The sequence below is a fragment of the Neobacillus soli NBRC 102451 genome, assembly GCF_001591665.1.
In the GTDB taxonomy this organism is placed as follows: domain Bacteria; phylum Bacillota; class Bacilli; order Bacillales; family Cytobacillaceae; genus Neobacillus; species Neobacillus soli.
This window is the reverse complement of record NZ_BCVI01000001.1, coordinates 1-53,161: the sequence shown is the minus strand read 5'-3', so window position 1 is coordinate 53,161 and position 53,161 is coordinate 1. Positions and strand designations below refer to the sequence as shown.

At 38.2% G+C, this 53,161-nt stretch carries 60 protein-coding genes; 11 read left to right on the top strand and 49 right to left on the bottom strand.

From position 1 onward, the window contains the following. Positions 1 to 104: 104 nt before the first annotated feature. The 22 genes from spo0A to spoIIIAA all read right to left on the bottom strand — a co-directional run bounded on the left by spo0A (position 105) and on the right by spoIIIAA (position 19,792). Positions 105 to 893, bottom strand: a complete 789-nt coding sequence (spo0A, locus tag BSO02S_RS00290) for a sporulation transcription factor Spo0A (RefSeq protein ID WP_066060691.1) — start codon at positions 891 to 893, stop codon at positions 105 to 107. A gap of 289 nt (positions 894 to 1,182) precedes the next feature. After that, on the bottom strand, positions 1,183 to 2,472 hold the full coding sequence (spoIVB, locus tag BSO02S_RS00285) for a SpoIVB peptidase (RefSeq protein WP_066060689.1): 1,290 nt from the start codon (positions 2,470 to 2,472) through the stop codon (positions 1,183 to 1,185). A gap of 164 nt (positions 2,473 to 2,636) precedes the next feature. Next, entirely contained in the window at positions 2,637 to 4,346 is a 1,710-nt protein-coding gene (gene recN, locus BSO02S_RS00280) for a DNA repair protein RecN (RefSeq protein ID WP_066060687.1), read from the bottom strand. A gap of 15 nt (positions 4,347 to 4,361) precedes the next feature. After that, on the bottom strand, positions 4,362 to 4,811 hold the full coding sequence (gene ahrC, locus BSO02S_RS00275; protein ID WP_066060685.1) for a transcriptional regulator AhrC/ArgR: 450 nt from the start codon (positions 4,809 to 4,811) through the stop codon (positions 4,362 to 4,364). A gap of 155 nt (positions 4,812 to 4,966) precedes the next feature. Next, the gene (locus tag BSO02S_RS00270) at positions 4,967 to 5,806 is read right to left on the bottom strand and encodes a TlyA family RNA methyltransferase (RefSeq protein ID WP_066060683.1); all 840 of its coding nucleotides are present in this window, start codon (positions 5,804 to 5,806) and stop codon (positions 4,967 to 4,969) included. A gap of 3 nt (positions 5,807 to 5,809) precedes the next feature. Next, positions 5,810 to 7,705 (bottom strand): 1-deoxy-D-xylulose-5-phosphate synthase, encoded by a 1,896-nt coding sequence (gene dxs, locus BSO02S_RS00265; protein WP_066060682.1) that lies wholly within the window; start codon positions 7,703 to 7,705, stop codon positions 5,810 to 5,812. A 187-nt stretch (positions 7,706 to 7,892) separates the two neighbouring features. Continuing rightward, positions 7,893 to 8,786 carry a polyprenyl synthetase family protein gene (locus BSO02S_RS00260; protein WP_066060681.1) on the bottom strand — a complete coding sequence of 298 codons (894 nt, stop codon included), beginning with the start codon at positions 8,784 to 8,786 and terminating at the stop codon, positions 7,893 to 7,895. Positions 8,787 to 8,788: 2 nt separating this feature from the next. After that, positions 8,789 to 9,022 (bottom strand): exodeoxyribonuclease VII small subunit, encoded by a 234-nt coding sequence (locus tag BSO02S_RS00255; protein WP_066060679.1) that lies wholly within the window; start codon positions 9,020 to 9,022, stop codon positions 8,789 to 8,791. Next, on the bottom strand, positions 9,012 to 10,370 hold the full coding sequence (gene xseA / locus BSO02S_RS00250; protein WP_066060677.1) for an exodeoxyribonuclease VII large subunit: 1,359 nt from the start codon (positions 10,368 to 10,370) through the stop codon (positions 9,012 to 9,014). Before xseA ends, BSO02S_RS00255 begins: the two co-directional genes overlap by 11 nt. Before the next feature lie 131 nt (positions 10,371 to 10,501). Then, entirely contained in the window at positions 10,502 to 11,356 is an 855-nt protein-coding gene (gene folD / locus BSO02S_RS00245; RefSeq protein WP_066060675.1) for a bifunctional methylenetetrahydrofolate dehydrogenase/methenyltetrahydrofolate cyclohydrolase FolD, read from the bottom strand. A 40-nt stretch (positions 11,357 to 11,396) separates the two neighbouring features. Beyond that, positions 11,397 to 11,795, bottom strand: a complete 399-nt coding sequence (gene nusB, locus BSO02S_RS00240) for a transcription antitermination factor NusB (protein ID WP_066060673.1) — start codon at positions 11,793 to 11,795, stop codon at positions 11,397 to 11,399. 196 nt (positions 11,796 to 11,991) lie between these two features. Then, positions 11,992 to 12,399 (bottom strand): Asp23/Gls24 family envelope stress response protein, encoded by a 408-nt coding sequence (locus BSO02S_RS00235; RefSeq protein ID WP_066060671.1) that lies wholly within the window; start codon positions 12,397 to 12,399, stop codon positions 11,992 to 11,994. Between the two features lie 24 nt (positions 12,400 to 12,423). Beyond that, on the bottom strand, positions 12,424 to 13,773 hold the full coding sequence (accC, locus tag BSO02S_RS00230; RefSeq protein WP_066060670.1) for an acetyl-CoA carboxylase biotin carboxylase subunit: 1,350 nt from the start codon (positions 13,771 to 13,773) through the stop codon (positions 12,424 to 12,426). A gap of 18 nt (positions 13,774 to 13,791) precedes the next feature. Next, positions 13,792 to 14,298, bottom strand: a complete 507-nt coding sequence (gene accB, locus BSO02S_RS00225) for an acetyl-CoA carboxylase biotin carboxyl carrier protein (protein WP_066060669.1) — start codon at positions 14,296 to 14,298, stop codon at positions 13,792 to 13,794. A 347-nt stretch (positions 14,299 to 14,645) separates the two neighbouring features. Further along, positions 14,646 to 15,200 carry a SpoIIIAH-like family protein gene (locus BSO02S_RS00220; RefSeq protein WP_066060668.1) on the bottom strand — a complete coding sequence of 185 codons (555 nt, stop codon included), beginning with the start codon at positions 15,198 to 15,200 and terminating at the stop codon, positions 14,646 to 14,648. A gap of 15 nt (positions 15,201 to 15,215) precedes the next feature. Further along, positions 15,216 to 15,869 carry a stage III sporulation protein AG gene (spoIIIAG, locus tag BSO02S_RS00215; protein WP_066060666.1) on the bottom strand — a complete coding sequence of 218 codons (654 nt, stop codon included), beginning with the start codon at positions 15,867 to 15,869 and terminating at the stop codon, positions 15,216 to 15,218. Beyond that, positions 15,862 to 16,491, bottom strand: coding sequence for a stage III sporulation protein AF (gene spoIIIAF / locus BSO02S_RS00210; RefSeq protein WP_066060665.1), 630 nt, complete (start codon positions 16,489 to 16,491; stop codon positions 15,862 to 15,864). Before spoIIIAF ends, spoIIIAG begins: the two co-directional genes overlap by 8 nt. A 12-nt stretch (positions 16,492 to 16,503) precedes the next feature. After that, positions 16,504 to 17,703, bottom strand: coding sequence for a stage III sporulation protein AE (gene spoIIIAE, locus BSO02S_RS00205; RefSeq protein WP_066060664.1), 1,200 nt, complete (start codon positions 17,701 to 17,703; stop codon positions 16,504 to 16,506). A gap of 28 nt (positions 17,704 to 17,731) precedes the next feature. After that, positions 17,732 to 18,145, bottom strand: coding sequence for a stage III sporulation protein AD (gene spoIIIAD / locus BSO02S_RS00200; RefSeq protein WP_096190853.1), 414 nt, complete (start codon positions 18,143 to 18,145; stop codon positions 17,732 to 17,734). Continuing rightward, a complete protein-coding gene (gene spoIIIAC, locus BSO02S_RS00195) occupies positions 18,138 to 18,341 on the bottom strand; it encodes a stage III sporulation protein AC (RefSeq protein WP_066060661.1) in 204 nt (67 codons plus the stop codon). Before spoIIIAC ends, spoIIIAD begins: the two co-directional genes overlap by 8 nt. An 11-nt stretch (positions 18,342 to 18,352) precedes the next feature. After that, positions 18,353 to 18,868 (bottom strand): stage III sporulation protein SpoIIIAB, encoded by a 516-nt coding sequence (gene spoIIIAB, locus BSO02S_RS00190; RefSeq protein WP_066060659.1) that lies wholly within the window; start codon positions 18,866 to 18,868, stop codon positions 18,353 to 18,355. Then, the gene (gene spoIIIAA, locus BSO02S_RS00185) at positions 18,869 to 19,792 is read right to left on the bottom strand and encodes a stage III sporulation protein AA (protein WP_066060657.1); all 924 of its coding nucleotides are present in this window, start codon (positions 19,790 to 19,792) and stop codon (positions 18,869 to 18,871) included. A 209-nt stretch (positions 19,793 to 20,001) separates the two neighbouring features. On the opposite strand from spoIIIAA, the gene BSO02S_RS00180 reads away from it, so the two are divergent. Beyond that, complete coding sequence (locus tag BSO02S_RS00180; RefSeq protein WP_066060655.1) at positions 20,002 to 20,670, top strand: SIMPL domain-containing protein; 669 nt, start codon at positions 20,002 to 20,004, stop codon at positions 20,668 to 20,670. A gap of 52 nt (positions 20,671 to 20,722) precedes the next feature. Here the strand turns inward: BSO02S_RS00180 and BSO02S_RS00175 are convergent, their stop codons facing one another. The 16 genes from BSO02S_RS00175 to BSO02S_RS00105 form a co-directional block, all read right to left on the bottom strand. Further along, entirely contained in the window at positions 20,723 to 21,232 is a 510-nt protein-coding gene (locus BSO02S_RS00175; protein ID WP_066060653.1) for a TlpA family protein disulfide reductase, read from the bottom strand. 34 nt (positions 21,233 to 21,266) lie between these two features. Beyond that, positions 21,267 to 21,398 carry a CcmD family protein gene (locus tag BSO02S_RS25990; protein ID WP_084374834.1) on the bottom strand — a complete coding sequence of 44 codons (132 nt, stop codon included), beginning with the start codon at positions 21,396 to 21,398 and terminating at the stop codon, positions 21,267 to 21,269. 12 nt (positions 21,399 to 21,410) lie between these two features. Next, positions 21,411 to 22,172, bottom strand: coding sequence for a cytochrome c biogenesis protein (locus BSO02S_RS00170; RefSeq protein WP_084374833.1), 762 nt, complete (start codon positions 22,170 to 22,172; stop codon positions 21,411 to 21,413). Positions 22,173 to 22,175: 3 nt separating this feature from the next. Beyond that, complete coding sequence (locus BSO02S_RS00165) at positions 22,176 to 22,856, bottom strand: heme exporter protein CcmB (RefSeq protein WP_066060651.1); 681 nt, start codon at positions 22,854 to 22,856, stop codon at positions 22,176 to 22,178. Then, positions 22,853 to 23,557, bottom strand: a complete 705-nt coding sequence (gene ccmA / locus BSO02S_RS00160; protein WP_066060649.1) for a heme ABC exporter ATP-binding protein CcmA — start codon at positions 23,555 to 23,557, stop codon at positions 22,853 to 22,855. Before ccmA ends, BSO02S_RS00165 begins: the two co-directional genes overlap by 4 nt. Positions 23,558 to 23,579: 22 nt before the next feature. Beyond that, positions 23,580 to 24,575, bottom strand: a complete 996-nt coding sequence (locus BSO02S_RS00155) for a hypothetical protein (protein ID WP_066060647.1) — start codon at positions 24,573 to 24,575, stop codon at positions 23,580 to 23,582. Further along, entirely contained in the window at positions 24,572 to 24,946 is a 375-nt protein-coding gene (locus BSO02S_RS00150) for a hypothetical protein (protein ID WP_066060645.1), read from the bottom strand. The genes BSO02S_RS00155 and BSO02S_RS00150 overlap by 4 nt, the downstream gene beginning before the upstream one ends. Positions 24,947 to 24,958: 12 nt before the next feature. After that, complete coding sequence (locus BSO02S_RS00145) at positions 24,959 to 25,465, bottom strand: cytochrome c-type biogenesis protein (protein WP_066060643.1); 507 nt, start codon at positions 25,463 to 25,465, stop codon at positions 24,959 to 24,961. 1 nt (position 25,466) lies between these two features. Beyond that, positions 25,467 to 27,449 carry a heme lyase CcmF/NrfE family subunit gene (locus BSO02S_RS00140; protein WP_066060641.1) on the bottom strand — a complete coding sequence of 661 codons (1,983 nt, stop codon included), beginning with the start codon at positions 27,447 to 27,449 and terminating at the stop codon, positions 25,467 to 25,469. A gap of 25 nt (positions 27,450 to 27,474) precedes the next feature. Then, on the bottom strand, positions 27,475 to 27,927 hold the full coding sequence (locus BSO02S_RS00135) for a cytochrome c maturation protein CcmE (RefSeq protein ID WP_066060639.1): 453 nt from the start codon (positions 27,925 to 27,927) through the stop codon (positions 27,475 to 27,477). 13 nt (positions 27,928 to 27,940) lie between these two features. Then, a complete protein-coding gene (locus tag BSO02S_RS00130; protein ID WP_066060637.1) occupies positions 27,941 to 28,996 on the bottom strand; it encodes a hypothetical protein in 1,056 nt (351 codons plus the stop codon). A gap of 218 nt (positions 28,997 to 29,214) precedes the next feature. Beyond that, positions 29,215 to 29,898 carry a c-type cytochrome gene (locus tag BSO02S_RS00125; RefSeq protein WP_066060635.1) on the bottom strand — a complete coding sequence of 228 codons (684 nt, stop codon included), beginning with the start codon at positions 29,896 to 29,898 and terminating at the stop codon, positions 29,215 to 29,217. A gap of 10 nt (positions 29,899 to 29,908) precedes the next feature. Next, a complete protein-coding gene (locus tag BSO02S_RS00120) occupies positions 29,909 to 30,361 on the bottom strand; it encodes a PCYCGC motif-containing (lipo)protein (RefSeq protein WP_342352018.1) in 453 nt (150 codons plus the stop codon). Between the two features lie 198 nt (positions 30,362 to 30,559). After that, complete coding sequence (efp, locus tag BSO02S_RS00115; protein WP_066060631.1) at positions 30,560 to 31,117, bottom strand: elongation factor P; 558 nt, start codon at positions 31,115 to 31,117, stop codon at positions 30,560 to 30,562. A 21-nt stretch (positions 31,118 to 31,138) separates the two neighbouring features. Further along, positions 31,139 to 32,200, bottom strand: coding sequence for a M24 family metallopeptidase (locus BSO02S_RS00110; protein WP_066060629.1), 1,062 nt, complete (start codon positions 32,198 to 32,200; stop codon positions 31,139 to 31,141). A 79-nt stretch (positions 32,201 to 32,279) separates the two neighbouring features. Then, complete coding sequence (locus BSO02S_RS00105; RefSeq protein ID WP_066060627.1) at positions 32,280 to 32,777, bottom strand: YqhR family membrane protein; 498 nt, start codon at positions 32,775 to 32,777, stop codon at positions 32,280 to 32,282. Between the two features lie 291 nt (positions 32,778 to 33,068). Here BSO02S_RS00105 and BSO02S_RS00100 point away from each other — a divergent pair, with 291 nt between their 5' ends. Together BSO02S_RS00100 and BSO02S_RS00095 are read left to right on the top strand one after the other, a co-directional pair. Next, on the top strand, positions 33,069 to 34,013 hold the full coding sequence (locus tag BSO02S_RS00100; protein ID WP_066060625.1) for a DUF1385 domain-containing protein: 945 nt from the start codon (positions 33,069 to 33,071) through the stop codon (positions 34,011 to 34,013). Positions 34,014 to 34,069: 56 nt separating this feature from the next. Then, a complete protein-coding gene (locus tag BSO02S_RS00095) occupies positions 34,070 to 34,462 on the top strand; it encodes an SA1362 family protein (protein ID WP_342351984.1) in 393 nt (130 codons plus the stop codon). 37 nt (positions 34,463 to 34,499) lie between these two features. Here BSO02S_RS00095 and BSO02S_RS00090 read toward each other — a convergent pair whose 3' ends face one another. Then, entirely contained in the window at positions 34,500 to 35,384 is an 885-nt protein-coding gene (locus BSO02S_RS00090; protein ID WP_066060621.1) for a patatin-like phospholipase family protein, read from the bottom strand. A gap of 248 nt (positions 35,385 to 35,632) precedes the next feature. Between BSO02S_RS00090 and BSO02S_RS00085 the strand changes: the two genes are divergently transcribed. Beyond that, positions 35,633 to 36,562, top strand: a complete 930-nt coding sequence (locus BSO02S_RS00085) for an urease accessory protein UreH domain-containing protein (protein ID WP_066060619.1) — start codon at positions 35,633 to 35,635, stop codon at positions 36,560 to 36,562. Positions 36,563 to 36,565: 3 nt separating this feature from the next. Next, positions 36,566 to 36,934: a cupredoxin domain-containing protein gene (locus BSO02S_RS27790; RefSeq protein ID WP_066060617.1), complete on the top strand. Its 369-nt coding sequence runs from the start codon at positions 36,566 to 36,568 to the stop codon at positions 36,932 to 36,934. Positions 36,935 to 37,074: 140 nt separating this feature from the next. On the opposite strand, the gene BSO02S_RS00075 is transcribed toward BSO02S_RS27790, so the two are convergent. The 5 genes from BSO02S_RS00075 to BSO02S_RS00055 form a co-directional block, all read right to left on the bottom strand. Next, complete coding sequence (locus tag BSO02S_RS00075; protein WP_066060615.1) at positions 37,075 to 39,492, bottom strand: heavy metal translocating P-type ATPase; 2,418 nt, start codon at positions 39,490 to 39,492, stop codon at positions 37,075 to 37,077. Between the two features lie 87 nt (positions 39,493 to 39,579). Next, on the bottom strand, positions 39,580 to 39,786 hold the full coding sequence (copZ, locus tag BSO02S_RS00070) for a copper chaperone CopZ (RefSeq protein ID WP_066060613.1): 207 nt from the start codon (positions 39,784 to 39,786) through the stop codon (positions 39,580 to 39,582). A 189-nt stretch (positions 39,787 to 39,975) separates the two neighbouring features. Then, a complete protein-coding gene (locus tag BSO02S_RS00065; RefSeq protein ID WP_066060611.1) occupies positions 39,976 to 40,710 on the bottom strand; it encodes an urease accessory protein UreH domain-containing protein in 735 nt (244 codons plus the stop codon). A 296-nt stretch (positions 40,711 to 41,006) separates the two neighbouring features. Next, positions 41,007 to 41,381, bottom strand: a complete 375-nt coding sequence (locus tag BSO02S_RS00060; protein ID WP_066060609.1) for a hypothetical protein — start codon at positions 41,379 to 41,381, stop codon at positions 41,007 to 41,009. Positions 41,382 to 41,402: 21 nt separating this feature from the next. Further along, positions 41,403 to 42,881: an FTR1 family iron permease gene (locus BSO02S_RS00055; protein ID WP_066060607.1), complete on the bottom strand. Its 1,479-nt coding sequence runs from the start codon at positions 42,879 to 42,881 to the stop codon at positions 41,403 to 41,405. A gap of 251 nt (positions 42,882 to 43,132) precedes the next feature. Between BSO02S_RS00055 and BSO02S_RS00050 the strand changes: the two genes are divergently transcribed. From BSO02S_RS00050 to BSO02S_RS00040, 4 genes are all read left to right on the top strand, one after another. Continuing rightward, positions 43,133 to 43,519 (top strand): YmaF family protein, encoded by a 387-nt coding sequence (locus BSO02S_RS00050; protein ID WP_066060605.1) that lies wholly within the window; start codon positions 43,133 to 43,135, stop codon positions 43,517 to 43,519. A gap of 229 nt (positions 43,520 to 43,748) precedes the next feature. Beyond that, a complete protein-coding gene (locus BSO02S_RS00045) occupies positions 43,749 to 43,838 on the top strand; it encodes a YjcZ family sporulation protein (RefSeq protein WP_066060603.1) in 90 nt (29 codons plus the stop codon). Between the two features lie 79 nt (positions 43,839 to 43,917). Next, entirely contained in the window at positions 43,918 to 44,094 is a 177-nt protein-coding gene (locus BSO02S_RS26760; protein WP_157081357.1) for a hypothetical protein, read from the top strand. A 297-nt stretch (positions 44,095 to 44,391) separates the two neighbouring features. Continuing rightward, on the top strand, positions 44,392 to 45,261 hold the full coding sequence (locus BSO02S_RS00040; protein WP_066060601.1) for a cation diffusion facilitator family transporter: 870 nt from the start codon (positions 44,392 to 44,394) through the stop codon (positions 45,259 to 45,261). A gap of 410 nt (positions 45,262 to 45,671) precedes the next feature. Here the strand turns inward: BSO02S_RS00040 and BSO02S_RS00035 are convergent, their stop codons facing one another. From BSO02S_RS00035 to BSO02S_RS00025, 3 genes are all read right to left on the bottom strand, one after another. Continuing rightward, a complete protein-coding gene (locus BSO02S_RS00035; RefSeq protein WP_066060599.1) occupies positions 45,672 to 46,085 on the bottom strand; it encodes a DoxX family protein in 414 nt (137 codons plus the stop codon). A gap of 111 nt (positions 46,086 to 46,196) precedes the next feature. Beyond that, positions 46,197 to 46,976, bottom strand: coding sequence for a DODA-type extradiol aromatic ring-opening family dioxygenase (locus BSO02S_RS00030; RefSeq protein WP_066060597.1), 780 nt, complete (start codon positions 46,974 to 46,976; stop codon positions 46,197 to 46,199). A gap of 41 nt (positions 46,977 to 47,017) precedes the next feature. Then, positions 47,018 to 47,662, bottom strand: coding sequence for an alpha/beta hydrolase (locus BSO02S_RS00025; RefSeq protein WP_066060595.1), 645 nt, complete (start codon positions 47,660 to 47,662; stop codon positions 47,018 to 47,020). 234 nt (positions 47,663 to 47,896) lie between these two features. Between BSO02S_RS00025 and BSO02S_RS00020 the strand changes: the two genes are divergently transcribed. Continuing rightward, positions 47,897 to 48,430 carry a helix-turn-helix domain-containing protein gene (locus BSO02S_RS00020; protein WP_066060593.1) on the top strand — a complete coding sequence of 178 codons (534 nt, stop codon included), beginning with the start codon at positions 47,897 to 47,899 and terminating at the stop codon, positions 48,428 to 48,430. Positions 48,431 to 48,824: 394 nt separating this feature from the next. Here the strand turns inward: BSO02S_RS00020 and ppsA are convergent, their stop codons facing one another. Beyond that, on the bottom strand, positions 48,825 to 51,425 hold the full coding sequence (gene ppsA / locus BSO02S_RS00015) for a phosphoenolpyruvate synthase (protein WP_066060591.1): 2,601 nt from the start codon (positions 51,423 to 51,425) through the stop codon (positions 48,825 to 48,827). Positions 51,426 to 51,689: 264 nt separating this feature from the next. Here ppsA and BSO02S_RS00010 point away from each other — a divergent pair, with 264 nt between their 5' ends. After that, positions 51,690 to 52,286 carry a class I SAM-dependent methyltransferase gene (locus BSO02S_RS00010; protein ID WP_066060589.1) on the top strand — a complete coding sequence of 199 codons (597 nt, stop codon included), beginning with the start codon at positions 51,690 to 51,692 and terminating at the stop codon, positions 52,284 to 52,286. A gap of 256 nt (positions 52,287 to 52,542) precedes the next feature. On the opposite strand, the gene BSO02S_RS00005 is transcribed toward BSO02S_RS00010, so the two are convergent. Beyond that, positions 52,543 to 52,992: a C40 family peptidase gene (locus BSO02S_RS00005; protein ID WP_066060587.1), complete on the bottom strand. Its 450-nt coding sequence runs from the start codon at positions 52,990 to 52,992 to the stop codon at positions 52,543 to 52,545. Positions 52,993 to 53,161 lie beyond the last annotated feature (169 nt).

The following is a 53,161-nucleotide window of genomic DNA, read 5'->3' as shown; positions in this document are numbered from 1 at the left end:
ACAATTCTATAAGTCAAAAAATTATATATTCCTTCTTATTTAAAAATAAAAAGCCTTCATTTCAATGAATGAAGGCTTTGTTTTTATCAACACTAACAATCTTTTCAGGACGCCTTATGCTCAAGGCGAAGTTTGTCAGCCACCATCGCGATAAATTCCGAATTTGTCGGCTTCGCTTTTGACATACTGACCGTATAGCCGAACAAAGAAGAAATGGAATCGATATTGCCGCGGCTCCATGCCACTTCAATGGCGTGACGAATGGCCCGTTCTACACGGCTTGCTGTTGTGTTAAATTTTTTCGCAATATCAGGATACAAGACTTTTGTGATTGAACCTAATAGCTCGATATCGTTATACACCATGGAGATGGCTTCACGCAAATATAAATAGCCTTTAATATGGGCTGGAACGCCAATTTCATGAATAATACTAGTAATACTTGCATCCAAATTTTTGGGCTTTTGTTCAGATTGACTGCGATAGCTTGTTGAGGACTTTCTTGTGAATGAATGACCATTACCACTAACTTGTCGAATATGGTTGCCTAGATGCTCCATATCAAATGGTTTCAAAATAAAGTAGGATGCACCTAATTCAACGGCTTTCTTGGTCACATCTTCTTGACCAAATGCTGTTAGCATAATAACATTTGGCAGGACCGCCTTTTTCATCTCACGGAGGCGCTCAAGAACAGCTAAACCATCAAGATGCGGCATAATAATATCCAGCACGAGAACATCAGGGTCTGTTGTCGATAACATATCTAAGCAATCTTGGCCATTATGGGCAATTCCGACAACTTCCATATCATCCTGGGACGAAATATAGTCCTCTAATAATCCAACTAGCTCCCTATTGTCATCAACGACACAAACTTTTATTTTCTTCAATTCCAGTTCCTCCTCAGGTTTAAATCAAATCTCTATTTCATCATTAATTTACAATTCATCTGTAAGCTCTTAGTTCTATTCTAAATTAGAAATTCGACAATGCAACAAAAATTCCTCTCATTTTTTTAAAATTTCTTAAAATAGTGATAAAACACCAATTTTTCTTTGTTTTTCTTCCTTTTTCGACGAAAATCGCTCATTTTCCAATAAATAGTAGGTATTTGTCGAAAAATGGTATTAAAAAAGAAAGCAAAATAGGCAATTCCACCCATTTTGCTCGCAATTTGGTTTAACTTGCTTTATTTTTCGGCATATCATATATGTTAATTCCAGCTTCATTTAGCATCCATTCGATGTGCACTCCATATCCAGAGGTTGGATCATTGACAAAGACATGTGTAACTGCTCCAATAAGCTTTCCATTTTGAATAATCGGGCTTCCACTCATCCCTTGGACAATTCCTCCCGTCTTTTCCAGGAGCTTAGGATCAGTTACTTTTATTACCATGCCTTTGGTAGCCGGAAACTTTTGCGGGATTGTGCTGACAATTTCAATATCAAATTCTTCCACTCGGTCATCGTTCACAACCGTTAATATCTTTGCTGGTCCTACTTTTACTTGATGGGATAGAGCAATTGGCAGCGCTTTATCCATCACTCCGTTTTTTAATTCCTTATTTAATTCACCAAATATCCCGAATGGACTATTCTTTTGAATATTTCCAACGATTTCACGGTCTGAAGAAAACCGTGCCAGTTTTTCGCCTGGGTCACCATTGCTTCCTTTTTCAATTGAAGTCACGGTAGAACGAACAATTTGCCCGTCTTCGACAACAATTGGCTTTTTTGTATCCATATCAGAAATTACATGCCCTAAGGCACCATACTTTTTTGATTGTGGATGAACAAAAGTCATTGTACCAATTCCTGCAGCTGAATCTCTGATATACAAGCCAAGCTTATAGGTATTTTCCCCTTTATCTTTTAAGGGAGTTAGTTTTGTTGTAAATTTTCCACTTTCGCGGCTAATCACCATATCAAGGGCTTTACCATCTTGTCCAGCATCTTGCACAAATGGTGCAACGTCTGTCATTTTTTCTATTTTGCTTCCATTGATTTCTGTAATGATATCACCGATTTTTATACCTGAAATTTCACCTGGTGATTTTTTTCCTGTTGTGGTATTGATTAAATGGTGGCCAACAACCAAGACACCAACAGTATTTAATTTCACTCCAATTGACTGTCCGCCTGGTATAACTCTAAAATCCTTCAAGACATGTACATCGACCTTTTTTATGGGAATACCTGCAAACTCCAAAAGCATTTCATTTTTTCCATTTTCAGAGGTCTTTACGGAAACCGAATGTTTTTCTTGATCAAGTGAGATAGTTGAATTTTGAGAAACTAAAGTGGCTGAAACCGGTGCAGCCTTTTGAAAGTTAAAGTCTTGTCCTTCAAAAACAGTAATAGTCTTAGGTATTTTCATGTATTGCTGCATAGGCTGAAAAAATAAAAGGCTAATTAATGAAACAAGGAGAATTCCACCAATAATTTTTCTAATTATTTCTAACTTCAAAATTTTTCACTCTCCTCGCTTCTTTTCACTACTTGAAATGGCTACATCTTTAATTTTGCCTCCTTGACAATCATTTATAACTTGGTTCTACATAAAAAAGCTACCCAAATTGGATAGCTTTTCAATTTTTATAAAAAATATAGTAATTTTAGCTCATCAATTGCTTAATTCCTAACACCAACGCTTCCGCTTTTTTTATTTTCTTCAGCTAAATACAATAATTCCTCGGCATGTTTTTTGGTTAAATCAGTAATTTCCGCACCGGAAATCATCCGGCCAATTTCATTAATCTTTTCATTGAATAGTAACGGGGTCACAAAGGTTTTCGTTCTTCCCCCATTAATGATCTTCGAAATAAACAAGTGTGTATCAGCCATTGCCGCTACCTGGGGCAAATGTGAAATACATAAGACCTGCGAACCAGTCGCGACTTTATAAATTTTTTCAGCAATGGACTGGGCAACCCTACCACTTACACCAGTATCCACCTCATCGAAAATAATCGAAGTTACCCCTTGATGCTTGGAAAAAATACTTTTTAACGCTAACATAATTCGAGATAATTCCCCTCCGGATGCCACTTTGGAAAGTGGCTTCAATGGTTCTCCCGGATTCGTTGAAATATAAAATTCGACTTGATCGACCCCATTTTTTGAAAAATGAAGCGAATCGGATTGAACACGAATTTCAAAAACGGTTTTTTCCATATATAATGCTTTTAATTCTTTATGTATTAAGCTAGTCAGCTTTTCTGCCCATTTATGGCGAAGCTCCGTTAATTGCTTTGCTTCAAGAATGAGGTCTTTTTTAATAGAGGTTAATTCTATTTCTAATTCGCTTATATGCGTTTCTTTATTTTGTAATGTTTCAATTTCTTCTTCAATTTTAGCGGCATATTCTAATATTTCATCAATTGTTTTGCCGTATTTCCGTTTAAGCTGATTCAATTCATTTAATCGATCTTCAATTTGATTTAACCTTATTGGATCGTACTCTAATCCGTCCAAGTCATTTCTTAATGACCGTGCTGCATCCTCCAACTGATAAAAGCTATTCGACACAGCTTCAAAAATTTCTTTATATGCCTCATCAAGCGCCGCAGCATCTTCAAGGTGCCCCATAACCATACCGAGCCAATCAAGACCCTTTTGTTCACCGTGTAGTGCCGTGTAGCCCGACTGGATGGCTTCAAACACCCTTTCAAAGTTACTCAGTTTCCTTTTTTCCTCATAAAGCTCTTCATCTTCATTCAGCTTTAAATTCGCCTTTAGAATTTCATCTAATTGAAATTGAATTAAATCCAGTCGATGGGCTGTTTGCTGGTCATTTTCACTCAATGCTTTTAGCTTTTGCAATGTTTGCTCATAACGTCGAAATACTTGCATATATTCGCCATGCGAAGCTAGAATTTCTTCGGAACCATATTGATCCAGCAATGACATATGCCTTGTCTCATCCATCAATTCCTGATGTTCATGCTGTCCATGGATATCAACAATTGTTGACCCAATTTCCCTTAACGTGGAGATCGTTACTAGTTTTCCATTAATACGGCACACGCTTTTTCCTGTTCGGGAAATATCACGCCGTAAAATAACCATTCCCTCTTCGATGTCGATTCCAAATTCCAATGCTTTGGTAAACACTGGATGCTTGGAATCCTCCAACTGGAATAAACCTTCTATTTCAGCCTTTTCCTCACCATGACGGACAAAATCAGCTGAACCTCTTCCACCTGCTAACAAATGAATGGCATCAATGATTATTGACTTTCCGGCTCCTGTCTCCCCCGTTAAAACGGTTAATCCCTTTTCAAATGTAATGGATAAAGCCTCAATAATAGCGAAATTTTTGATTGATAATTCTGCTAACAAAGAACACTCCCCCAATTAAAGCATATCTAGGAACCGATTGGTGATGATTTCCGTATCCTCCGGTGTTCGACAAATGATTAACATCGTATCGTCACCGCAGATGGTTCCTAATATTTCTTCCCAATCAAGATTATCAATTAGCGCACCGATTGCCATCGCATTACCAGGTAAACATTTCATAACTAATAAATGTCCTGCTGAATCAATCCGTACAAACGCATCAATTAATGATCTTTTTAGTTTTTGTAATGGATTAAATCTTTGGTCCGCAGGCAAGCTGTATTTATAACGTCCATCGGTTAATGGAACCTTAACGAGATGTAATTCTTTAATATCTCGCGAAACCGTTGCCTGTGTTACATTATAGCCTAAATTCTTCAGCTCATCGACTAACTCATCCTGTGTCTCAATGTCATTATTTGCAATAATCTCTCTTATTTTTATATGGCGTTGGCCTTTATTCATTTTTTCACCCCGTAAAAGTTGAAAAGATCCAAGTATTATATAGTAAACTTGCCTTTTCTACACATATGTTAGCCCATTTTTACAGGCTTGTACATTTTTTCTTTTGGAAAAGGAACGAATTTCTTGAGATAAAGAATAGAAGGATAAGCCTATGCCTATCCTTCTGCATTTAGTTTCGATTTAAATTCCAAATGGGACTGTTTGACAACTTCCTTCGTGGTTATCGGTAAATGATTAACGCCTATTTCCCGTTCACCTTCCCATTTCAAATGGAGCAGGTATTCTATATTCCCATTCCCGCCAGTAATCGGGGAATAGGATAGGGCGGCAACAGTAAACCCTTGTTGAATTGCAAAATTAATTATTTTGTCAACTACCTGTAAATGGACTTTTTCATCGCGAACAATTCCTTTTTTTCCAACTTGGTCACGTCCAGCCTCAAATTGCGGCTTGACGAGAGCCACGATATCACTTCCAGGTACCAAAAGTGTTTTTAGCACTGGCAGGATTAGCGTTAAAGAAATAAATGAAACGTCAATCGAGGCAAAATTCGGCATTTCTCCATTTAAATCGGCTGGTGTCACATAGCGGAAATTTGTCCTTTCCATTACTACGACACGCTCGTCCTGCCTAAGCTTCCATGCAAGCTGATTGTAACCGACATCTAAAGCATACGACATGGCTGCACCATTTTGAAGTGCACAGTCGGTAAACCCGCCTGTAGAAGCGCCAATGTCTAATAATACCTTATTCAAAACACTTAGATCAAAAACTTTCAGGGCCTTTTCTAGCTTTAATCCTCCACGGCTCACATACGGAAGCATCTTCCCTTTTATAGTTAGTGGAATATCAGCCAATACCTTTTCTCCCGGTTTATCCAGCCGCTCTTCATTGGTATAAACAAGCCCCGCCATAATGGTTCGTTTAGCCTTTTCACGCGTTTCAACTAATCCTCTTTCGACAAGTAAAATATCTAACCGTTCTTTATTTTTCATTAGTTATGCCCTTTGTTGTTTCTTTCGTGCTAGAGTAGAAATCCTTTTTATTACTTCTTCCGTCGTTAAACCAATTTCTTCAAGAAGTGAGCCTACATCCCCGTGTTCAATAAATTGGTCCGGGATCCCTATTCGGTCGATTTGAGCATGATAGAACCCATTGTCATGCGCGTTCTCAAGAACAGCACTTCCAAAACCGCCCTGCAAAATCGCTTCCTCAATTGTGAGAATCGGGATATTTTTTGTAAAAAGGCTGGTAAGCATCTTCTTGTCTAATGGCTTAATAAAACGAGCATTGACAACTTTGGCGGAAATTCCTTTCTTTTCAAGAAAATCCGCTGCTTCAAGCGCCATCGGAATGGTCGTGCCAAAAGTCAAAATAGCTGCGTCATCGCCTTCCTTTAGCGTCTCCCATGTACCGATTGGAATTTTTCGGTATTCCTCATCCATCGGTACACCTAATCCATTGCCGCGCGGAAATCTCATCGCAATTGGACCGTCATCATAATTTAGTGCTGTGTAAACCATATGCTGACCTTCATTTTCATCTTTGGGCATCATTAAGACCATATTTGGAATATGTCTTAGAAAGGCAATATCAAATACACCTTGGTGGGTTTCACCATCTGCTCCTACCAACCCTGCACGATCGATACCGATAAATACATTTAAGTTTTGACGGCAAATATCATGTACCACTTGGTCATAGGCCCGTTGTAAAAAGGTGGAATAAATCGCCAGAAAAGGCTTCATGTTTTGTGTCGCTAATCCTGCGGCAACGGTTGTAGCATGCTGCTCAGCAATCCCCACATCAAACATTCTGTCAGGGAACTCACTAGCAAAGCCTTCAAGCTTTGAGCCGACAGGCATTGCGGGTGTAATCGCTACGATCCGTTCATCCGTGCGTGCCAGCTTTCGTACTGTTTCACTGACAAGGCTGCTCCACGCAGGCGGTTGCTTTTTATTCGGTTTTACAAAAGCGCCTGTGTCCATCTTATATGGACCTGTACCGTGCCATGTTCCTGTTTTATCACTTTCTGCCGGTTGGTACCCTTTACCTTTCTTAGTGATTACATGAAGGAGGACAGGCCCTTCCGTCTTTTTAGCATTGCTTAAGCTTTCAAATAAATTTTCAAAATTATGTCCATCGATTGGACCTAAATAGGTGAAACCAAGTTCTTCGAAAAACATTCCTGAAACAAATAAATATTTTAGGCTGTCTTTTACCCGTTCCGCCGTTGCCGCAAGTTTACCACCAACGGCAGGCACTTTTTTCAATAGAACTTCGAGTTCATCTTTTACCCATTGATATTTTCCGGCCGTTCGCAATTGGCCAAGAATATTATGAAGGGCACCAACATTTGGAGCAATCGACATTTCATTATCGTTTAAAATGACAATCATGTCTTTCTTCTCATGTCCGATATGATTTAGGGCCTCTAATGCCATCCCGCCTGTTAAAGCCCCATCACCAATAACCGGAACGACGAAGGATTTTTCCTTTTTTAAGTCTCGCGCAATCGCCATCCCCATTGCAGCTGATAGAGATGTTGAACTGTGTCCTGTTTCCCAAACGTCATGCTCACTCTCTATCCGTTTTGGGAACCCGCATAAGCCTTTGAATTGCCTTAATGTATCAAACTCACATGCCCGCCCCGTCAAAATTTTATGAACATAGGATTGATGGCCAACATCCCAGATAATTTTATCCTTTGGGCTATTAAAACATTTATGTAACGCTAGGGTTAATTCAACTACGCCTAAATTCGGCCCAATATGGCCGCCAGTTACAGACAGCTTTTCAATCAAGAAGTTACGAATTTCTTGGCTTAAAGCCTCCAACTCTTTATTTGACATGCCTTTTAAAAAGGCCGGGTCCTTTATTGATAACAGATCCATTTTTGGATCACTCACTTTCATACTTTTTCATAATCAGCATTCGTTGATGTAGTATATTACACACTTGGCTGTTTCACTTACCCTTAAAAAATAGCCGCTAACACGAAAGTGATAACGGCATTGACAATGTTTTCTACATTGAAAACAATTATAACACACTTATTTCTTTGCCTCAAATGACCCCTTTTTAGTGGTCTCTAGAGGCAACTAAATCCGTTATTTCCATTAGTAAGTTCATATTCAAACCCGTTTTTTCCAGATAGAATTTCGAGAGGTTTATTTGTTTTTGTAAGGCGGCTCTAGCCCCTTCCAATGATAACAATTGTGGATAGGTACTTTTAAGATTGGCTGAATCACTGCCAACGGGCTTCCCAATTACTTGTTGATTTCCGACCAAATCTAGAATATCATCTTGGATTTGAAAGGCAAGGCCCAGGTGGCGGGCAAATATAGATAAATTATTTAATTGGTTTTGACTGGCTTCTGCCAAAATAGCCCCTGCTAAAACACTAAATCCTAGCAGTTTACCTGTTTTATGAATATGTATATACTCGAGTTCCTCAAGGGTTAATGACTTCCCTTCCCCTTCCATATCGGCAACTTGACCGCCAACCATCCCTTCCGTTCCAGCAGCCTTAGCCATCTCCATGACTAATTTTAATTTGGTATCTGGCGTAGAAAATTCGGATGGAATTTTCCCAATGACCTCAAAACTATAGGTTAATAAAGCATCTCCAGCCAAAATGGCGATTGCATCACCAAAAACCTTGTGGTTAGTCGGTTTTCCTCTCCGAAGATCATCATTATCCATGCTGGGCAGGTCGTCGTGTATTAGGGAATATGTATGGATCATTTCAATTGCAGAGGCCGCTAACAACCCTTTTTGAGGGTCTATCCCAAACGCATCCAAGGTAGCGAATAATAAAAGCGGGCGGATTCTTTTTCCTCCCGCTTCAAGAGAATAAATCATCGATTCTTTTATACTCTGAGGAGCATCAAGCCTTTCAACCAGGGTTCGAAGCTCCGAATCAAGCAGCCGTTTATATTTTTTTGAAAATGCATCTAATAACCCTGTTTCCAAAACTATTCCTCCTCGTCAATTGAAAAGCTTTCTGTCCGTCCATCCTCCGTAATAATTTGTGTTAACTGTTCTTCAACACTTTTTAATTTGTCATGGCAAAGTTTGGATAGTTCCATACCTTCTTTATAGAAAATAATCGCTTCTTCTAATGGTACATCGCCTTCTTCAAGTTTATCGACAATTTGTTCAAGCTTCGCCATTGCCTCTTCAAAGGATATCTTTTTTTCATTCGTCACGTTTTTCGCTCTCCTTTATATTTTCCACTTTACATAATAGACTGCCATCCGTTAATTGAATTTGAACGCGTTCGTTCTCTTTAACCTGACTGATGCTTTTGACTAGTCGATTATCTTCCGAATAGGCCAAACTATAGCCGCGTTCCATTATTTTCAAGGGGCTCAATGCTTGTAAGGTCGAAAGGATCCGTTCAAAATCTGTTTGTTTCTTAGATAGTACCTGGAGCATTGTTCGGTTCATATCTTTTTGGGTTCGTACAAAACGTTTTTGGGCAGCAAGGACTGCTTCGCTTGGATGGCTCCTTTGCAGCCGTTTATAAAGAATTTCATGCTGCCCGTTTTTTAATAAGGATAATCTTGACGTCCCACGCACTAGCATTTCTGTTAGTTTGTCTAACTGCTCAAGTTTTTGTTCATATAGACGATGCGGATAGCGAAAGGCATATGATTTTTGAACACGATTTAAGCGCTGCTTATCAAACTGGAATTTCCCCCTAATGACATGGTGCATGCGAGTTTGCCGCTGTAGGATTCTATCCATTAGTTCCTCAATATGCGGGACAGCTAGTTCAGCAGCACCCGTTGGAGTCGGAGCCCGTAAATCAGCTACAAAATCTGCAATCGTAAAATCTGTCTCATGACCAACAGCTGAAATAATCGGAATCCGTGATGAAAAAATAGCACGGGCCGTGATTTCCTCATTAAACGCCCATAACTCCTCAATCGAGCCTCCGCCACGGCCAACAATCAAAACATCGATTTCCTTCATGCTATTGGCCTTTTCAATAGCTTTCGAAATGGAAGATGCTGCATTATTCCCTTGTACAAGGGCAGGGAAAACAAGAATATTTGCAATAGGATAGCGCCTTTTAATCGTAATAATAACATCCCTAATAGCTGCTCCCGTTGGTGAGGTAATTACACCTACTGTTCTAGGATACTGAGGAATAGCTTTTTTCGTTTCAATCGCGAATAATCCTTCTGATTCCAGCCTTTGTTTTAACTGCTCATAGGCTAAAAATAATTCCCCAATGCCATCAGGCTGCATTTCCTTTATGTATATTTGATATTGACCGCTGGGCTCGTATACACTGATATCACCCTTTACAATCACCTTCATTCCGTTTTCGGGTGAAAATTTCATTACACGTGACTGGCTGGCAAACATCACAGCAAGAATCCGGGCTTTTTCATCCTTTAATGTAAAGTACATATGTCCGCTCGAATGCTGTTTAAAATTTGAAATTTCCCCTCTTACATGAATATCCCGTAAATGTGGGTCGACATCAAATTTTCTTTTTATGTATTTGGTTAAAGCATTCACTGATAAATATCTTTGTTCAGGCATAAGTAACTCCTTTTCGACCGATTAAAAATAAACTGTCCTTATCCATTATATATTTAGCCCCTCTTTTTGTCCGGAAAATCAACTGAAAAAGGAACATAAAATAATAAAAGATAAGGACAATATCCTGCTTATTAACGGTCAATACTTTCATTAGCTGATTTTAAGGTATTATACATAAGCATGGTAATAGTCATCGGACCCACTCCCTTTGGAACAGGTGTAATATATCCCGCTTTTTCGCTCACTTCATCAAAAGCAACATCACCGCAAAGCTTCCCTGCTTCATTGCGGTTAATTCCGACATCAATGACGACAGCACCTTCTTTAATATGTTCAGCGGTAATAAAGTTCGGGATTCCAACAGCCGCAACAAGGATATCAGCTTGGTTTGTATGTAATTTTAAATCCCTAGTTTTTGAGTGGCAATAGGTTACGGTTGCATGTTGATTAAGGAAAAGTTGCCCTACAGGCTTGCCGACGATATTACTTCTACCTACAACAACAACATTTTTCCCAGCAATGGAGATACCCGATTCTTCGAGTAATACCATGATCCCATAGGGCGTACATGGCAAGAAAGTATTCTGCCCTGTCATCATCCTGCCAATATTAATCGGATGGAAACCATCGACGTCCTTTAATGGTGAGATGGATTCAATTACCTTTTTTTCATCAATATGTTTGGGGATTGGCAATTGAACCAAAATACCATGGATCTTCGTGTCTCCATTCAATTCTTCAATTTTTGACAGTAATTCCTCTTCGGAAACCTCTTCAGGCATTTCAATTAATAACGAGTTCATACCAAGTTCCCGACATGCTTTTTCCTTACTTTTTACATAAGTAAGAGAAGCATGGTTATTTCCGACAAGAATTACGGCTAATCCTGGAGTTACACCCTTACTCTTAAGCTTTTTTACTTCTACAGCAATCGCTATTCTTTTTTTCGCAGCAATGTCTTTTCCATTAATAATTTTCGCGGTCATTTCCTTTTCTCTCCCTTATCATCTGAGAGGACCAAATCAATTAATCGTTAAGAAGCTTTTGTTTTACCTTTGATAGAACACCATTAATAAACTTGCTTGATTGGTCATCTCCATAAATTTTGGCTATCTCTATGGCTTCATCTAAAATCACATTTTCAGGAACTTCATTTCGAATATAAATCAATTCATATGTTGCTAACCGAAGCAAGTTCCGGTCAACTGTTGCCAAACGGTCCATTGACCATTTCTCAAGACTTCCCATGATTAACTTGTCAATTTCTGTTTTATTTTCAACTACTCCTAAAACAAGCTTGTTAAGATATTCGTCTCCTGCCTCCCCCTCCAAAACATGTTCAATCGCTAACGCTGGTTCACTATTACTAACATCGATTTGAAAAAGGGCTTGTAATGCCTTTTCCCTTGCTGTTCTTCTTTTCATTATACCGTTAACTCCTTTAGAGATATTAATCAATTTTTGTCTATTTTTCATACATACTATTGTATTAAATCATTTAAAGCTTGAATGCACATAAAAAGATAATAGCATAACTAGAAATGATTCGCACTGTACGGTTAATATTTTTCCATAAGAAATAAAAAAACCAAAGGAAAAAAACTCCTTTGGTTTTCAAATTTTATAGTTCTGATTCAATTTCAGGTTCAATCTTTTGGTTTTCAAATTGAATCCCAACCACATGAATATTGACTTCTTCCGCATCTAAAGCAGTCATATTAAGCAACGCCTGACGAATGTTATCCTGTACCTTTCCGGCTACAGAAGGAATCGATATTCCGAACTTCATCGTACAATAAACATCAACCTTTATTCCCGACTCAGTTAGTTCAACCTTTACGCCTTTACCGTGATTTTTTTTACCTAAACGTTCAACAACGCCTGTAGCAAAATTACCACGCATCCCAGCTACACCTTCGACCTCGGCAGCAGCAATTCCTGCAATAACTTCTATCACCTCAGGGGCAATTTCAATCTTTCCGTGTCCATTATTACCTTGTTCCATTTCCAAAACACTAAATTCGCTCATCCAAAACACCTCCAGATATTTGACTTACTTCATCACATCATGCAATTCTAGGAATTTCGTATTAAAATTGCCTTCTACGAAAGTTTCATGATCGAGCAGTTTTAAATGAAACGGGATCGTTGTATGGATCCCTTCAACAACAAATTCACTTAATGCACGTTTCATTCTTGAAATTGCCTCTTCCCTAGTGTTGCCATATGCAATGACTTTCGCAATCATGGAATCGTAGTATGGTGGAATTGTATACCCTGGATATGCTGCTGAATCAATACGAACGCCAAATCCTCCTGGTGGAAGATACATGTTGATTTTTCCTGCAGATGGGAGAAAATTCTTTTCTGGATTTTCTGCATTAATCCGGCACTCGATCGCCCAGCCCGTAAAGGTGACATCCTGCTGATTTAAGGTTAATTTTTCGCCGCTTGCCACTCGAATTTGTTCTTTAATAAGGTCGATTCCAGTGACCATTTCTGTTACCGGATGTTCCACCTGAATCCTTGTGTTCATTTCCATAAAATAATATTTACGATTGCGGTAGTCATATATAAATTCTACCGTGCCGGCACCTGAATAATCAACTGCTTTCGCAGCTTTTACTGCTGCATCACCCATTTCTGCACGGATTTCACCGTCTAACGCAGGTGAAGGTGATTCTTCAAGCAGCTTTTGCAGTCTGCGTTGGATGGAACAATCTCTCTCTCCAAGATGGATTGTGTTTCCGTATGAGTCAGCAAGGACTTGAATTTCAACATGGCGGAAATCCTCGATGTATTTTTCAATATATACTCCGGGATTTCCGAAGGCGGTCAATGCTTCCTGTTGGGTGATATTAATGCCTTTAATTAATTCCTGCTCATTCTTCGCAACGCGGATCCCCTTTCCGCCACCGCCGGCTGTTGCTTTGATAATAACTGGATAATGAATCTTTTCAACAAGTTTAAGGGCTTCATCGATGTCATTAATAATTCCGGTGGACCCTGGGACAATCGGTACCCCCGCTTCCTGCATCGTTTCCCTAGCAATATCCTTTGTACCCATTCTGGTAATCGCCTCTGGGCTTGGTCCAACAAAGGTTATATTACATTCACGGCAGAGCTCAGCGAAATCGGCATTTTCGGCCAAGAAACCATAGCCCGGGTGAATGGCATCACAAGCTGTTAGCTTTGCAACACTAATAATATTTGTAACGTTTAAATAACTGTCTTTTGAAGATGTAGGTCCAATGCAATAGGCTTCATCTGCCAGTTGGACATGTAATGCTTCACGATCTGCTTCAGAGAAAACGGCAACCGATTCAATTCCCATTTCCCGGCAGGCGCGAATAATCCTAACTGCAATTTCTCCTCTGTTTGCAATTAACAGTTTTTTTATCATCCTGTAACCGCTCCTAACTTAAGGCTTTACTAAAAATAAAGGCTGTCCATATTCTACCAATTGGCCATTTTTAACAAGGACTTCAACAATTTCCCCGTTTACTTCTGCTTCAATCTCATTAAATAACTTCATCGCTTCTACAATACATACGATAGAATCTTTTGATACAACAGATCCAGCTTTCACATATGCATCCGTGTCCGGGGTTGGAGAAGCATAGAAAGTCCCCACCATTGGCGAAGTAATTTTGTGTAGATTTGTTGCTTCAACATTGGCTGTTTCTCCATTGGCCGCTTCCTTTTTTACTTCCTGAACGGGCGCGGCAGGAGCAGCTACATGAGCGACTGGTTGTACTGCTGGTACAAATTCAGCTTCAAGTGCTGTTGGAACAGCATGTGAAACATATGTAGCTGCAGCATTTTTCTTCATTTTGATTTTTGAACCTTCATTTTCATATACAAATTCATCGATACTTGACTGGTCAACCAATTTAATTAACTCACGAATTTCTTGTACTTTTAACATTGAGTAACACCCCTTGTACGTCTTAAATTTGCTATCATTGAAACTTGAATACTGTCTAGCTCCAGCGCCCAGCGACTAGTGTACTTCACGCTCCAGTAATGTCATGCGCTAAACTGGCGCTTCCGCCTTTCTTATGACTAGCTACTAATACTATACGATAATACCTTATGAAAATTCAATAATCTAAATCATGTGGAGCCTAACAATTCACCCATGCCCGCTTACTTAATCATAATATCTTTTTAAGAAAAAGGGAATTGTGACCCCTCGCATCAGCCTAAATCAATATATTACAGGAATTTAAGCAAAGAAAAAAGGAAAGCCGCTGACTTTCCTTTTTTCGTATTTTATTTTGATGGCTGGAATTCTACTGCTACATAATTCGTCTCGCCAATTTCTTTTTTCACCTCTTGAATAATTTTATTGGCCTCAGCAGCGGAGTGTTTCTTCTTGGATTTCACTGTAACGAGTACTTGCTCGCCATCGGCTCTGACAAGGGCATCCTCATATCCCAGGGTTTTTATCATTACTTCAAGAATTTCTTCTTGTTGGGCTGTTTGATTTAATTTATCCATTTGATCCTTCACCTTGCTGCGTTGATCGGCAGGAAGATTAGTAGAGGCCAGTTCAGTCGTTAATTCTTCAGCCTCTTTACCGCGTACTTCTTCAAGCTTCATACGAAGTTCTTCAAACGCTGCATCGCCTGCTGCAGTGGACATGACTATTTTACCATCCTTAGCATCGGGTTTTGTTTTACCCTGATTTTGATCTTTAGCCTTTTGCTGTACTGCTGTCAAATCGTTCGACTTTTTTTGCTCTGGAGAGGTTATATAATAAACCGATAACACAACTACTAAACTTAACATTGTTAATAACCAAACTGTTTGTTTTTTCAAAAGCATTCTGAAATCCCCCTTTTATTTTTTAGGCATAACGGCCACACGGTAGCTTGGTACGCCTAAAGCCCTTGTAACTGCCTCAACAATCCACTTTTTCACTTGGATATTTTCAGCACCCTTAGCAACTATAAGGACACCGCGAATTTCTGGTTTTTTCGTTTCTACCACAATAGGAACCTCTTTTTCCCCTTCACGGATAATCACCAGTTGTTCATCTGTTGAGTTCTCCTGTACCTTACGCTGTCCGCCATCACGATCTGTTTCGTCAGTCGTTTGAGCTTTTGAGACTCTATTTTTTTCTAGAATTTTCTTATCTGTTGAATCAATGTTGACAACAACAGTTACATCGTTTACTCCTAACATCTCCTGGATTGCTTTTTTAAGTTGATTCTCGTACTTTTCTTCATATTCGGCTGCGGCCTTATTACCCGAGCTCTTTTTCAGACCAAATGCTGCTACATCTTCGGAATCTACTTTTTCACTTGCCGCAGCAGGTACATCCGATGGATTTGTATTTGGTTTAAATATGATATTACCTGCCACCATAAACGCTGCACCGATACAGAGAACAAGGAGCAAATACTGGTGCTTCCCTAGTTTTTTCTTCTCTGAATTCCCTTCCATCTTTAGCATTTTTTTGAGCCATGATAATGGTCCTTGGTTGTTATCCATTTTCCTTTTTAATCCCCCCTTCAATCGAAACTTCCACTGTTTTTTCAGTTACATTCCATTTTTGCGAGAGAAATGCGGCTATTTTTTCTGTTTCTTCTGTTGTTTTTTTTGATGGAAGAGGTGTTTCTGTGCCTATTGAAACTTGTTTTATTGCTTCGACTGTCTTCACTTCGTTTTCTGGCTGTTTCAGAAGAACCGTAACCATTTGGAGGTTTTCAGGGAATGCTTGGTCGCTTTTTTCATTTATTGCTAGATCAATTGTCGCTATCTCCAATCCGTATTGTTCCATCAACTCCTTCTTCACGTCCTTTTTCAGCTGGACAGTCATTTCTTCTAAAATATATGCACTTTGTGAGGCTTGTATTTCTTTTTTCTTCAAATCTATTAAATTTTTCATATTTTTCTCTCCAGGTGCTTGATAAGATGGGATTAGAGCAAGGGCTGATTCAAAATCCTTGGAGATTAGTTTAAAAATTGGGGTAAGAATAATCGCAATTAAGAGCAGTCCTGTAACCATTTTGGTATACTTTTGCATGCTTGAGTTCGGCAAGAGCATATCAATAACTGTAGCTAACAGGATAAACAGAATAATATTTGTTACCCACTCTTTTAAAAAATCCATTCTTTACTCCCCCTATCTCATCATCATCGTCAAATTTCCAGCTGCAACAATGACGGTGATACTTAAAAAGAACATAAGTGACACAATACCCAATGCTGCAAAAACATAGATGACACTCTTGCTAATAATATCCAAACATTTTATAATCGGTCCGCCCCCTAATGGCTGCAGGATAGCAGCAGCGAATTTATAGATAAAGGCAATCATTAAAATTTTTATGGCGGGAAAGGCCACAATGATAAGTAGAATCGCTACCCCGGCAATACCGACTGTATTTTTTAACAGGACTGACGCACTGACAACCGTATCAGTAGCATCGGTAAACATTCTGCCGATGACAGGAATGAAGTTTCCTGTAACAAACTTTGCAGTCCTGATGGTTACACCGTCTGTTACAGCGGCAGATGCACCCTGAACAGAAATAACACCTAAGAACACTGTTAAGAAAAGACCCATTAACCCGATGCTCCAGTTCCTTAGCAGCGCAGCTAATTGTGACACCTTGTATTGTTCGGACATCGTACTGACAATACTGAGCAGGGTGGCTAAAAAGAGGAGCGGCAGAATAATATATTGCATGAATAAACCGCTCATATTCATTAAAAACAATATCACGGGATGGAAAAAGGCTGCCGAGATAAGTCCGCCTGAAGCAGCAATTAGAGCAAGCAAAAGCGGGACAAGTGCTAGCACAAAGGAGATCATCGTCCCAATCGCTTCATTCGTGTAGCTGATTGCAATATGAAAGCTATTCAGGGCGATAATGACTAACACCATATAGACAATTGAATAAGCAACCTTACTAATAGCGCTTTTTTCAAAGGCATTTTGCATGGATTGCAGGAACATACTGAAAATAGTTAACATGATCAGTGAACCAAGTAATTTTCCATTCGCTACAAACTCTTGAAAAGCAAACTTTACTATCCCTTGTCCCCATTGTTTAAAAGAGAACTTTTTCTCACCGCTTACAAAGTCATACAAGCTTCCCTTTTGGCTTTCCGGAAGGAAGCCTCCATATTTATTGGTAATATCCTCCCAATACTGTTTAAGTTCCGTTATGTCCAATGATTTCAGTTGCGCATCCACCAATTCCTGAGCAGAAATAGGGGGAGATGGCTTTTCATTGGATTCGGCGGCAGCTTGGACACTTGGAAGTAAAAAAAAGAATACAAGAATGATAATAGGAATAATCTGCAGCCACTGTTTCATATCTACACCTCATTTTAGGGGACTGTCATTAGCTCGGAATTAGTTTGATAATCGTTTCAATTAAAACAGTTAGAATCGGTATCGCCATGGCGAGAATCATAATTTTCCCTGCCAACTCAATTTTAGAGGAGAGTGCGCCTTGACCCGCATCCTTTGTAATCTGGGCGGCAAATTCAGCTATATAGGCAATCCCGATAATTTTTAAAATGGTTTCAATATAAACCATATTTACATTTGCATTCACTGCAAGTTTCTCGAGCATTGAAATAATTTCATAAATCTTATCCACCAAAATGAGAAAAATGGTACAACCGACAAAGACGATTAAAAGGAAGGCAAAATTAGGTTTCTGCTCTTTAATAATTAAGGCAAGAAAAGTTGCAACAAGAGCTAAGCCGATTATTTTTATGATTTCAATCTTAGGGCCCCCCCTTCTATTGATACAAAAATACGGATTTTATTTTTTGGAAAAGATCATCCACAATCGAGGCCACCTGAAATAAAATATAGATAAACCCGAACAGGGTGACCCACTGGGCGTATTCTTTTTTACCTACTTGATCAAGAACCGTGTGCAAAAAGGCAACAACAATTCCCACTCCGGCTATTTTAAAAATAATATCTACCTCTAAACCCATTGTGTTTCCCCCTAAAATAATAAAATTATCAGTAGCAATCCCGATAAGAATCCCAGACTCTTTACCATCTTTTCGTATATGGCCTGGTTTTGGACTGCATCCGCTTCTTCTCTTTCAAGATGTGTCAGCGTTAGCATGATGTGTTTTTGCTGGGACATCCGATCGTGGCGGCCAAGGGTTTCCCCAAATTGCTTCATAATTTCAAATTCTCCCTGTTTAAAGGCTGTTGATTTCCAAACTTCTCTTAAACTCGCTTCCCAAGCCTCATTTACGGTTGTCTCCGTGGCCGTTAATTTCTTGGCAAAAGATTCAAAGAACGTTGAAAGCGGCTTTGAAAGCTGGGCTGCCAGCCTTCTAGCTGCCTCATGCAGCGGCGTATGCCCATACATGATTTCAGCTTCTAGCGATTGCAGTGCAGACCTTAATGCTCGTAGCTGCTTGGGACGATCACTAAAGCGCCTTGAAGCCTCAAATCCTATCCAAGTAGTCGCGACAATGATAAAAACAGCACCGATAAGCTTAATCATTTAAGTCACACTCACTTTTTGGTTCATTTCTTTTCCACTCGCATTTAATATATGTGTAATCGTTCCAGGACCAGAGGCTCTGCTAAGGACCACGAACCGTTGGAAGATTTTTTGCTCAAGAATATGCTGTAATGATGGTCGATTTCTTACCTCTTCCATGCTCGTCCCATGAGTGGTCATCATTAACTTGATCCCTGCATGAACTGCCTCCTGAATGGCCTCGGCATCTTCTTTCCGGCCGATTTCATCAACAACAAGGACATCTGGACTCATTGAGCGAATCATCATCATCATTCCTTCTGCTTTTGGACAAGCATCTAATACATCCAAGCGGTTCCCAAAAGTCAATTGCGGGATCCCATTAACACATCCAGCAATTTCACTTCGTTCATCGACAATCCCCACTTTACTGGCTTGGATGCCCCTCGCCTTGCTTCCAGAAGAGGCAATTCTTGCAATATCACGAAGCAATGTCGTTTTTCCTGTTTGCGGCGGTCCAATCACCATCGTATGCATCCAGCTGCCTTGAAATATATATGGAATAAGGGGTTCCGCTATCCCTACCTTTTCCCTTGCTATCCGGATATTAAAAGAGGAGATATCCCTTATGGCCTTAACCCTTCCGTCCTCAAGGATTACCTTACCGGCAAGTCCAATTCGATGGCCTCCAGAAACGGTAATAAAACCCCGCTTCAGCTCTTCTTCAAGCGTATAAATGGAGAAATGACTGATTTTATTCATCAGATGAAACGCATCCTCAGGCTGAATAATATACGATAAAAACTTAGGTGCTCCTTTCATCGTCATTTCAATCGGCCGATTAATGCGAATGCGGATTTCTTCCAGTTCATCTTTTTGGTTAGGAGGGATTTGGCTGATTAGGTCGGCTATATTTTTAGGTAAAAAGTTTAGAATCGTTTCCACGAAAGTTCCTCCCTGAAATTCTCTTCTCATTAATTAAAATGTATGCCTGCCTGGTCACATTATGACTTTCAAATCTGTCAATTCTTGCAAACTATATTTTCATTCTATTTTTTTACAAGCATTACTAGAACAAATTTTTATTGTGGAACATTTCTTGAGAATTTACCGTAATTTATATATAGGAACAAACGTAAAGGGGGAAAGGAAACATGTATAATTACCAGCTGCCAAACCGGGGTGGACAGCATCCTAAGGATCATTTAATAAAAGTAACTGGCGAAGGTGAATTGGCGGTACAACCTGACACGGCATCAATCAATATAGGGGTCATAACTGAAAAGAAGGAACTGGTTGCCGCTCAGCAAGAGAATTCTCTTGAAGCGACAAAGGTAATCAATTCCCTGCTAGCACTCGGAATTCTCCAAAATCATTTACAAACCTTCGATTATAGGATTGAATCCAATTATGATTTTGATCAGGGGAAACAAATTTTCCGCGGCTATAAAATAACTCATATATTACAGGTGAAAATAGAGGATTTATCAATGGTAGGCAAGGTAGTTGATACGGCAGTACAAAACGGAGTGAATTATGTCGCCAATGTTAAATTTACAGTGAAAAATGAAGATTCTTTTTACCGGCAAGCCTTGGTCCTCGCCTTAAACAATGCGACCGAAAAGGCAAAAACAATTGCCAGTACATTAAATGTGACATTACTTGCTACTCCTAGTTTGGTCGTCGAAGTAGGAAGTACTGTTCAGCCTTTTTATCATCAACCTGAAACTATGGTAAAGGGACTAAGCTCCACACAATTTGAACCTGGACAAATTGTCGTTAAGGCTAATATTGCAGCGGAATTTCACTATCGAACAGTTTAATAAAAAAGGGATTGAACCAATAATTATGGTTCAATCCCTTTTTCAATTGAATTTAGTTATCATATTTTTTAACCCAATTATACAATTGCATTTCTGTGATGGCACCGTTAAAGTGCTCCCTTATGACGCCTTGTTTATCAATCACGAATGTTTCGGGCTGACCTGTCACATTATATATTTTTGAAACCTTGGCATTATAATCGAAAAGATAGGTCATTCCATCTTTATTATTAGTAGTAACTTTATTAACCTTATCAATCGTTTCGCCGCGGTTAATCATAAGCAGAGGATATTTATCACCATAATCCTTTTGAAATGCTGCTAGTTCAGGGAACTCTTCTTTACAAGGTTTACACCAGCTTGCAAAATAATTCAAGATAATAACCTTATCCTTATACTTCGAAAGCTTGGTGTTGCTTCCATCTATATTTTGCAGCTCGAAATTATATGCCTTATCGCCAATATCCGTGTGCTTGCCTTTCGTAACTAAGCTATAAGCAAAAAAGCCGAACATACCTACAATTAGAATCAATACGAGTAATTTGATAACCCGCTTGTTCATCGTTTTTCCTCCCGACGCCTTTTATCATTACTAGTTATTTTTCTAGTTGTTTTAAGAATTCAATTTCCTTTTTAAGCTTGGTATGTCTTTTACCGATAATTAACACGTAAGCAAATATAACCACCCATGCAACTGAATAAGCACCATACATAAATTCGTAACCCATGATCAATTCCTCCTAGTTTTCTAAGTCTTCTCTTAGTTTTTCTTTATATCGCTCTACCATTATTTTCATCTTTTCAAAAGAAACGCCCTTATGAAGAAGGTAGGAATAAAGAATGGTAAAAGCGGTAATCGTTACGAGCAATGCGACTAGCATGGTATCCTCAATGCCGCCGCCTTTTTGGGAAGGACCCTCACCAAAAACGATTGGGTGAAACTTTGTTTGCCACCAACGAATCGCAAAAAATACAATTGGAACATCAGCAAATCCGATAATTCCAAAAACGGAAGCAAGTCGTGCTTTTTTATCCCAAACACCATCCATTTGCCGAATCATAATATAGGCAATATAGATAAAAAATAGAATCAACGTCGTTATTAAGCGCGGTTCCCAAACCCACCAGGTATTCCAAGCTGATTTCGCCCAAATAGGACCTGTTGTTAAAACAATGATGGTAAAAACAACACCAATTTCCGCCGAAACATAGGCATAAGTATCAAAGATTCTTTTTCGCTTGATTAAAAACAAAATACTAAATACAAATGTGACAAAGAATGCCATGAAAGCAAGCCAAGCAGAGCTTACATGAAAATAAAAGATTTTTTGTGCCGCACCCATTGTTTTTTCTTCCGCAGCAAAGATAAAGATAAAATAAAGGGATACCAGCATGGTAATGACCGCAGCACCAAATAAAATTTTTGATAAATTTGGCTTCTTCGTATCCGTCAATTGAGCTCCAGAAAGCACCGCTTTCCCTCGTTCGAGATTCATACTCATCACTTAAACCTCCAGCACATAATCAATTAGTAAGAAACAAACAACAAAGAAGATAACATCATACGCAGTGACCAATTGGATCCATGCGATGGCACTCGCAAGCTTTTCCATATTCGTTAATATGATTCTGGTTGCTTGAACAACACCGATTAAAATTGGGGTTGTGATGGGAAAAAGCAATAGCGGAAGCAGCATTTCACTGCTCTTAGAATTAGCCGCCAAAGCAGCTAAAAAAGTACCGATTGCGATAAATCCAAAGCTTCCCAAGAATACGACCAAAATAAAATAAGGTAAACTGCCAAGAAATTTGAAATCAAATAATAAGAATAAAAACGGGATTGAAACTAGTTCTACTATTAGCATCATTGTAAAATTCGCGAGGAATTTCCCTAAATAAATGCTCGCCGACTCCATTGGCGCTACCAATAATCCTTGCATCGTATCATTTCGCTGTTCCGAAATAAACGAGCGATTAAGACCTAAAATACCAGCAAACACGATAATAACCCATATGACCCCAGGAATGACCGCTTTTGTTGTATTATTTGCCGGGTCGAAAGCAAAGCTGAAAACCACAATAACAAGTCCGGCGAAGATAATTTGTGTGGTTAGAATTTGTTTAGTTTTTAACTCAGAATATAAATCTTTTTTTGCTAGAAAGAGGGCTGTTCGAAATAAGTTCATGATACACCCTCCACTTGCAGCTCATATTTTTCAGAAACAAAACCTTGATTCCTGGTTTCAATTCTAAAATCATCGACAATCTTACCGTTTTTCACAATGATAATTCGGTCGCAAATTTCAGCTGCTTGTTTGAAATCGTGGGTAACCATTAACGTTGTTGTTCCCTTTTCCTTCATCGAAAGGATGACATTATTTAGAATTGAAATCGCCCCTTGATCCAATCCTGTGTGCGGTTCATCCAAAAGAAGAACCTCCGGCTCATGGATAATTGCCCGGGCGATGGCAATTCGTTGAATCATGCCACGGGAAAAGTTCTTCACCGGTTCATTCAAAAAGAAAGATAATCCAACTTCTTTGACAAGATTAACCGCTCTTTGTTCTACATTATTCACCCCGTAAATATTCCCAAAGAAAACAAGATTTTCTAACGGGGAGTAATGGTCATAAAGCAAGCTGGAATGTGGTAAATAACCTATTACTTTTTTTATTTCGATATGGTTTTTCCTCAAATCCAGCCCATTCATCAAAACATGCCCTGCTGTGGGTTTGATCAAGGTTGCCAGCACCTTTAGAAGCGTGCTTTTACCAGCACCATTTGGCCCAAGGACGGCTACCGTTTCACCTTTATTTACCCGGAGGTCGATACCTCGCAGGATAAACTTATTATCAGCTTGCTTCGATAGCTTTTTTATTTCAATCATAAGAATCTCTCCCAACAAGCGGTTACTCAATAAAATTACGTAGATTTAATTTTACTTGGACAAGGTGTTGCTTATATGCCTCAAGCTTTGCATGATATTCTTTCTCTGAAAGCCGACCATCACCGAAGGTATCCTCTAATTCAATAATTTTATCCATAATTGCTTTTTGCTTAGCTATTAACTGCTTAAATGCTTTCTCTTCCTTATCGGATCCTAGTTTTTCCGCTTCCATTCTTGCTTTCCTTCTAAAGTAGGTATAATAGGAAATTCCGGCGATGATAATGGCCAATAAGATAATTAAGAAAACGTGTGGGTTGAAGCGATGCAGCGGCGACTGTGCCCACATCCTTAGGTGGCCAGGATTATGGAAAGCTGGAGCTGTATGCGTCACTGAACTGTTTTTTCCGCCTTCGCTTATGGTTTCCATAGTTTTCGTCTCACCCGCAGCAGGCTGGACATCTTTGTTATACCTGAGTGTGAACGTTTGGTTTACTTTAATTCCTTCAATACTGTAGCCAAAGTAATTTTGGTCATCAAATTTGAAGATCCCTTGACTAGTCGCTTCGGCGCCTTTTACTTCAATACTTCCTCTTCCTTCTGGGACGAGGATCTGCATCATTTGTACGGGATAGTCTGTTGTTAAATTAATTTCCTTTCCCTTTTCCATTCGATAACTATAAGGCAGCACAACGGTTTGATTTCCCGGAACAGGAGTTGTAGTAATAAAGCCTTTATCCACTTGTTTAAAGGCTATTTGGTTATCTAAAAAATTTAGATCCTTTGCTCCTTTAGGAAGGGTTACAGTTAAAACGGCCTCCCCTTTTCCATCACCAGCAAATTCCCTGTCAGAGGTATTTGTATAGTTCACCATATTCATCATATTCGTTGAACCGTCTTCAGCCGGGCTGACAACAAGGTAATGCATATCAATCGTAATCTTTGGATCCGATGCTGCTAATCCATGAAAAGGGATTAAAAGCATCACCCCGAGGAAGAAAACTGTGATTTTCTTGATCACTTTCCTTCCCCCTTTTTATTCTTATAGGTTTTCATTTGCGCTTCAATTTCCTTTTCCACTTCGGCCATTAAATCTTTATCAACGTCTTTTTCTATCATTTGTTCTTCTTCCTTCATAATGCTAACCACTTCTGATTCATATTGTTTCTTTAAATTTTTGTAATCAGCGTACGAAATTTTATCCATCTTGTACTCAAACTCTATTTCATTGAGGGTTGTCAAGAGGGCCTCTTTTGTCGAAACCAAATCTGGATTCTTTGTGCCGGCATGTAGGTTGGGTCCCCACTTAAAAAACGGTGACAATATTAGAAATAGACAGGATAACGCCAATACGGCCGTAAAAACCATCGAAATGACTGTAATATCATGCATTTTGTTCACATCCTAAAGATACTTTTTGCGTTCTTCATCAATCATGGAAGATAGAATTTCTTCTTCTATTTCATCTTCAGTGTTCTCGTATTCAGTGACTGGTCCTTCGGGCCCCCGTTTTTTCACCCATTTACGAATGATAAATAACACTGCAAGTGCGGCTGCGCCTAATACAACGAAAGGTAGTACCCAAGCGGTTAAGCTGAAACCACTTTTCTCTGGCGCAGTCAATATCTCTTCACCATAAATATTGACATAGTAAGCACGGATTTTATCCTTATCCCAGCCCTTATTCATCATCTCAACTAAATCTTTTTTAAAATCAGTCGTAAGGTTGCAAGTGTTTGGATCACATTCATAATGATCTTGACCACAGCCACAGGTACAGGCGAATTGAGATGCCACCGCTTTGAATTCAGCAGATTTATAGTCGTATTGTTTCGCTGCTTCCACTTGAAGGAATGATCCCAGAAAGATAAAAGCAAACATAAGGAGTCCTATATAAATTTTACTTTTCATATTAAGACACCTCCTTGCGAGCTCCTGTGTATCTCGGAGTGACATTTCCATATTTTCCGTTCCAAACCGCGAACAGCGCACCGATAACAATCATGAAGGAACCAATCCATAACCAGTTCATCATCGGATTTACTTTTACGACAAATGTGGCTTTGCCATCATCTTCCCAAGCACTTAATACAATGTATAAGTCTTCCTTAAGGGAGGAAATAATCGCCACTTCCGAAGAAGGCTGTTCCCAGTTACCATAAAATACTTTTTCCGGCTGGTAGGTGCCTAGTTTTTTACCATTTCTAAAGACTGTGACGTCAGCATAGACGATATCATTGATTCCTTCTCTTTTCTGGTCGAGACGATCATAATTGATTCGATAATCTTTTAATTCAATCGATTGTCCTAAGGAAACGGTTTTCATCGTCTCTAAATCATAATTCTGTGAGCCAATAATCCCCATAGCTATAAAGGCAATCCCAAGATGAACGATATATCCTCCATACCTGCGGCGATTTCTTATCATTAATCGGTACAAGGCAACAAGAGGGGATTCCTTCGTCATTTTTCTTCTGGCTTTTACACCTCTATAAAACTCTAAGAAGTGTGTGATTAATAATAGAATGATAACCCCATACCCGATTACTGCCCATGCCTTCTGGATTCCAAGGACCACCATCAAAACCATGCCTAGAACAGCAAGGATAGCCGGTATCATGAAGTTCTTCTTGAGGTTCTTTACTGTCGATCTCTGCCAAGCAAGCATCGGACAAACGGCCATAACAAACATCATTGATAATAGAATTGGTGCTTCAACCTTATTAAAAAATGGAAGCCCCACCGTTACTTTTGTCCCGCGGACTGCTTCAGATACGAGCGGGAAAATGGTGCCCCAGAATACGGCAAATGCTGCTCCTACAAGTAATAGATTATTAACTAAGAAGCTGCTTTCTTTGGAAACAAAGGAATTAAATTCCCCTGCACTGCGTTTTAGCATATTGTAACGGCTCATTAATACATAGAGTGCCCCGATTACAGCTACGCCCATGAAGATTAGGAAGTATAATCCTAGATTTGAATTGGCAAAGGCATGGACAGAGGTCAGTACCCCGCTTCGTACTAAGAAGGTACCAAACAATGTCAGTGCATAAGAAACAATGATTAAGCTGATATTCCATATTTTCAGCATATTTTTCCGTTCTTGAATCATCACGGAATGCAAGAACGCGGTTGCGGTTAACCATGGCATAAAGGAGGCATTTTCAACGGGGTCCCAAGCCCAGTAGCCGCCCCATCCAAGCTCCACATATGCCCATTGGCCGCCAAAAATATTGCCAAGGCTTAAAAATAACCACGCAATAATCGTCCAGCGTCTTGTCATTTTAATCCAGAAATCATCGACGTTTTTCAAGATTAGTGCTGCCATCGCAAAGGCAAACGGAATGGCTAGACCTACATATCCGAGATAAAGTGTGACTGGATGAATAATCATTCCAGGATTTTGAAGCATTGGATTTAAGCCTTTTCCCTCTATTGGAACGTTATCTAAGAGAAGGAATGGTTTTGCTACAAATCCCAGGATGAAAAAGAAGAAAACCGCATTGGCTAGTAAAATAGCTGAAACATACGGGACCATTGGGTTTCCTTTCAACTTTCTTGAAAAGGCAATCATAATCATGTAAAGCGTTAAGAAGAATGTCCACAATAACAAGGAACCTGCATTACCTGCCCATAAGGCGGTAAGTTTATAAATGATCGGAAGTTCACTGCTGGTATAATCGTGAACGTATTCGTATTGGAACGAAGATGTGGCTAAAAGATAGAACAAGGACATCATGGCCAGTGATGAACAAACTAATAAAGCAATCATCCCGCCTTTGCCACTGTTTATAAGCCTTTGATTTTTTGTACTAATCCCCAGTGTGATTATGAGGAGAGAATAAACCGCCAGTGCTAATCCAATATAAATGGTTGCGTTAGCAAATAAAAACATATCTTCACCTTCTTATGTTTGCCTATTATTTTTCTTTCGGTGGTTGATTTAACTTATCCTTATGTGTCTTAGGATCATACTCTTTGATATCTTTTCCCTCATATTTGGAAGGACATCTTGTTTTTACTGATTCGGCTTCGAATGTATTTTTCTTTGTGGGAGATCCCTGCAAAATCGTAATAACCCCCTCAGAGAAGTTATCTGGTTTTGGGCCATTATGAATGACATGCAGTACATTACCTTCGTTGTCTTTTACATCAAATTTCAATTCAATTTTGTCTGCATTCCATTTAATCGAATCTTCGACTAATAATCCTTCAACAGTAACAAAATCGTCTTTATGTTCATCTTGAGTAGCTACAAGCTCCTTCATCGTAAGTTCCACTCCGCTTGAACCTGGGGTTGCTGCCATTAGCAGGAAAACAATAGCCCCTGCAATAATAAAACCGCCCAGCATAACAATCGTATTTTTCTTCATCCCTTTCACCTCATTAAATTAATTTTTTCATTTCTTCATCGTACATTTCTTGATCGATCTTTCCGGTTAAAAGCTTTTTGCGTAATTCCTTTTTTTCTTCGGCATTGGTGGAATTGGAGCCCAACTTGTTAGTTTGTGTTTGTTTCTTTGATGGTTGTTTTTTCTGTTTTGCAACCCTTGCTGCCGCTTGCTTATTCCCTTTTAACCCCAGGTAAACAAAGATACCGGCAATAATAATTGCTATTCCGATAATCGATGAACCACCGATTCCAATAATCGGACGTTCCGAGGTTTCTGTGGTTCCTCCATTTTTTACTACTTGGTCTGTTGCATTTACACCACTATGGTTTTCATCATTGGGAGGTTGTTTTTTGTTAATCGCTTCCATCGTTGATTCGGTACCGTCTTTCTGATAGGAGAAAGAATATTTCAATCCATCTCCTGCCTTTACGTTTTTATATTCATAGTAATAAAGCTCTTCTCCATACTCATTTTTTGAATTATTATCTGATTTTGGCTCAAGCTTTATAGTCTTTGCATTCATTGGAGCATAAAAGATAACATCTAGTAATTCGATATCGGCTTTATTTGTTAGTTCGTATGTAAAGCTTTTTTTGTCTTTAATCGTAATAGATTTTGTATAGTACTCGATGACAAATTTATAGGTTTCGTTACTTTTAATTGCCTTCGCTGGCTTCCACGTAATGATTCCTTTTTCTTTATCCACATCAAAAGGACGTTGCACTTCTGGTTTATTTTCCTCTGGAAACTCTGCTACCAAAGAGGCTTCAAACCCCTTTTCCATTGCTGGAACAGGAATCTCAATTTTCCCCTCATAATCTTGACCACTCTTGTTCGTAATTGTTCCATACTGCCCCACTAGTAACGAAGGAATATCTTTAGATTCCCAGCCTTCAGGATAATCAAACTCAGGCATCACCTGCACCTGCATTTCCTTAAAAGGAAACTTTTCAGCCTGAAATACTGTTTCAGCACTAGTCTTTGGGATGATGAAATTCGATAAAAATGATAAAATTACAAATACCGCCAATAATTTATTTTTAAGCATCCTAATCCTCCATGACAAAAAACTTGGTTATAAACTACTGTTTTTCACTATAGTCCTCTTTGAAATAAATATAATCGTTATCTGCCACTATTTGTTAAGCTACTCTTGAACATTTTGTTAAAGGATATAAAACGTTTTTTTTTCGTCAAAGAAAAATCACACAAAGTTCACATCTATTAAATCAGCGATAAAAAAGCCTTGAATCCGTTCGCACGGATTCAAGGCTTAAGGTAATCATTTTGTGTTTCTTCTTTTGGATTAATTGAACGAATATAACTAACAATATCTGAAATATCGGCTTTCTTTAGCTGGCGTACCCCTTCAAGACCTTTTAATGATGGGCCCATTCGAGTTTCCTCACGTCCATATGCTGTATCCGTCCAAATTTGTTTATCAGTTGTGTATTTCAAGTATTGGGGATTTGCAAGAGCAGGCCCCATTTTAAATTTACCAGCACCAGCTTCACCATGGCAATTCATACAATAAACATTATATTGTTTCTTGCCATTTTCAGGATCACCAGCAATGGTTCTTGGAACTTCCATTTCAATTTCTTTCGTTTGCCAGTTTCTAATAAACGCTACTAAATTATTCAAATCTTTTTCTGATAATCTTGGTCCATAAGCCGGCATGGCTGTCCCAATTCTACCGTGTTTTATATAATTGTAGAGGTCTTTATTGGAAACAGTGTTTAAAAAATGCTGATTGTTTAGGGCTGTCCCAGCATTCGCCCCTTCACCTTTTCCGGTTTCACCATGACATAGTAGACACTGTTTATTGTAAACCTTTTCACCGGCTGTAGCAGCCTTAGAATCCTTACCATTGATGATGATACTATTACTAATGACAGCAATTATACCAATAATAATCAAAATGTAACTTCCGATTAATATTTTTTTCATGGGTTACTCCTTACTTTGGTTCAGGTGTTGGAGTTGGATCCCCAAAATCTTCATATTTCTTCGTAATTAGATCGTAGATTTTCTTAGGGCTTTTACCGTCAAGATGCATATCTACCGCCTCCCGGGCGATATCGACACAGACATCTCACGCTATACCCATTGAATCCCATTCTGCAACAGCATTATCGTCACCAAAATGATCAATAAAGCAATCCAGATTACTTTTATGTCCGTCCGAGACACCACAACCACAATAGCATGGAACTTGGGCTACTACCTCCGGATATTGTGAAGCCATAATATATGTTTGTTGTACTTTTTCAGAAGTATTCAAAACATAATCAGGCAGTGGCTGATGTTTTTTTTCTAGAGAAAACTTTTTACTATCGACTTTTGAACCACACCCTGCGACGATTAGCACGACTGAAAAGATAAGAAATAATAGAGTGGTCATTCGTTTCATTGTATTTTCACCCCTTTTCATTTTCTTTATTCTCATTCATTTTAGCAAAAAGGACTTGCCCCCACGGCTGCAAATTCTTACTATTTAGTGAAGTTTTTAAGATAATGAAAGTAATAATAGAATATTTTTTATATTTATCCAGAATTGTAATAGAAAAAAAACCATAGCCCGTTAACTAACGGGCTATGGCTTTTGACTCTATGCTCTTGATACATAAGAGGAATCAGTTGTATTAATAATTAACTTATCCCCTTGGTTAATGAAAAAGGGAACCTGAACGGAAAGACCAGTTTCAAGGGTAGCAGACTTGGTTCCGCCAGAAGATGTATCGCCTTTAATGCCGGGTTCTGTTTCGGCAACTTCTAAAACAACATTGTTTGGCAATTCGACGCCAAGAGTTTCGAAATTATACATCATAATCTGTACTTCCATGTTTTCTTTTAAAAACTTTAATTCATATTCAATCGTTGCAGCAGGAAGTTCCACCTGTTCGTACGATTCCATATCCATAAATACATGCGCATCACCGCTAGCATACAAATATTGCATTTTACGGTTATCAATTTGTGCCTTTTCCACTTTTTCACCAGCACGGAACGTTTTTTCTTGGATCGCTCCATTACGAAGATTACGTAGCTTGGAACGAACAAAAGCTGCCCCTTTACCTGGCTTTACATGCTGGAAATCTAGGACGCGCCAAAGGCCGCCATCCACTTCAATTGTTAATCCTGTTTTAAAATCGTTAACAGAAATCATTTTTAAATCCTCCTATGTTCCTTACAAAATTATTAAATCTTTTGTTGAATGGGTTAGAGCTTCGTTATGGACCTTCGTAATCAAGGTATCATCTTCAATTCGCACGCCGCCAAGTCCTGGTATATAGATACCGGGTTCACATGTGACAACCATACCTGGTTCTAAGATGATATCCGACTTCATGGAAAGGCCAGGACCTTCATGAACCTCAAGTCCGATCCCATGTCCAGTCGAATGACCAAAGTATTCTCCATAACCTTTTTCTGTTATGTAGTCTCTCGTTAACGCGTCTGCTTCCTTCCCCGTTATGCCGGGTTTGAATCCAGCCATGCCTTGAAGCTGTGCTTCCAGAACAATATCATAAATTTCTTTCAGCTTAGGATCAGGATTACCAACAGCGACAGTCCTCGTAATATCAGAGACATACCCGTTGTAGTAGGCACCATAATCCATTGTTACCATATCTCCAGATTCGATTACTTTATTACTTGCTACACCATGTGGAAGTGCAGAACGACTTCCTGAAGCAACAATCGTATCAAAAGAAGAAGAAGTTGCCCCAGCCCTTCTCATAAAGAACTCTAATTCATTCGATACTTCTAATTCAGTTTTTCCAGGACGAATAAATTCCAAGATATGCTTAAATGCCGCATCAGCAATATCCGCTGCTACCTTTAATATCTTAAGCTCTGCATCGGTCTTTATCAAGCGTAATTTTTCAATGACACCTGTTATCGGGACAAGTTCAACTTCAACTTCTTTGTCATATACTTTAAAGGAAGAGTATGTTATATAATCTTCTTCAAATCCAAGCTTTTGAATACCTAACTTTTTTGCTAACAAAGCAACTTCCTGGGGAATAGAACCGGAAAACTTTACAATTTCAAAACCTTCACATTGTTTTGAGGCTTGTTCAATATAGCGAAAATCAGTAATAAACAATGCCTTGTCGGCGCTAATTAAAACAACACCAGCTGAACCTGTAAAGTTAGATATGTAGCGGCGGTTATATGGACTTGTAATTAACATCCCATCAATTCCATTTGCTGAAAGTTCTGACCTTAGTATTTCTATTTTTTCCATTAGTCTCCACTCTCCTTTACTAATCCATGGCGGACAAAAATATTTTATCACAACCAGCCAATTACGACTAACCTAAAACTTAGCTGGATGTCTCTTTCTTTTGATCTTTATTATTTTGATATTCATAATTTATGGAATAACCTATGAAGATTCCATATACGATATATAAACAAATAGAAGTAATAATGGTATCCCTGCTTAAGTCGAAAAAGGGCTTAATTCCTGGAAAAAGAGGATTAAGTACAAAGAACACCAGCAGGAACAAGACAAGGCCATAGCCTAAACCAAACCAGATACTTTTGAATTTTTTTAACAAGGCATAGTAAACAAAAGCTACCCCAATAGAAAGTAATCCAATTAATATGATCGAAATTACTGTTCCAAGCCAGCCACTTTTCCAATGTCCAAGGGCCCATGGTTCTAGTATGACATTGGGGCGAATCTCTGTAAAACTTAAATAGCTTGCAATAAACCCAATCGTCCCCAAAAAAATACCTCCAAATAATCCAGTCCAAAAGACCATTACCGGGAATGACATGGGGCCAGGGTAATTACCTGTTTTCTGCACATTAGCCATTATTACTACCTCCGTTTTCTCTCTGATAAGTCAGGAAGATCCTTATGCATTTAGAATCTGCTTGTTTCCATGCTTTACAACTAAAAACATGGAGGGCAATAATAAATTCCACTTTATTATGCCCTCATGTCTTCAAACCCTTACATGTAAAAAGTCTTTTTCCAATTTTAATATGGAATTATTATGTCATTCCTAGAGGTTTTTTCGTTTTTCTAGTAGAATAAATATAAGTACATACAGATTTACTTTTTCTGCTGGTGTGCAACTTTTGATTAGGCTGGTGTTTATGATATGTCCAATTCTCAAAAACCTGTGTATGGTGGCCAAGCGGTTGTCGAAGGAGTAATGTTTGGCGGAAAACATCATTATGTTACCGCAGTTCGCAGAAAAGATCGTTCTGTTGAATACTTTCATTTACCCCGCAAGGTAAATCCTACGTTGGCAAAATTAAAAAAAGTTCCATTTCTCCGTGGGATCATTGCGATTATTGAAGCAAGTGCCAATGGATCAAAACATTTAAACTTCTCTACAGAAAGATTCGATGTTGATCCAAAAGATGACGATACGATAAAAGAAAAAGAAGTTTCTAAATTTGCGATGTACCTAGGGGTAGCAGCAATAGGCATCATTTCGTTTTTATTTGGAAAATTTGCTTTTACATTAATTCCTGTTTTCCTGGCAGTATTGACGAAACCGATTTTCCCTTCAGATGTTGCTCAAGTGTTAGTGGAAGGTTTCTTTAAGCTGCTGCTGCTGCTAGGCTATATTTACTTTGTATCACTTACTCCCCTTATTAAAAGGGTATTCCAATATCACGGAGCGGAGCATAAAGTAATAAATACATTTGAAGCAGGGGTTGAACTAACCGTTGAGAATGTGCAGGCACATTCACGCCTCCATTACCGCTGTGGCAGCAGTTTCATCCTATTTACAGTCGTCGTTGGGGTTTTCGTTTATTTGCTAGTACCCACCTCTCCACTCTGGTTACGGATTGTGGACCGTATTCTCTTAATTCCAGTCGTGCTTGGAATTGCTTTTGAAGTTTTGCAAGTCACCAATAAACTTCGAGATATTCCAGTATTGAAGTATTTAGGTCTTCCGGGACTATGGCTCCAACTATTAACAACGAAGGAACCTTATAATGACCAAGTGGAAGTGGCAATTCTCTCCTTTAATGAATTATTAAAAAGAGAAAAGGAAACAGAGTTCGGAATGAAAAGTGAGGAAATTGTCTAAATCTTTGTTTTAGGTGTTTAAAAGATTTAAAAAATGCTTAAGATGCTCTTAGGGAGGTGGCTTTATTGAAAAATCGGACTTCTGTTTTTATTGTTGGGGGACTTATCATTCTTGCACTAATTGGCCTTGTTGGCTCGTTTACAGCAAATCCTGCCGGTTTCATTCAGAGAATAGCTGTCATCGCAGTGATTGGTTTTATTATTTATCTTGTTGTTCGAAAGTTTTCAAACTCCAGCCCTCAGAAAAAAGAGCAGCGGGCATTTCTTAAAGCAGCCAAAAGATCAAAAAAACGATTTCATCAAAAGAGTGGGGATTCAACTGTAAAGACCTCCTCTCTGGGATCGTTAACCTCATTAAAGAAAAGCAGCAAGACAAAAAAGAAATCTCCTGCTCACTTGACCGTCATCGACGGCAAAAAGGGGAAAAAGAAAAATCGAGCATCCTTATAGATGCTCGATTTTTCTTTTGGTTGTTTGCAGTTTTCAATTAATAAACCCATTTTTCCAAAAACTGTTTTGCCTGCTTCTTACCCTCCTCAAATAATTCCCGTTTCTTTTCCACAGATAAGTGAAATTCGGTGAATAAAACACCTTTAGTAGGGATAAAGATAATATCCTTTACATGTTTTTTGGAAATATACCGTGCATCATGGGCATCCTTCATCGTTTCAAAAAGGGCCCCAAACAGTTGAATCCCATTTTTTATTTTATGCTTTTCATGTTCATACTCACTCGAACTTAATTTAATACCAAGCACAGGTCTTATTTTTTTGACATTTTCCTGATCAAAAAGCCAAATTGGAAAGTTGCTTAAGACCCCGCCATCAACTAAAATATTGATACCTTCAACGGAACGAAGTTTAACAGGTTCAAAGAAATATGGGATGCTGCAGCTCATTCTTATTGCCTTAGCGATTGAGAACGCCCCTGGTGAAATCCCGTATTTCTGTAAATCATCTGGCAATACGACCATTTTTCCATTCGAAAGATCTGAAGCTACGACACGAAGTGCTTGGGGTGGTAAATCTGAAAAAGTCCTGATCCCTTTTGCTTCAAGTTTCTCCTTTATCCACTTTTCAAACTCATCCCCTTTATAAAGCCCGAGCTTCCAATACAGAAACAGCCATTTTGCTAAAGGAAAAGGGACGATGGTTTTGCGGGCATCCAACAGTTTGGATATATCTAATTCATCAATCATCTTGTAAACTTCTTTACTCGTATAGCCGGCAGCGATGAGCGCGGCGAGGATTGAACCTGCACTTGTTCCAGCTACCCTTACAAACTGCAAACCCCTGCTTTCAATTTCCTCATAGGCCCCAATTAATGCAAACCCTTTGATTCCTCCTCCGGAAAATACACCGTCTATTTTCATGGCAGTCACTCCCAATGATAACCTCATTGTTACATCTTTAAGCGGCTGCCATCAAAAATAGTACGGAAGACAAGAAGAATATTTTTTGTATCATTCCGGACGAAAAATACTGCTTCATTAATTGTTAATTTTTTATCCACAATTTGTTCACTACAATCCTTTCTTTCTTCATATCATCAACATATCTATTTCATAAACTTTATACATCAATTAATGTTTCTTATTAACATGTGAAGGTTGGGAACCTTATGGGCAAAAAAAAAGAAAGACTTAAGGTGTACGATATGACCTGTACATCTTGCGAAAAGAGAATTGAAAGAACAGTCAAAGAGTTAAATGGGGTAATTGATGTAAAGGCAAATTTTAGCGGTCAATTCGTAAATATTGAGTTTGATGACGAGTTATGCACCATAAACCAAATAAAGGCTGCTATTAATCGTGTTGGATACAGTACAGAAAACGGGAAGGGCATTAAGTTTATAGGTATTCTCATCGTGGCAGCGGCGATTGTGCTGTTAGGAATAAATACAGGCAGCTTTAATATGGAAGATAAACTTAAAAATGCTTCTTATGCTGTTTTATTTATTGTCGGCATCATATCCTCCCTCCATTGCGTAGGCATGTGTGGTGGAATCATGCTTTCCCAAACGATCGGAAAAGAAAGTAAAAACAAGTTTGATGCCATGAAACCTGCCATTTTATATAACCTAGGAAGAGTAACATCATATACCATTCTGGGTGGAATGATTGGAGCGGTTGGTTCTGTTTTTGCCCTTTCACTGACAACCAAAGCGGTGCTGCAAATATTCGCTGGAGTATTCATGATTATGATGGGCTTTAATAGGGCAGGATTTAAAACCTTTAGAAAGATTCAAATTAAAATACCGACTCCATCGTGCAAAGTGATGGGGACAAATAAACCGAAAACCCCCTTTCTTGTTGGGCTAGTAAATGGGTTTATGCCATGCGGACCGCTGCAGACAATGCAATTATATGCTTTAGGAACAGGCAGTGCGGTAAGTGGTGCATTATCTATGTTCATGTTTTCAACTGGAACCGTGCCACTAATGCTAACCTTTGGAGCTTTATCAAGCATGTTAAGTAAAGGCTACACAAAGAAAATTCTTAAATTTAGCGGAATCCTAATTGTCGTTCTTGGCCTGATAATGAGTAATTGAGGTATGGCGCTGGCAGGGATGAATTTAAGTCCAACTACTATGCTGGCTTATATTGGGGTCTTGGGTGAGAGTCGAGCGTCTGCATCAAAGGCAACAATGAAGGATGGGGTGCAGGTTGTCAATATGACAGCTAATGTTACCAGCTATACCCCGAATACACTATATGTAAAGAAGGGGATACCCGTTAAGTTGGTAGTAAATGCGGAGCAGCTAACCGGCTGCAATAGTACCATTGTAATCCCAGATATGAATATAGAACAGAAGCTTCAAGCTGGTAAAAATATCATTGAATTCACTCCAGTTAATGAGGAAATTCCGTTTAGCTGTTGGATGGGAATGAAACGTGGAATCATTAAGGCTATAAATGAATGACTATATTTGTAATGAGCTTTGAAATAACAACATTATTTTCAAAGCTCTTTTTTTTTTACTATAATCTTGAAGCATGCTAAAAGGCTGACAATTATGTGTCAGCCCCTTTACAACTTAGTTATATTGTTTTCGTTATCCAATTATAATTTAACTTTTTGTAATCGTAGTGCATTAAGAACAACTGAAACGGAGCTGAATGCCATGGCAGCACCGGCAAGCCATGGGGCCAAAAATCCAAGGGCCGCAACTGGAATGCCCAGCGAATTATAACCAAGCGCCCAGAAAAGATTTTGTTTAATATTTGTTATGGTCTTCTTACTCATGAAGATGGCATCAGCTATACTAGTTAAGTCTCCACGAATGAGTGTAATATCTGCAGCTTCCATTGCGACATCTGTACCCGTTCCGATAGCCATGCCAATATCAGCAACGGCTAGGGCTGGAGCATCATTAATTCCATCACCGACCATAGCTACTTTCTTCCCTTGTGCTTGCAGTTTCTTAATTTCTTCAGCCTTGCCCTCTGGAAGAACCTCGGCAATTACATGTTCAATACCTGCCTGACTAGCAATCGCTTTGGCCGTCTGCTGATTATCACCTGTAATCATTATGACATCTAGACCCATCTGTTTAAGGCGGCTAATCGCCATCTTTGACGTTTCCTTAATGGTATCCGCAACAGCTACGGTGCCAGCGTACTGACCATTTATAGCTACGAGCATGGCTGTTTTTCCTACCCTTTCCATTTCATTCATTTTCTCAAGGGCGTGGGCAACATCCACGTTATGCTTACTCATTAATTTTCTTGTACCAACTAATAATTCATTACCATCAACGATTGCTTTAATACCAAACCCAGGTATAGCTTCAAATTCTGTAACAACTTTCAAAGAAATGCCTTTATCTTTTATTCCTTGGACAATCGCCTCAGCAAGTGGATGTTCTGATTGCTTTTCAGCTGCCCCAACAAATGCTAGAAATTCTTCCTCTGGATGCGAACAGTCAGTGAAAACATCCGTTAACACGGGTTTTCCATTGGTAACTGTACCGGTCTTATCTAAAACAACCGTGGATATCCGGTGAGTCATTTCTAAATGTTCCCCACCTTTAAACAAAATACCAAATTCTGCTGCACGACCTGAACCAGCCATGATTGATGTTGGTGTTGCTAGACCCAGTGCACATGGGCAGGCAATAACAAGCACCGCAATTAACTTCTCTAATGCCTTAGCAAAATCTCCCGGTGTGACCCAGACATACCATACAATAAATGTTATGACAGCGAAGGCAACGACAATCGGAACAAACACTCCGGAAATTTGGTCGGCAAGACGCTGGATAGGCGCTTTTGAACCTTGAGCCTCTTCCACGACTTTAATAATCTGTGCCAAAGCAGTGTCCCGGCCCACTTTTGTCGCTTCAACTTTTAAGAAACCATTTTTGTTCAGAGTAGCACCAATTACATCATCACCTATCTTTTTATCAATAGGGACACTTTCTCCGGTTAGCATTGACTCATCAATAGCTGATTGCCCTTCCGTAATCATTCCGTCTACAGAAATCTTTTCTCCTGGCTTAATATAAAGGATATCGCCAACAACAACTTCTTCGATTGGAATCTCCATTTCTATGCCATTACGTTCGATTGTTGCCGTCTTAGCTTGAAGGCCCATTAATTTCTTAATTGCTTCTGAGGAACGTCCTTTAGCTTTTGCTTCAAACAGCTTTCCTAAAATGATTAATGTGATTAATATGGAACTTGTTTCATAATAAAGCTCTACTTCATGAGCACTATTTCCCATTAGGGACATGATTGATAAATATAAACTATAGAAATAAGCTGCTGACGTACCTAAGGCAACAAGTACATCCATATTGGCACTTTTATTTTTCAGGGCTTTATAAGCACCCATATAAAACTGGCCTCCAATAATGAACTGAACTGGAGTGGCTAAAACCAACTGGAACCAAGGATTCATAAATATCTTCGGAACCCATATAAAGGATGTAAACGAAAAGTGACCAACCATGGCCCATAAAAGTGGGAATGATAGAATCGCTGCAAAAATGAATTTTTTCGTTTGTTTGGCAATTTCCTTCTGGCGATAGTCACTTGTGTCTTTCGACTCTTCTTTTGTTTGAGCCCCATAACCAAGGCCTTCCACTTTTTTGAGTATATCATTAGTAGTTAAGACGGACCCGTTGAACTCGACTGTTGCTTTTTCAAGTGCCAAGTTCACATTCGCCTTCATGACGCCATCTAACTTATTTAGGCCTTTTTCAATTCTTGTCGCACAAGCTGCACAAGTCATTCCTGTAATATCAAACTCTGCCTTTTCAGTGACTACTTCATAGCCTAAATCCCTAATTTTTTTTTCAATATCTTCGACTTTGATTGTTGCTGGGTCATACTTTATTGCCGACTTTTCCAAAGCAAGATTAACAGTGGCTGCCTCCACTCCCGTTAATTTATTTAGACCCTTTTCAATTCTAGTTGCACATGCTGCACATGTCATCCCAGATATTTGCAAACTGGTTTCCCTTATACTTTGACTCATAAAAGTCAACTCCTTATACCCTGCATAGGTTAGGTATATAATTTTGAGAAAAGAACGTGCTATGTACTAGCACGTCTTTTGGTTATTTTATTTCACATCGTATCCTTGTTCCTCAATCTCTTCCTTAATTTTATCTAATGAAAGCTTTTGTGGGCTAAATTCTACATCTACTGTAGATGCTTTCAGATTAACCTTTACGGAAGAAATACCGTTAAGCGCACCAACACTTCCTTCTATTGCTTTAACACAATGATTACATGACATTCCTTCAACGTTTAATGTTACTTTTTCCATCAAAAATCTCTCCTTTAGATATTTTATGTTATTTATACACTTATATTACTATACCCCCCTACCCTATGTAAAGAGGTTTGGTTTTATTTTTCAAATAAACTTTTTCAATTTCAAAATTTGTTCACATATTGCTTCAAATGGGTTTCCCGGACCATAATCATAATTATTCTATTTCATTAGTGGTCTTATTCACAATGACCAATAGGTTAAAGTATCAAATATTCCTAAAATAAGCATAAAAATACCAGCAATCCGCTGTACAAATGTTCCAAATTTCCGCCCTTTTTTCATTAACATTCCACTTCCGCCAAGATACCAAATGATGAAAATAACAAATAAAAGTGGTAAGGCAGTTCCTAAAGCAAAGATAGATGGGAGAATAAACCCATACGGACTTGACAATACAACTGGCATTAAGGTTACAAAAAACAGGATAAACATTGTCGGACAAAAAGCTAAAGAAAAACTAAGTCCAAGCATGAACGATCCAAATCTACTTCCCCTCTTGTATTCATCGGTCTGCTTAAACAACTTTATAGTCCCCTTCAATTTTATAAAGCCCAACATATATATTCCCACAATAATTAAAATTGGACCCATAATTTTCCGCAGCCACGGAAAATACAGCGTTAGATTTTGTTCAATTCCTTTGCCTAGGAGCCATACTATTCCACCTAATAGAGAGAAAGCAACTATTTTACCCAAAGTGAAGCTGAAAACATCCTTCCATATAATCTTCTTTTGGATGGAACTGTTCCCATACAACATAATTGCACTTATATTGCCCGTAAGCTGGCATGGTGCGAGTGCCCCGACAAGACCTAATATTAATGCAAATACAATCGGCCAGGTTTCCAAACTATTGGCCATAGTAAAAAATGGTTGACTTAGGAGAGAACTTATTTGGCTAATTAAATTATACATAAAATCACCCTAAACTTTGTTGTAATAGAATTACGATAACATAATAGTCTGTTGATAGTATTGAGCTTATTGATTGTTCAAATAATATTCATTTTTTACGATCGTTTGAAGAAGTGTAACTTAATTCAAGGGGAGATTATTACTCATTTTAGTAGCAAAAAAAAGAAGCTGGCAAACTTTGATGGCTGCCAGCCTCTTTCTTACATAAGTATTATTCTTAAAGAATGCATATATTCCTCAGAATATGAAGTATTATTAGAGTTACTTTTCAATGCCTCCTGCTTTGTATATTCATTCTATTTCGTCTTATTTGCTAATTCTTTAAGGGCATCCGTAAGTTTATCATTCAAAGTACCTAAAGCTTCTTTATCAAGTGTAGATGCTTCCGAGCCTGCAATTGTTGGATCAAGATATTGTTCGATTGTTCCATAAAGCTCTTTGTTATCCTTTTTTACATCGTCTTCAAATGTTGCCCATTGATCTTCTAATTTCGGTCCCACTTCTTTTACCTTTGCCTGGTCGCCGCTATCAATTGCTTTTGACAATTGCTCTGTTGTATCCAGCATTTTATTAACTCCATCAGAAACCTTACTATTATTTGAACTACAACCAGCTAATACTAGTGCACTTCCAAGACCAATTGCTAAAACCATTGAGCTAAACTTTTTCATAAAAAGTTCCTACTTTCTCTATTAATTATTGTTTGCTGCTATCAGCTTTTTACTTTTCATTTTCTTCGATAAAATAATAATCACAGCACCAAGAACCAGAATTACTTGCGGAATGGTGCTTTCCCAAGAAGGGTATAAGGCGAAAAATTCGATGCTTGGGATACTTTGAGCGTTAGTTGTTGGAATAAAACCGGCTAGTTGCAGGCTGTGAATCCCCATTCCTGTAAACTTAATACATAGATAAAAGACAATCACACTCGATACCATAAAAAACGGTCGCAGCGGTAATTTTAAACCTACAAATACCATCAAATAGGCAAGGATTCCAAGTATAGCCGCGCCGATGAGAAAACCAATGAATAAAGACTGGAGTTTAATTTGGCTTGCCATACCGATATAAAACAATACCGTTTCTGTTCCTTCGCGAAATACCGCAAGAAAGGCAAGTACCCCTAGCGAAACGAGTTTACCAGTTGTTAATGCGGTTTGACTTTTCTCACGAATATACCGATTCCAATCAGCGATATTGGATTGACTGTGCAGCCAATAGCTCATATACAATAACATTACAGCTGCAAAAACCCCTGTCCATCCAGCAATCAGTGCATTATTATTTCCAAAGGCACCAGATGAAATCACAAATTTCACAACAAGGGCAAGTATCAAACTAACCCCTAGCCCCCCTAATACTCCAGTCCAGATCCAGCCTTTTCCCTTTGTTTCGCCTGATTTTTTAACAAATGACATAAGTGCGATTACAACAAGTAAAGCTTCTAAACCTTCACGAATCAGAATCATTGCTGCATCCCAATAAGTGTACTCGGATTTGTTAGCTAAAGGGGTTAGGTATTTTACCATGGTGTCGATTGTTTGATTAGCTTCTTTATTATTCGGCGGGTTGGCAGCAAGCATGGCTTGGACGGTAACCAAATCCCTTTCAGTATCACTATAAACGGAAGCAGATTGCGCAACAACTACTCCCTCTACGCTTAACCAGCTACCACTCGCCTGCTTTATACTTGCCAAAGCCCCAGTTTGATTTTGCTCACTAACTTCCTTCTTTGTATCTTGAAGGAGTAGGATAAAATCATCTAAAGAAATATCTTCTTTCTTAAAACCCGGTTCTTTTGGGTAACCGCCACTAGCTACCTTTTCATTCACAGCTTTTAGATCTTGTAAGGCCCGTAAAACTTGATCCTGCTTTTTTAATGTGAAGGCATAAACCACTTTTCCCATGTTTGATTCAATGTCTCGATAAGCAGTTGCTGAATTAGCTTTAATCCCTTCTTCAATTTGTCTCCAGATTTTATTAAATTGACTGTAAGCCTTTTCTGCGTCCGAAAGGTTCCCTTTGGAAGCAAAATCGATGGCTTGATCAATAGATACTTCAGCTTTTTTTATATCTTCACTAGGACTTCCAGCCGCCATTGCGGAGTTATGTATTCCAAATCCGATGATTAATAGAAGGATAGATATCTTAAATAATAGATTCTTGCCCATTAGTTCCTCCTTGTAGAAACTTTATCTTTAATTGATAACGATTTTCAATATCAATTCCTCATTTATTATCTTAATTCAAATGATAACGATTGTCAATTAGCGATTTTCAATATTTGTTACATCTATGAGTACTCTTTATTTAAAAATGTAACCAATTAAAATTTTATATTTAGTAAAAAACTCGTCATAGTTATTATTTTGGGTCCATTTTCATAAAGTGTACTAAAAGAATAATAAAGGTGGTAAAACATATGAATATATCGGTTACTGGGTTTGTTGTTCATTCAGATGGTTCAAATATGGATTCTGAGCATTCTCATACATTATTTCTAACTTCATGGGACGGTAGACCACTACATAGACATCATTTTTCAGGTGTAACCTCTTTTAATGATGGGCATGATCATCGATATGCCGGTACAACTGAACCCGCTCCCACTGGAGTGCCCCATAACCATAAATACTTTACCGTCACTTTCTTGAATGATGGGCATAAACATGAAATTCGAGGCGTTACTGGGCCAGCAATTCCTTTGCCCAATGGAGGGCATTTTCATAATTTTCAAGGCGTCACGACAGTTAATGGACACCATCCTCATTCTCATAAATATAGCGGCAAAACTAGTCCTAGCGATTAAGAGCATCCGTTGAAATGTCATCCTTACTCACTAAAATATTATTACCTCTGAAGAGGCATTTGCATGAATTGCAGATGCTTCTTTTCATTTTTAAAAACTGTTTAAACAATTAGCTGATTTTTTCCTTGCCGATGATGCTAGTCCAATCATCCTTTGACGTAAGAAATATATATAAATAGTGGAGTTTTTTTCCACTTAAATTCCAAACATTTGCAGGGAGGTGTTATACATGGGTGATGGAATGGTTAGCGGTTTTGCGTTAATTGTTGTATTGTTCATCCTACTTATCATTGTAGGAACTTCTTTCATGGGCTACTAAAAATTTTGAAAAACGGGGCAGATTGCTTTAATCTGTCCTGTTTAATTTAAAATTCTGAAATGAAAGGAGGTTGAATTAAATGACATTTATGGGATTTAATCGAAGAGACATGTTTTTTCGTGATGGCTTTAGAAGAAGACGGTTTGTCCCCATTGAAATTGAAATCGAAATTGAGAGAAGAAGACGGTTTGAAATTGAAATTGAAAGAAGAAGACGGTTTGAAATCGAAATTGAAAGAAGAAGACGCAGATTCTAAAAACCAAATGATTTGACAGTATTTCCAACAGCCTACAGGCTCATTGTTGTGAAAATAAATAATTCTATTCAATAAAATTAAACAGGGATGCTTTTTTACAGGTACCTCTGTTTTTTTATTGGCTTTTCAACTAGTAGGTGTTAACTCGTTTTAATAAGGGAAATTAGGAGAATCCTTTTCCCTAATACAACTTACTTGTATATCGCCTACTTATATAAAACGATACAAAAAGGTTGCTCTAGACCCACCCATATTTTTAGTTGTATCATAGTTAAGTGCTTATGGGGGGCAAGTAGAATGGAAGAGCAAAAATATAAAGATCTTAAATTAGGAGAACGTGGCGCAATAATTAGTATTATTGCTTACATATGTCTTTCTATCATAAAATTAGTTTTTGGATTTATAAGTAACTCCGCTGCATTAAAAGCAGATGGCCTAAATAATACAACCGATATCATTGCATCTATTGCCGTACTCATCGGACTCAAGTTATCACAAAGACCACCTGATAAAGACCATGGGTATGGACATTGGAAAAGTGAAACCATTGCATCAATGGTCGCTTCTTTTATTATGGCAGCAGTGGGCCTTCAAGTGTTGGTTGATGCTATCACCTCTATGTTTCAAGGAGAAAAAGAGTCTCCTGATATTATGGCGGCTTATGTAGGTGTTTTTTCTGCACTAGCCATGTATTTTGTTTATCGTTACAACAAAAAATTAGCTATTAAAATTAATAGCAAATCCGTAATGGCAGCAGCAAAAGATAACATTTCAGATGCTTGGGTGAGTATAGGAACAGCAGTAGGTATATTCGCTTCTCAATTAAATATGGCTTGGCTTGATACGGTAACTGCCATTATTGTAGGGCTATTAATCTGTAAAACAGCTTGGGATATCTTTAAACAAGCTTCCCATGAACTTTCAGATGGTTTTGATGAAAGTAAAATTCAACTTTATCACGATGAAATCACAAAAGTAGATGGAGTTAAAGGAATAAAGGAAATTAAAGGTAGAAACTACGGCAATAATGAAGTAATTGATGTTGTGATTCTTGTTAATTCTACGTTGGATATTAAAGAAGCCCATGATATATCTACCCATGTTGAAAAAGTCATGATAAAAAATTATGGAGTATATGATGTTCATGTCCATGTAGAGCCAAATTAATATAGATGCTAACAATTTATTGCTAGCTTCTTTTTCTTTTAATGGTTGATTTTCCCTTACCCTGTATGGGCAACAAAAGTCTTTCTCTCCAAGGTGCAAAATTATTAATATATAAAAAAAAGCCCTGCTTGTAAAGGCTGTTTTCATCATTTATACTCATTCAATTCAACGTTCGTTTACATATTGGTCCAACTAAATATATTGCACCTTTTAGTTTGTGTTTTTTGTGTAATTCATGAATACCTTTAGAAAAAAGAGGGTGTCCAAAATGCATTTATATTGGACACCCTCTTTTTCCCCGTTGAAAGTAAAAAACAAAGTTTTACAAAAATCTTATTTCCATGTCTCGCAGGTTTATCGCAAATTTTTTAGTGCGCCTCTCCAAGCATTCACTTGGTCAAGCATTGCATTCACATTTGTGATGATTCGTTTTTACTAAAAATTTGACCTAATGAAAAATGTTTACTTCCATTTATAGCTAGGAATAGTGCCATTGCTAAATACGCTAGTTCTAATTCATATCCCGCCATATTAGCATTGCCTAAGAAACCAGCTGCTAGCTTTACTTTTATTATTGCCCCAATCATTAAAAATACAAACAACGCTGATACAATACGGGTTCCAAATCCTACAATTAATGCAATCCCACCAAGCACTTCAATACCAGCAACTAGGTAAGCCAAAAACCCTGGTAATCCAATACTTCCAAACCAACCTGCTATATTCTCAATTCCTCCTTGAAATTTTACTAATCCATGAATGAAAAATATTACACCTAGCATGATACGTAAAATAACTGCGCCAACTTCACTTTTTAATTGCATTGTTTATTCCTCCAAAATATTATTTCGCCATTACTTTTTAAATCATTAACTCTCTAATTCAGATATTTATAATTAGAGATAAGCGGGTGAATTAACCCAATTTTCTTAGAATCACTCAAACTGCCAAATACTGTGACTAAGATTTCCATACCGAAAGCTGCGATGTAGTAAAGTAGCTTTTTGATGATTGTCTGCAGCACCCATTGCATAAAAAATGGGAATAAAGTGTTCTTTCCCATATGGCGGAACCGCCAATTTTGCATTCGGTGCCAGTGACTCGTATTTAAATAGCGATGGAAGGTCCCATTTGTTCAAATGATGTGCTAACCAATCATCAAATTCTAGTGCCCACTGATCAACCTGACCATTATCTGACCACTTTAATCCTCCAAGGTTGTGCACTGTTCCTCCACTCGCAATAATTAACATGTCACTAGCTCTTAATTCCGATAATGCTTTACCAATTTTATATTGCTCCTCTGGAGAAAGTTTAGAATTGACAGACATAGCGATGACCGGAATATCCGCATTAGGATAAAGCATTCGAAGGACAACCCATGCCCCATGATCCAAGCCACGATCTGATTCAAGTTCAAATGGAACTCCATTTATTGTGAATAAATCCTCTATTTGTTTTGAAATCTCTTGATTTCCGTGGGCGGGATATTGAATACGATATAGAGCTGGGTCAAATCCACCGAAATCATAAATCGTACTATAGTGGTCGACCTTGCTTACCTTTTGGATTCTAGACTCCCAATGAGCCGAAAACAAGACAATTGCCTTTGGGCGGGGCAACGTTTGCCCTAATTGATTTAAAAACTTTGTATACTCATTATTCTCAATTGCAAGTAACGGTGCACCATGTGCGATAAAAAAAGATGGCAGCATCTTTGTACCCTCCATATTATTTTATTTGCTTTCGGGATTTCTTATCTTTGTAAATCATTCAAAATCCATGCTTGGAAATCATGTAGATTCTCCCTTGAAACTGTATGTCCTTCAGGATAAGTTTTAAAAGTCACAGGAGTGCCTAACTTTGTAAAATACTCGACATTTTCTTTACCCCATTCCAATGGCAAGACCTGATCGAATTCCCCATGTGAGATAAACACAGATAAATTATTGCCAGGATTTATGTTGTATTCTTCTTTAACAAACATAGGAATATATCCACTTAGAGCGACAACACCCTTTATTTTTTTTCCAAGTGTTAGCGCTAATGTCATCGAAACAATCGCACCCTGGCTAAAACCTAGCAAGTATAATTGGCTTAAATCTAGTGGATACTTTTCAGTGGCATAATCAATAAAGTTCGTTAATTTATTGATTCCCTCATCGAAAACTTCACGATGTGGTTTGCCATATCCTTGAATTGTAAAGTATGCAAATCCTGGTCCCTGAGGTAAATGCCCTCTAACACTAAAGATATAAAAGAAATCCCCTAATCCATCAACCAATGACAGCATATTTTGTTCATTACTACCAATACCATGCATGACAAACAATGCAGGATATTTCTTATCTGGAACAATATTCTTTGGACGGCGAAGCTCATAAATCATTGAGGCTTCCATACAGTAATCCCCCTAAAACAAGCGTATTTTTAGTTAAAAGCAATATTTTATTTTAAAACAAATGTTTCATATTAGAAATATGAATATTTAAAATTAGCGTTTAACTTTTATTTATTGTTTCCCTATATGAATATTTGTTTCCTAAATAATATCAACAATAAGTATAGCAAGTCAACTATTTTTTTGTTAATATGTAATTAAGTTCACTATAAAGAAACTTTTGAGGTGATGAAAGTGGATATTGGTTCTAAAATTCGTACCATTAGAAATAGAAAAAAAATAACGATTGCAAAAATGTGTGAAGAAACGGGTCTTTCAAAGGGTTTTATAAGCAATGTTGAAAACAACAACACATCCCCATCAATTAGTACGCTACAAACCATTGCAAATTTCTTAAAGGTTCCTTTACCATATCTGCTTTTAGAAAAAGACCAGCATATGAGTGTCATTAGAAAAGACGAAAGAGAATTCACTATTTCTAAGGATTCAAATTTAAAGGTGGAGCATTTAGCTGCTAGAGGCGGTTTAAGTATACGACTGGTTGAATTTCCCCCTGGGGCTTCGACAGGAGAAAAAAAAGCACATGAAGGTGAAGAATGCCATTTAGTCCTCAAGGGAAAAATTCTTGCAGAACAAGGAGAAGACTCATTTATCCTTGAAGCAGGAGATACTTTTAGTTGGTGTGCAAGTGTCCCTCACTTTGTTAAAAATATCGGAGATGATGTTGCAGTTGTTTTAATTGCCGTTTACACTGAAGGTTTGGAATAAGAATCTCTTAAAAATATATGAAAAAGGGTATCCAAGTCGAAACCTTAGGATACCCTTACATAGCTAAATATATGAAAGTATTATGGACTTACTAAAATAGACTTTACCATTCCTTTTGAAAGGCATAAAAAAGAGCACCGGCATACCGTAACGGGTTCCATTTCCTATCGCAAAACCTGAAATCACACGCCAAAATGTAACTAAATTTGTAGGACAATTTGGAAAATCGGCCATATTTATGTAATGATTGGCGTTGGATCGGTAACTATCAATTGTAAGTATGCACGACCGATAAAGTTGGCTTCAATTTTTTGTCCCAATGGAAAGATTGTAAGACACCGCTCTGGTAACCACTGGAGCGGTGTTACTAATTAAATCTGGACGTATTCAGCAATTACATTATTTCGATATACCCTTCTGTCCCATGCACGCGAATTCGTTGCCCATCTTTTATGAGTTTGGTGGCATTTTCCACCCCAACAACTGCTGGTAACCCATATTCACGCGCGATAACTGCTCCATGGGTCATTAGTCCACCAACTTCGGTGACTAGGCCTTTTATCGATACAAACACTGGTGTCCAGCTAGGGTCAGTAAAGGTCGTGACTAATATATCTCCATCTTCTAAATCAGCATCTTCCATGTTTAAAATGACACGAGCGCGTCCCTCTATAAATCCGGAAGAAACAGGTAGACCCGCAATAGCTTTAACTGGGAGATTTTCTCGTTTGTACTTACCGGAGAGCGTTTCACCCTCAGACGTGATAACACGTGGCGGAGTTAATTTTTCATATAATTTGTACTCGTATGCTCGTTTGCTGATGATCTTGTAATCCAGTTTATTTGTACGTATGACTTCGCCAAGTTCTTCAAAAGTGAGATAGTATATATCTTCTTTTTCAAGAATAACGCCCTCTTGTACGAGTTTTTCAGCTTCTTTCAGTAAAGCCTGCTTATAAACAAAGTAGCGATTGATCATGCCGTATTTTGGATATTCCCGATACCCGATGAAATTCCGGATTCGGTCAATCATACGTTTGGTTTCTTTGGATTTTTGTTCACCATCCGGTAATTGCTTCAATCGGTCTAATAACTCTTGTTCTTTTTTCAAAGCAAAACAAAGCCCTTGCTCAAATTTCCGATGGCTGGCATTCGGCTCAAAGTTTTTGATGTTACTGAGAATCAAGGGGACAAGTGTAGTTGGTTTTTCGCTCCAGCGAGTTTTCGTAATATCGATTTCTCCGGCACATCGCATACCATATTTGTTGAGAAAGGCATTGAAAGCGTCTTTAGCTTCCAGTCCGCCATCAAACTTAACCAGTTCATCCAAAAAGTTATCATCTTTTACATGTTGTAAATAATCAATGACTTCTGGATAAGGACGAATCACATCTGCGACATCCAATAGTGCTAGACCCATTTCCGAAGTAATATTGTTTGGTACAGATTGAGAAAGCGTGTCTGCTGCGTTTTTTTCACCTAACCACTCGTTCATTTTTTCATTAATCCATGATGAAGCATTTATAGCAGCCATAAATACAGCTGAACTTTGTGGGTCAAATAAAATCTTCTTTAATTGCTGGATATCTTCTAGAATAAAATCAATTAAATCTGATCCTGATTTCGTTTGGATGTTTTGTTTTAGCTCCTCTATGGATGTTTGACTGCGCTTAATCAAATCAGAAACGATTGATGGATTGTTTTCGATTTGTTCCAGCATTTCTGTATTGCCTTTGGTGGGACTCGGTGCTTTATTATCATTTGGTAACGATTTTATAAAATCTCCTCGCTTAAGTGTGTTCATAAGGGCATCTTTCATGAGCGGATCGTGTTGTCCCATTGCATTTAATAAAATGTTTCTACTGACAGGTGAAGCCAGTTGATGTGTGACATCTACAAACAACCTTCCACCAGCTTTACGCATTGGTGCAGGAGTCGTTAACAGGAAAAAAGACAATCCCAATGGTTTCATGGGGTCGGTCATCATTTGTTGATGACCAACAGATACGTAAACGTGATTTTCTTGATCATTCGCTTCCGGGATGGGGAAAAGAGTAGTGATTGGACGACTCTGGACAATATAAAAAGTATCATCAACCAAACACCATTCAATATCTTGCGGGCAGCCAAAATGAGCTTCGATCTGTCTTCCGATGAGTGCTAGTTGTAAAATTTGTTGATCAGTAAGTGTTTGAGTCTTTTGCTGATCAGGACCGATTTCGTGTGTCTCTGTTCCGCCTTCTTTTCTTCCGTAGATAGCCAATTTTTTGGTTGCTATCATCTTATCAACGATGTTTTGTTCCTTTACTTTGTAACAATCGGCAGATACCAAACCAGAGACCAGTGCTTCTCCAAGTCCAAAACTGGCATCGATCGATAGTAACTTTCGGTTGGAAGTAATCGGATCAGCGGTAAATAAAATCCCTGAAGCCTGGGGGAAAACCATCCTTTGAATGATAACGGATAAAGACACTTGTCTGTGGTCAAATCCGTTTTGCATACGGTAAATCACGGCCCGATCCGTAAACAAGGAAGCCCAACATTTGCTGATATGCTTTAAAATGGCTTCTTTGCCGATGATATTTAAATAGGTGTCTTGTTGACCAGCAAAAGAGGCATGTGGTAAATCTTCAGCAGTTGCACTAGAACGCACTGCATAAGCATGTTCCTCGCCAAACTGGGGGAGATAGTCAACAACTGCGCGCGCAACATCGGAAGGAATTTCTACTTCCATAATAATTTGTCGAATCTTCCTGCTGATTTCACCAATTTGATCTCGATCTTCTACTTTTAGCATTGTTAGTCGATCCAACAAAGCATGAAACGTTTCGTTTTGTTCGATGGCTTTTTGATATCCTACTGTTGTAATACAAAATCCCTTTGGTACTTGTAATCCTTGAATTTTTGATAATTCCCCTAAATTCAACCCTTTTCCGCCTACGAGCAAAAGCTGTGTTTTTTCCATTTCCTGAAAACCGAGAGCCAAAGAACCCATTCTACATCTCTCCCAACCATTAATGTTCTATTGATTTTACCAGTAGTACATGGGAAAAAACAGTCTATATTATCCATTTTTTGTATGATATAATTAAAATAGGAAGAGTACAAAAAAATAGCCAGACCTTACCATACAGTAAACTGATGCCCCGGTTCATCCCCTCGAAAGCAGCTCATATACCTTTTAACCCACAATATAAATATGACAAAATTAACCTTTTTTCATTTAATCAGTTTATTTAATAAATTAGGGGAGTGGAATATGGAAAATAATGTTTTTGAACAGATGGCAAAAAGATATGATACAGAAGAAAGAATTGAATTAGCTAAGGTTATAGTTAAGGAAGTAAGATCAGGATTACAAAATAGTAAATCAAAATCTTTAATAGACTATGGGAGTGGTACTGGTCTAATTAGTTTGGAAATATCAGATTTGGTTGATTCGATTTTGTTGGTAGATTCATCAAAACAAATGTTGGAGGTTGCGAAAGCTAAAATTTCTCACAAAGGAATTTCCAATTCAAAAGTGCTCTATTCAGATTTTACTCTAGAAACTCCTGAACTTAAGGCAGACATAGTTTTAATGTCACTAGTCCTTCTACATATTCCGGATACTAAAAAAATTTTACAAGAATTGTTCAACATTTTAAATAATGGTGGCAAGCTAATTATTATTGATTTTGACAAAAACGATAAAATACATCATCCGAAAGTTCATAACGGTTTTTCGCATGAAGAACTGAAAAAAAGGTTATCCGAAGTAGGATTTAAATCAATTGAAATGAAGATATTTTATCATGGTAATCGTATTTTTATGAATCAAGATGCCTCAATGTTTATATCCAGTAGTATAAAGTGAATCCTTGCTTTTTTATTACTCAGTTCACATAATCTCTAAAAAAGAACGATTCATATCAACCCTGACAATTTATTATACAATTTCATATACAAATTTAAAGAGAAATTACAAAGGAATCGCTATATACAAAAAAATGACTATCAAATTAACATACATTTTGATAGTCATTTTCCTTAATATTTATAATGTTTGCAATAGGTTACGGAACTCGTTAAGCATACCGATGCTCTATTCTTTCAATATTATAACCCACTGTTTATATACGTTTTGCCCCAATATATCTTGCTTTCCAATAGCTGTTGTTTGTATAGGTGATTGATACGCCCTTTGAAGATGAAGCCTGGATCATCTTGCCGGATCCGATGTAAATGGCTACATGGGTAGGTTTACTTGCCTTATTTGGTCCAAAGAACATCAAGTCTCCTACCTTTAAAGAACTTACACGGTATCCTTTTTTGTAGAACATATCAGATGCTGTTCTCGGCATTGTTTTTCCAGCCTTACCGAAGGAATACTTAACAAGACCTGAACAGTCAAAACCACGTGGTGTCAAACCGCCCCATCTATATGGAACACCAAGATTTGCTTTAGCAACCGAAATTGCTTTTGTATGATAATATGCCGCTTCTGCTTTATCACCCATAGTGGTAAACAATGCGCCAAAAGTAATTGTCATAATAAAGACCACGATGATTTTCTTTAACATATTGTTTAATCCCCCTAGTGTGCTTTGTTATTCCTAATATACAAAATTAAAATAACATGGTCATAACAGGCGGATTACAGTTTTATTACAAATTTCGACTTTTTGTTTTAATATTCGCAAAAGTATTCATTTTCAGTCCAATTACTAGGGTTACTAGTTTTAGGAATCT

Excerpts from the sequence above, each read along its gene's own strand:
- BSO02S_RS27790 (WP_066060617.1), top strand. The coding sequence starts at position 36,566 with ATGGCGCTGGCAGGGATGAATTTAAGTCCAACTACTATGCTGGCTTAT.
- BSO02S_RS00140 (WP_066060641.1), bottom strand. The coding sequence starts at position 27,449 with ATGTTTTTATTTGCTAACGCAACCATTTATATTGGATTAGCACTGGCG.
- BSO02S_RS00005 (WP_066060587.1), bottom strand. The coding sequence starts at position 52,992 with ATGTTAAAGAAAATCATCGTGGTCTTTATTATGACAATTACTTTTGGC.
- BSO02S_RS00055 (WP_066060607.1), bottom strand. The coding sequence starts at position 42,881 with ATGGGCAAGAATCTATTATTTAAGATATCTATCCTTCTATTAATCATC.
- BSO02S_RS25990 (WP_084374834.1), bottom strand. The coding sequence starts at position 21,398 with ATGGGTTACGAATTTATGTATGGTGCTTATTCAGTTGCATGGGTGGTT.
- spoIIIAG (WP_066060666.1), bottom strand. The coding sequence starts at position 15,869 with ATGGATAACAACCAAGGACCATTATCATGGCTCAAAAAAATGCTAAAG.
- spoIIIAB (WP_066060659.1), bottom strand. The coding sequence starts at position 18,868 with ATGATTAAGCTTATCGGTGCTGTTTTTATCATTGTCGCGACTACTTGG.
- BSO02S_RS00135 (WP_066060639.1), bottom strand. The coding sequence starts at position 27,927 with ATGAAGAAAAATACGATTGTTATGCTGGGCGGTTTTATTATTGCAGGG.
- BSO02S_RS00045 (WP_066060603.1), top strand. The coding sequence starts at position 43,749 with ATGGGTGATGGAATGGTTAGCGGTTTTGCGTTAATTGTTGTATTGTTC.
- BSO02S_RS00050 (WP_066060605.1), top strand. The coding sequence starts at position 43,133 with ATGAATATATCGGTTACTGGGTTTGTTGTTCATTCAGATGGTTCAAAT.
- BSO02S_RS00270 (WP_066060683.1), bottom strand. The coding sequence starts at position 5,806 with ATGAAAAATAAAGAACGGTTAGATATTTTACTTGTCGAAAGAGGATTA.
- BSO02S_RS00090 (WP_066060621.1), bottom strand. The coding sequence starts at position 35,384 with ATGAAAATAGACGGTGTATTTTCCGGAGGAGGAATCAAAGGGTTTGCA.
- BSO02S_RS00150 (WP_066060645.1), bottom strand. The coding sequence starts at position 24,946 with ATGCATGATATTACAGTCATTTCGATGGTTTTTACGGCCGTATTGGCG.
- BSO02S_RS00125 (WP_066060635.1), bottom strand. The coding sequence starts at position 29,898 with ATGAAAAAAATATTAATCGGAAGTTACATTTTGATTATTATTGGTATA.
- copZ (WP_066060613.1), bottom strand. The coding sequence starts at position 39,786 with ATGGAAAAAGTAACATTAAACGTTGAAGGAATGTCATGTAATCATTGT.
- BSO02S_RS00145 (WP_066060643.1), bottom strand. The coding sequence starts at position 25,465 with ATGAAAAGTAAAATTTATATAGGACTCCTTATGTTTGCTTTTATCTTT.
- BSO02S_RS00220 (WP_066060668.1), bottom strand. The coding sequence starts at position 15,200 with ATGCTTTTGAAAAAACAAACAGTTTGGTTATTAACAATGTTAAGTTTA.
- xseA (WP_066060677.1), bottom strand. The coding sequence starts at position 10,370 with ATGCCTGAACAAAGATATTTATCAGTGAATGCTTTAACCAAATACATA.
- BSO02S_RS00040 (WP_066060601.1), top strand. The coding sequence starts at position 44,392 with ATGGAAGAGCAAAAATATAAAGATCTTAAATTAGGAGAACGTGGCGCA.
- spoIIIAE (WP_066060664.1), bottom strand. The coding sequence starts at position 17,703 with ATGAAACAGTGGCTGCAGATTATTCCTATTATCATTCTTGTATTCTTT.
- nusB (WP_066060673.1), bottom strand. The coding sequence starts at position 11,795 with ATGAAAAGAAGAACAGCAAGGGAAAAGGCATTACAAGCCCTTTTTCAA.
- BSO02S_RS26760 (WP_157081357.1), top strand. The coding sequence starts at position 43,918 with ATGACATTTATGGGATTTAATCGAAGAGACATGTTTTTTCGTGATGGC.
- ahrC (WP_066060685.1), bottom strand. The coding sequence starts at position 4,811 with ATGAATAAAGGCCAACGCCATATAAAAATAAGAGAGATTATTGCAAAT.
- BSO02S_RS00105 (WP_066060627.1), bottom strand. The coding sequence starts at position 32,777 with ATGGCTAATGTGCAGAAAACAGGTAATTACCCTGGCCCCATGTCATTC.
- BSO02S_RS00170 (WP_084374833.1), bottom strand. The coding sequence starts at position 22,172 with ATGAGTATGAATCTCGAACGAGGGAAAGCGGTGCTTTCTGGAGCTCAA.
- BSO02S_RS00100 (WP_066060625.1), top strand. The coding sequence starts at position 33,069 with ATGTCCAATTCTCAAAAACCTGTGTATGGTGGCCAAGCGGTTGTCGAA.
- BSO02S_RS00075 (WP_066060615.1), bottom strand. The coding sequence starts at position 39,492 with ATGAGTCAAAGTATAAGGGAAACCAGTTTGCAAATATCTGGGATGACA.
- folD (WP_066060675.1), bottom strand. The coding sequence starts at position 11,356 with ATGACCGCGAAAATTATTAATGGAAAAGACATTGCTGCGAAAAAAAGA.
- accB (WP_066060669.1), bottom strand. The coding sequence starts at position 14,298 with ATGTTAAAAGTACAAGAAATTCGTGAGTTAATTAAATTGGTTGACCAG.
- BSO02S_RS00110 (WP_066060629.1), bottom strand. The coding sequence starts at position 32,200 with ATGGAAAAAATAGAAATACTAAGGTCAGAACTTTCAGCAAATGGAATT.
- BSO02S_RS00010 (WP_066060589.1), top strand. The coding sequence starts at position 51,690 with ATGGAAAATAATGTTTTTGAACAGATGGCAAAAAGATATGATACAGAA.
- efp (WP_066060631.1), bottom strand. The coding sequence starts at position 31,117 with ATGATTTCTGTTAACGATTTTAAAACAGGATTAACAATTGAAGTGGAT.
- BSO02S_RS00025 (WP_066060595.1), bottom strand. The coding sequence starts at position 47,662 with ATGGAAGCCTCAATGATTTATGAGCTTCGCCGTCCAAAGAATATTGTT.
- BSO02S_RS00235 (WP_066060671.1), bottom strand. The coding sequence starts at position 12,399 with ATGAGCGAATTTAGTGTTTTGGAAATGGAACAAGGTAATAATGGACAC.
- BSO02S_RS00130 (WP_066060637.1), bottom strand. The coding sequence starts at position 28,996 with ATGCTTAAAAATAAATTATTGGCGGTATTTGTAATTTTATCATTTTTA.
- BSO02S_RS00060 (WP_066060609.1), bottom strand. The coding sequence starts at position 41,381 with ATGAAAAAGTTTAGCTCAATGGTTTTAGCAATTGGTCTTGGAAGTGCA.
- BSO02S_RS00085 (WP_066060619.1), top strand. The coding sequence starts at position 35,633 with ATGGGCAAAAAAAAAGAAAGACTTAAGGTGTACGATATGACCTGTACA.
- BSO02S_RS00165 (WP_066060651.1), bottom strand. The coding sequence starts at position 22,856 with ATGAACTTATTTCGAACAGCCCTCTTTCTAGCAAAAAAAGATTTATAT.
- ppsA (WP_066060591.1), bottom strand. The coding sequence starts at position 51,425 with ATGGGTTCTTTGGCTCTCGGTTTTCAGGAAATGGAAAAAACACAGCTT.
- BSO02S_RS00180 (WP_066060655.1), top strand. The coding sequence starts at position 20,002 with ATGTATAATTACCAGCTGCCAAACCGGGGTGGACAGCATCCTAAGGAT.
- BSO02S_RS00030 (WP_066060597.1), bottom strand. The coding sequence starts at position 46,976 with ATGCTGCCATCTTTTTTTATCGCACATGGTGCACCGTTACTTGCAATT.
- spoIIIAC (WP_066060661.1), bottom strand. The coding sequence starts at position 18,341 with ATGGGTTTAGAGGTAGATATTATTTTTAAAATAGCCGGAGTGGGAATT.
- BSO02S_RS00035 (WP_066060599.1), bottom strand. The coding sequence starts at position 46,085 with ATGCAATTAAAAAGTGAAGTTGGCGCAGTTATTTTACGTATCATGCTA.
- spoIIIAF (WP_066060665.1), bottom strand. The coding sequence starts at position 16,491 with ATGGATTTTTTAAAAGAGTGGGTAACAAATATTATTCTGTTTATCCTG.
- BSO02S_RS00065 (WP_066060611.1), bottom strand. The coding sequence starts at position 40,710 with ATGTATAATTTAATTAGCCAAATAAGTTCTCTCCTAAGTCAACCATTT.
- accC (WP_066060670.1), bottom strand. The coding sequence starts at position 13,773 with ATGATAAAAAAACTGTTAATTGCAAACAGAGGAGAAATTGCAGTTAGG.
- dxs (WP_066060682.1), bottom strand. The coding sequence starts at position 7,705 with ATGGATCTGTTATCAATAAAGGACCCGGCCTTTTTAAAAGGCATGTCA.
- BSO02S_RS00175 (WP_066060653.1), bottom strand. The coding sequence starts at position 21,232 with ATGAACAAGCGGGTTATCAAATTACTCGTATTGATTCTAATTGTAGGT.
- ccmA (WP_066060649.1), bottom strand. The coding sequence starts at position 23,557 with ATGATTGAAATAAAAAAGCTATCGAAGCAAGCTGATAATAAGTTTATC.